At 64.4% G+C, this 57,671-nt stretch carries 46 protein-coding genes (2 of these 46 running past the window's edge); 23 read left to right on the top strand and 23 right to left on the bottom strand.

Going from position 1 to position 57,671, the window contains the following annotated elements; genetic code table 11:
- Window positions 1–419: the 5' end (the start) of a hypothetical protein gene (locus tag ACTJKX_RS21830; RefSeq protein ID WP_440726489.1), read on the bottom strand. It extends 544 nt beyond the left edge of the window; 419 of the gene's 963 nt are visible here — the first part of the coding sequence; its start codon is at window positions 417–419; its stop codon lies beyond the left edge, outside the window.
- Between the two features lie 513 nt (window positions 420–932).
- Between ACTJKX_RS21830 and ACTJKX_RS21825 the strand changes: the two genes are divergently transcribed.
- The gene (locus tag ACTJKX_RS21825) at window positions 933–1,925 is read left to right on the top strand and encodes a nitrilase-related carbon-nitrogen hydrolase (protein WP_440726488.1); all 993 of its coding nucleotides are present in this window, start codon (window positions 933–935) and stop codon (window positions 1,923–1,925) included.
- A 420-nt stretch (window positions 1,926–2,345) separates the two neighbouring features.
- Window positions 2,346–3,641: a C4-dicarboxylate transporter DctA gene (gene dctA, locus ACTJKX_RS21820; RefSeq protein ID WP_367623897.1), complete on the top strand. Its 1,296-nt coding sequence runs from the start codon at window positions 2,346–2,348 to the stop codon at window positions 3,639–3,641.
- Window positions 3,642–3,743: 102 nt separating this feature from the next.
- Here the strand turns inward: dctA and ACTJKX_RS21815 are convergent, their stop codons facing one another.
- The 3 genes from ACTJKX_RS21815 to guaD all read right to left on the bottom strand — a co-directional run bounded on the left by ACTJKX_RS21815 (window position 3,744) and on the right by guaD (window position 7,635).
- Window positions 3,744–5,201: an NCS1 family nucleobase:cation symporter-1 gene (locus ACTJKX_RS21815; protein ID WP_440726487.1), complete on the bottom strand. Its 1,458-nt coding sequence runs from the start codon at window positions 5,199–5,201 to the stop codon at window positions 3,744–3,746.
- A gap of 428 nt (window positions 5,202–5,629) precedes the next feature.
- Entirely contained in the window at window positions 5,630–6,046 is a 417-nt protein-coding gene (locus ACTJKX_RS21810) for a hypothetical protein (RefSeq protein ID WP_440726486.1), read from the bottom strand.
- A 257-nt stretch (window positions 6,047–6,303) separates the two neighbouring features.
- Entirely contained in the window at window positions 6,304–7,635 is a 1,332-nt protein-coding gene (gene guaD, locus ACTJKX_RS21805; protein WP_440726485.1) for a guanine deaminase, read from the bottom strand.
- A 683-nt stretch (window positions 7,636–8,318) separates the two neighbouring features.
- Between guaD and xdhA the strand changes: the two genes are divergently transcribed.
- From xdhA to ACTJKX_RS21780, 5 genes are all read left to right on the top strand, one after another.
- Window positions 8,319–9,818, top strand: a complete 1,500-nt coding sequence (gene xdhA / locus ACTJKX_RS21800; RefSeq protein ID WP_440726484.1) for a xanthine dehydrogenase small subunit — start codon at window positions 8,319–8,321, stop codon at window positions 9,816–9,818.
- On the top strand, window positions 9,811–12,180 hold the full coding sequence (gene xdhB / locus ACTJKX_RS21795) for a xanthine dehydrogenase molybdopterin binding subunit (RefSeq protein ID WP_440726483.1): 2,370 nt from the start codon (window positions 9,811–9,813) through the stop codon (window positions 12,178–12,180). Before xdhA ends, xdhB begins: the two co-directional genes overlap by 8 nt.
- Window positions 12,173–13,045, top strand: coding sequence for a xanthine dehydrogenase accessory protein XdhC (xdhC, locus tag ACTJKX_RS21790; RefSeq protein ID WP_440726482.1), 873 nt, complete (start codon window positions 12,173–12,175; stop codon window positions 13,043–13,045). Before xdhB ends, xdhC begins: the two co-directional genes overlap by 8 nt.
- A gap of 173 nt (window positions 13,046–13,218) precedes the next feature.
- Window positions 13,219–15,162, top strand: coding sequence for a solute carrier family 23 protein (locus ACTJKX_RS21785; protein ID WP_440726481.1), 1,944 nt, complete (start codon window positions 13,219–13,221; stop codon window positions 15,160–15,162).
- Window positions 15,163–15,426: 264 nt separating this feature from the next.
- On the top strand, window positions 15,427–15,762 hold the full coding sequence (locus ACTJKX_RS21780) for a hypothetical protein (protein ID WP_440726480.1): 336 nt from the start codon (window positions 15,427–15,429) through the stop codon (window positions 15,760–15,762).
- Window positions 15,763–15,968: 206 nt separating this feature from the next.
- Here ACTJKX_RS21780 and ACTJKX_RS21775 read toward each other — a convergent pair whose 3' ends face one another.
- Together ACTJKX_RS21775 and ACTJKX_RS21770 are read right to left on the bottom strand one after the other, a co-directional pair.
- Window positions 15,969–17,321, bottom strand: a complete 1,353-nt coding sequence (locus tag ACTJKX_RS21775; RefSeq protein WP_440726479.1) for a hypothetical protein — start codon at window positions 17,319–17,321, stop codon at window positions 15,969–15,971.
- A 78-nt stretch (window positions 17,322–17,399) separates the two neighbouring features.
- Window positions 17,400–19,067, bottom strand: coding sequence for an amidohydrolase (locus tag ACTJKX_RS21770; RefSeq protein ID WP_440726478.1), 1,668 nt, complete (start codon window positions 19,065–19,067; stop codon window positions 17,400–17,402).
- 264 nt (window positions 19,068–19,331) lie between these two features.
- Between ACTJKX_RS21770 and ACTJKX_RS21765 the strand changes: the two genes are divergently transcribed.
- Complete coding sequence (locus tag ACTJKX_RS21765; protein WP_394314057.1) at window positions 19,332–20,594, top strand: CynX/NimT family MFS transporter; 1,263 nt, start codon at window positions 19,332–19,334, stop codon at window positions 20,592–20,594.
- 167 nt (window positions 20,595–20,761) lie between these two features.
- Here the strand turns inward: ACTJKX_RS21765 and ACTJKX_RS21760 are convergent, their stop codons facing one another.
- A complete protein-coding gene (locus ACTJKX_RS21760) occupies window positions 20,762–21,385 on the bottom strand; it encodes a TetR/AcrR family transcriptional regulator (RefSeq protein WP_311934188.1) in 624 nt (207 codons plus the stop codon).
- A gap of 121 nt (window positions 21,386–21,506) precedes the next feature.
- Here ACTJKX_RS21760 and ACTJKX_RS21755 point away from each other — a divergent pair, with 121 nt between their 5' ends.
- The 5 genes from ACTJKX_RS21755 (at window position 21,507) to ACTJKX_RS21735 (ending at window position 26,373) form a co-directional block, all read left to right on the top strand.
- A complete protein-coding gene (locus ACTJKX_RS21755) occupies window positions 21,507–22,592 on the top strand; it encodes an ABC transporter substrate-binding protein (RefSeq protein ID WP_440726477.1) in 1,086 nt (361 codons plus the stop codon).
- A gap of 105 nt (window positions 22,593–22,697) precedes the next feature.
- Window positions 22,698–23,561 carry an ABC transporter permease gene (locus ACTJKX_RS21750; RefSeq protein ID WP_440726476.1) on the top strand — a complete coding sequence of 288 codons (864 nt, stop codon included), beginning with the start codon at window positions 22,698–22,700 and terminating at the stop codon, window positions 23,559–23,561.
- A gap of 2 nt (window positions 23,562–23,563) precedes the next feature.
- Window positions 23,564–24,355, top strand: a complete 792-nt coding sequence (locus ACTJKX_RS21745; protein ID WP_440726475.1) for an ABC transporter permease — start codon at window positions 23,564–23,566, stop codon at window positions 24,353–24,355.
- A gap of 13 nt (window positions 24,356–24,368) precedes the next feature.
- Window positions 24,369–25,442, top strand: a complete 1,074-nt coding sequence (locus tag ACTJKX_RS21740) for an ABC transporter ATP-binding protein (protein ID WP_440726474.1) — start codon at window positions 24,369–24,371, stop codon at window positions 25,440–25,442.
- Window positions 25,443–25,629: 187 nt separating this feature from the next.
- The gene (locus tag ACTJKX_RS21735) at window positions 25,630–26,373 is read left to right on the top strand and encodes an MBL fold metallo-hydrolase (protein ID WP_440726473.1); all 744 of its coding nucleotides are present in this window, start codon (window positions 25,630–25,632) and stop codon (window positions 26,371–26,373) included.
- 4 nt (window positions 26,374–26,377) lie between these two features.
- Here the strand turns inward: ACTJKX_RS21735 and ACTJKX_RS21730 are convergent, their stop codons facing one another.
- From ACTJKX_RS21730 to ACTJKX_RS21715, 4 genes are all read right to left on the bottom strand, one after another.
- Window positions 26,378–27,109, bottom strand: coding sequence for a glycerophosphoryl diester phosphodiesterase (locus ACTJKX_RS21730; protein WP_367623621.1), 732 nt, complete (start codon window positions 27,107–27,109; stop codon window positions 26,378–26,380).
- A 392-nt stretch (window positions 27,110–27,501) separates the two neighbouring features.
- On the bottom strand, window positions 27,502–27,732 hold the full coding sequence (locus ACTJKX_RS21725; RefSeq protein WP_156771368.1) for a helix-turn-helix domain-containing protein: 231 nt from the start codon (window positions 27,730–27,732) through the stop codon (window positions 27,502–27,504).
- 460 nt (window positions 27,733–28,192) lie between these two features.
- Complete coding sequence (locus ACTJKX_RS21720) at window positions 28,193–29,266, bottom strand: acyltransferase family protein (protein ID WP_394314043.1); 1,074 nt, start codon at window positions 29,264–29,266, stop codon at window positions 28,193–28,195.
- 712 nt (window positions 29,267–29,978) lie between these two features.
- Complete coding sequence (locus tag ACTJKX_RS21715) at window positions 29,979–30,929, bottom strand: phosphoribosylaminoimidazolesuccinocarboxamide synthase (protein WP_394314041.1); 951 nt, start codon at window positions 30,927–30,929, stop codon at window positions 29,979–29,981.
- Between the two features lie 550 nt (window positions 30,930–31,479).
- Here ACTJKX_RS21715 and ACTJKX_RS21710 point away from each other — a divergent pair.
- Window positions 31,480–31,977 carry a DinB family protein gene (locus ACTJKX_RS21710; RefSeq protein WP_440726472.1) on the top strand — a complete coding sequence of 166 codons (498 nt, stop codon included), beginning with the start codon at window positions 31,480–31,482 and terminating at the stop codon, window positions 31,975–31,977.
- Between the two features lie 105 nt (window positions 31,978–32,082).
- Here ACTJKX_RS21710 and gyrB read toward each other — a convergent pair whose 3' ends face one another.
- The 7 genes from gyrB to ACTJKX_RS21675 all read right to left on the bottom strand — a co-directional run bounded on the left by gyrB (window position 32,083) and on the right by ACTJKX_RS21675 (window position 41,553).
- Window positions 32,083–34,509: a DNA topoisomerase (ATP-hydrolyzing) subunit B gene (gene gyrB, locus ACTJKX_RS21705; protein ID WP_440726471.1), complete on the bottom strand. Its 2,427-nt coding sequence runs from the start codon at window positions 34,507–34,509 to the stop codon at window positions 32,083–32,085.
- 117 nt (window positions 34,510–34,626) lie between these two features.
- Entirely contained in the window at window positions 34,627–35,244 is a 618-nt protein-coding gene (locus ACTJKX_RS21700; RefSeq protein ID WP_311934178.1) for a LysE family translocator, read from the bottom strand.
- Window positions 35,245–35,337: 93 nt separating this feature from the next.
- The gene (locus ACTJKX_RS21695; protein WP_440726470.1) at window positions 35,338–36,060 is read right to left on the bottom strand and encodes a nucleotidyltransferase family protein; all 723 of its coding nucleotides are present in this window, start codon (window positions 36,058–36,060) and stop codon (window positions 35,338–35,340) included.
- Complete coding sequence (gene tsaE / locus ACTJKX_RS21690; protein ID WP_440726469.1) at window positions 36,057–37,589, bottom strand: tRNA (adenosine(37)-N6)-threonylcarbamoyltransferase complex ATPase subunit type 1 TsaE; 1,533 nt, start codon at window positions 37,587–37,589, stop codon at window positions 36,057–36,059. The genes ACTJKX_RS21695 and tsaE overlap by 4 nt, the downstream gene beginning before the upstream one ends.
- 155 nt (window positions 37,590–37,744) lie before the next feature.
- Window positions 37,745–40,225, bottom strand: coding sequence for a PAS-domain containing protein (locus ACTJKX_RS21685; RefSeq protein ID WP_440726468.1), 2,481 nt, complete (start codon window positions 40,223–40,225; stop codon window positions 37,745–37,747).
- A 673-nt stretch (window positions 40,226–40,898) separates the two neighbouring features.
- The gene (locus ACTJKX_RS21680; RefSeq protein ID WP_367623615.1) at window positions 40,899–41,135 is read right to left on the bottom strand and encodes a hypothetical protein; all 237 of its coding nucleotides are present in this window, start codon (window positions 41,133–41,135) and stop codon (window positions 40,899–40,901) included.
- 211 nt (window positions 41,136–41,346) lie between these two features.
- Window positions 41,347–41,553: a DUF1674 domain-containing protein gene (locus tag ACTJKX_RS21675; RefSeq protein WP_440726467.1), complete on the bottom strand. Its 207-nt coding sequence runs from the start codon at window positions 41,551–41,553 to the stop codon at window positions 41,347–41,349.
- A gap of 450 nt (window positions 41,554–42,003) precedes the next feature.
- Between ACTJKX_RS21675 and ACTJKX_RS21670 the strand changes: the two genes are divergently transcribed.
- Window positions 42,004–43,368 carry an NAD(P)/FAD-dependent oxidoreductase gene (locus ACTJKX_RS21670; protein WP_311934172.1) on the top strand — a complete coding sequence of 455 codons (1,365 nt, stop codon included), beginning with the start codon at window positions 42,004–42,006 and terminating at the stop codon, window positions 43,366–43,368.
- A 150-nt stretch (window positions 43,369–43,518) separates the two neighbouring features.
- Here the strand turns inward: ACTJKX_RS21670 and ACTJKX_RS21665 are convergent, their stop codons facing one another.
- Complete coding sequence (locus ACTJKX_RS21665) at window positions 43,519–44,427, bottom strand: LysR family transcriptional regulator (protein ID WP_311934171.1); 909 nt, start codon at window positions 44,425–44,427, stop codon at window positions 43,519–43,521.
- A gap of 116 nt (window positions 44,428–44,543) precedes the next feature.
- Here ACTJKX_RS21665 and ACTJKX_RS21660 point away from each other — a divergent pair, with 116 nt between their 5' ends.
- Window positions 44,544–45,728 (top strand): MFS transporter, encoded by a 1,185-nt coding sequence (locus tag ACTJKX_RS21660; RefSeq protein WP_394314031.1) that lies wholly within the window; start codon window positions 44,544–44,546, stop codon window positions 45,726–45,728.
- A gap of 129 nt (window positions 45,729–45,857) precedes the next feature.
- Window positions 45,858–46,892 (top strand): aldo/keto reductase, encoded by a 1,035-nt coding sequence (locus ACTJKX_RS21655; protein WP_394314029.1) that lies wholly within the window; start codon window positions 45,858–45,860, stop codon window positions 46,890–46,892.
- Window positions 46,893–46,917: 25 nt separating this feature from the next.
- Here ACTJKX_RS21655 and ACTJKX_RS21650 read toward each other — a convergent pair whose 3' ends face one another.
- The 3 genes from ACTJKX_RS21650 to ACTJKX_RS21640 form a co-directional block, all read right to left on the bottom strand.
- The gene (locus ACTJKX_RS21650; protein ID WP_440726466.1) at window positions 46,918–47,175 is read right to left on the bottom strand and encodes a hypothetical protein; all 258 of its coding nucleotides are present in this window, start codon (window positions 47,173–47,175) and stop codon (window positions 46,918–46,920) included.
- 5 nt (window positions 47,176–47,180) lie between these two features.
- A complete protein-coding gene (locus ACTJKX_RS21645; protein ID WP_394314027.1) occupies window positions 47,181–49,625 on the bottom strand; it encodes a GcvT family protein in 2,445 nt (814 codons plus the stop codon).
- A 112-nt stretch (window positions 49,626–49,737) separates the two neighbouring features.
- Window positions 49,738–50,628, bottom strand: a complete 891-nt coding sequence (locus tag ACTJKX_RS21640; RefSeq protein WP_394314076.1) for a phosphotransferase — start codon at window positions 50,626–50,628, stop codon at window positions 49,738–49,740.
- 372 nt (window positions 50,629–51,000) lie between these two features.
- On the opposite strand from ACTJKX_RS21640, the gene ACTJKX_RS21635 reads away from it, so the two are divergent.
- The 6 genes from ACTJKX_RS21635 to ACTJKX_RS21610 all read left to right on the top strand — a co-directional run bounded on the left by ACTJKX_RS21635 (window position 51,001) and on the right by ACTJKX_RS21610 (window position 56,800).
- Window positions 51,001–52,293, top strand: a complete 1,293-nt coding sequence (locus tag ACTJKX_RS21635; protein WP_440726465.1) for a paraquat-inducible protein A — start codon at window positions 51,001–51,003, stop codon at window positions 52,291–52,293.
- Window positions 52,290–54,005, top strand: coding sequence for a PqiB family protein (locus tag ACTJKX_RS21630; RefSeq protein ID WP_440726464.1), 1,716 nt, complete (start codon window positions 52,290–52,292; stop codon window positions 54,003–54,005). Before ACTJKX_RS21635 ends, ACTJKX_RS21630 begins: the two co-directional genes overlap by 4 nt.
- A complete protein-coding gene (locus ACTJKX_RS21625; RefSeq protein WP_440726463.1) occupies window positions 54,005–54,595 on the top strand; it encodes a PqiC family protein in 591 nt (196 codons plus the stop codon). Before ACTJKX_RS21630 ends, ACTJKX_RS21625 begins: the two co-directional genes overlap by 1 nt.
- A 176-nt stretch (window positions 54,596–54,771) precedes the next feature.
- On the top strand, window positions 54,772–55,260 hold the full coding sequence (locus tag ACTJKX_RS21620; protein ID WP_440726462.1) for a YkgB family protein: 489 nt from the start codon (window positions 54,772–54,774) through the stop codon (window positions 55,258–55,260).
- Between the two features lie 209 nt (window positions 55,261–55,469).
- The gene (locus ACTJKX_RS21615) at window positions 55,470–55,922 is read left to right on the top strand and encodes a carboxymuconolactone decarboxylase family protein (protein ID WP_440726461.1); all 453 of its coding nucleotides are present in this window, start codon (window positions 55,470–55,472) and stop codon (window positions 55,920–55,922) included.
- Complete coding sequence (locus ACTJKX_RS21610; RefSeq protein WP_440726460.1) at window positions 55,922–56,800, top strand: sigma-70 family RNA polymerase sigma factor; 879 nt, start codon at window positions 55,922–55,924, stop codon at window positions 56,798–56,800. Before ACTJKX_RS21615 ends, ACTJKX_RS21610 begins: the two co-directional genes overlap by 1 nt.
- A gap of 38 nt (window positions 56,801–56,838) precedes the next feature.
- Here ACTJKX_RS21610 and ACTJKX_RS21605 read toward each other — a convergent pair whose 3' ends face one another.
- On the bottom strand, window positions 56,839–57,671 hold the 3' portion of the coding sequence (locus ACTJKX_RS21605) for an aldo/keto reductase (protein WP_440726459.1). The gene runs 235 nt beyond the window's last position; 833 of the gene's 1,068 nt are visible here — the last part of the coding sequence; the start codon falls outside the window, past its right edge — the gene reads right to left on this strand; it ends in the stop codon at window positions 56,839–56,841.

Below are 57,671 nucleotides of genomic sequence, written 5' to 3'. Positions count from 1 at the left end.
TCCAGCGCGAGCAGGGAGGCGGCATAGACGACCGCCGCACCGCCCCTGCTATAGCCGGCTAAGAAAATGCGTTTGGGCCCCAACGCCTTGTGGCGATAACGCTCCCGCACGGCCCGATAGGCACCAATGCCCAGGGCCGGCGTCGAGACACCGTCGAGGCTCGGTCCACGCCGGTAATATCGTGCCTCGTTGCCCCAGCTCCGATAAAGGCGCTGCACGAAACTGTTGCGGAACTCCGCCTCATAGGCCCGGTCGGAATAGGGGCCGGTACCGTCGATGCCGGCATAGATGTCGAGGGCCGCATTGGCCGCCGCAGCCTGGGCATCGCGCTGGCGCTGCTCCTCGTACCGCGCGACCTCCCTCGTGTAGAGCACCGACATGTCGTGGCTGTCGAAGGGAAAAGCGCCGTTCCAGTTCATTGCCCGCCCCGGATGATCCGCCAAGTATATGAATCAGTCTATACGGGCAACTCGATATCTCTCAAGAAGTATTATTTGACAATTATTTAAAATAATACGCGGTATTCACGTACCTTCTGAAACAAATTCGACACAATCTGCGCTCCAGGAGAGAATTATTATAAGAACGGGCGATTGTTCTCCGGTCTTGAAGGAAAAAGACCTGCGGCATTTCGTTCGCATTCTCCTTCAGGTCCCAGGACGACGGACAGGGCGCCTGGTACCCGGCAACATCCTGGATGGTACGGACTGAGGAAGGTACCGCGGCAGGGTTGCACAAGTCCGCCCCCTTGACGAACCAATGCAGGCCCGACATTTTCACCCAGGCGTGGCCCACGCCCAACCTCCCAAGGCCTTCCCCAGCATGGCCTTAAACGGGGGCAAAGGGACTTCCGTCTCGGGTCGTCGCCCTGGTCCGATCGTTTCGGGCGTGGTTGCTGGGGAACTTGCGTCCGGGACGTGAAAGGCCTGACAATGACGCAGAATGGCAATCTCAAGCGCCGTGTCCGTGCGTGCGCAGCCAAGACGGGCGAGTCTTACACCGCGGCGCTCAGACATCTTCGTGAGGCACAGCCGCACTGCGCCGACACCCAATCGGTGCGGCTGGCGGTGGCGCAATCCTCGCTGTTCAACGATCCTCGCGACAGCTCCGCACTTCGCACCAGCGGCATGGAAATGCGGCGCCTGATGCGCGACGCCCACAGGACCGGTGCGCGCCTCATCCATTTCCCGGAGGGTGCGACCTGCTCCCCCCACAAGCGCATCATGTCAGCGAATGGTCCCCGCGACGTCGGCCCCTCCGACTGGACCCGATTCGATGGGGCGGTTCTAAGCGAGGAACTCGACGCGATCAGCAGGCTCGCGCGCGAACTCAAGCTCTGGACGGTGTTCGGGTCGGTCCACCGCCTGACCCCGCCGCACCGGCCGCACAACAGCCTCTACGTCGTCTCCGATCGCGGAGATCTCGTCACCCGCTATGACGAGCGGATGCTCTCGCACACCAAGATCTCCTTCATGTATTCGCCGGGCAGGCAGCCGGTGACCTTCGAGGTCGACGATCTGCGTTTCGGCTGTGCGCTCGGCATGGAGGCGCACTATCCTGAGATATTCACCGACTATGAAAGGCTCGATGTCGATTGCGTCCTGTTCTCGACGATAGGTGAGAGCCCGTCGGCCGCACCGCCTTTCGCGGCAGAGGCCTTGGGACATGCCGCCAGCAATGCCTATTGGGTCAGCTATGCCGCCCATGCGCCGCAGAGCGTGACGGTCCCCTCCGGAATAGCCGCACCGGACGGCCGATGGAAAGTGCAATGCCCGGCAGATGGCACGCCGGCCATCGCCGTCACCGACATCGCGACGGATCGCGACCATCCCGCGCGGCCGTGGCGGCGAACCGCCCGCTCCGACCTCTACGAAGCGCATAAAATCGACGGCGATCCCAGAAGCGATGCCCGCAATTCGTTCTGACCGGCGAGTGAGACCCCAAAGGCAATACAGTTCACTCTAGGGTCTTTCGAGTTGGCACGAGCTATTTCATTGCCGGGCTTGACCCGGCAATCCAGCCCTTTCGCGCGGATTGTAAATAGCCGGTGCAAGTCCGGCTATGACAAGTCGGAGCGTTTCCTCCTTATGTGAACTGCATTGCCCCGCCCCCCCTGGTCGCTGTCGCCGCATCGTCGTTGCGCAAAACGGGCGTCCGGCTTCCAACACGATACCTACGGCAAATGCCGGCTGGCATGCTCCTTGCTTTGATTTCCCCAGCGGGCCCGACGCGCGCCGTCGGCGACGCGGGGATGGGTTCGTCGTCACCCCAGGTGCCAGACGTGCCGGCCGGTTGCGGGACAACTGCCGACCGCTGCGCCTCCGGACAGGAATATTCCGATGACCATGGATGCCATCACGGCCCCGGCCCGCCGGAAACCGCTCATCAATTCCCTCTTCCTCCAGGTTCTCGTCGCCCTTGCGCTCGGCGTCGTGCTCGGCATGGCCGCGCCGGCCTTTTCCGTTCAGCTGAAGGTGCTGAGCGACGGTTTTCTCAAGCTCATCTCGATGATCGTGGCGCCGATCGTCTTCTGCGTGGTGGTAAACGGCATCGCCGGCGTCGGCGACCTGCGCAAGGTCGGGCGGGTCGGCGTCAAGGCGCTGATCTATTTCGAGGTGGTGACCACGGCAGCCCTCGCCCTCGGCCTGCTGCTGGCCCTCGTCGCCGGTCCGGGCCACGGCATGAATATCGACGCGTCCAAGCTCGATGCCGGCGCCATGGGCAGCTATGCCGACAATGCCCACAAGCTGCAGGGTGCGGGCATCGGCAGCTTCATTCTCAACATCGTCCCGACCACCTCGATCGACGCCCTGGCGCGCAACGACGTGTTGCAGGTCCTGTTCTTCGCCATCCTTTTCGGTACGAGCCTCGCGCTCGTGGGCGGCGAAAAGGCGGAAAAGGTCTCCTCCTTCGTGGATGCCGTGGCGACGATCCTGTTCAAGACCATGTCGCTCATCGTGCGCCTCGCACCTCTGGGCGTCCTCGGCGCCGTTGCCTATACGGTCGGCAAATACGGTGTCGGTTCGCTGCAGCAGCTCGTCTCGCTGGTCGTCCTGTATTATGCCGCCGTCGCCGTCTTCGTCATCGTGGTGCTGGGCGGCATCATGCGGATGGCCGGCATCAACATCTTCCGCTTCCTGGCCTATCTGCGCGCGGAACTCGCCATCGTCCTGGCGACCGCCTCTTCGGACGCCGTCCTGCCGCAGGTGATGCGCAAGCTGGAGCATCTGGGCGTGCGTAAATCGGTGGTCGGCCTCGTCATTCCCACCGGCTATTCCTTCAACCTCGATGCCTTCTCGATCTATCTCACTTTGGCCGTCGTCTTCATCGCCCAGGCCACCAACACGCCCCTGTCGCTCGGAGACCTGCTTGTGGTGCTGGGGGTCTCGCTGCTGACCTCGAAGGGAGCCCATGGCGTGCCGGGCTCGGCCATCGTGATCCTGGCAGCCACGCTCAACACGATCCCCGCCATTCCCGCCATCGGCCTCGTACTCGTCCTCTCCGTCGACTGGTTCATCGGCATGGCTCGCGCCGTCGGCAATCTCGTCGGAAACTGCGTCGCAACCGTGGTCATCGCCGCCTGGGAAGGCGACCTCGACCGGGTGCGAGCCGCCGAGGTGCTCGGCGAGATGACGGAGTGACGGGGAAAGTCTCCCGCCATCTCGACCTGGCATGGAGACGTCGCCCGGGCCTTCTACGGAATGAGGGAGCGGAATCGTTGCTCCCTCAGCCAGGTTCCTTCCTCAGGCCTTCGCGCCCGACACCTTCACGCCCGGCGCAGCCAAGCGCAGCGCGTAATAGATGACGCCCGCGATGGCGACGCCGAAGAACCAGCCATAGATGCCCCACCAGGCCGGCAGCCAATTGGTCAGGTTGGGCAGGATGGAGGAAAACAGCGCGCCGATGCCGGCGGCGATCAGGGCGTTGACATGCCAGCCGCCCTGGAAGCGGAACTCGCCGTCCTCGCGATAGAGCGCCTCGACGTCGATCTCGCCCTTGCGGATGAGATAATAGTCGACCAGCATCACCCCGAGGATCGGCCCCATGGTGGCGCCGATGATGCCGACGAAGCTGGCGGCGCTGCCTTCCCAGGGTGCGAAGGGATAGAGCACCAGGGCGATGAAGGCTGCGATGTAGCCGCCCTTCTTGAAGTCGATGGCGCGGGGGAAGACATTGGCGAAATCGAAGGCCGGCGAGACGAAGTTCGCCACGACATTGATGCCGAGCGTCGCCACCGCGAAGGTCAACGCGGCGAGGAGCGCCAGGAACCAGCTGTCGAACTTGGCCGAGATCTGGTCGGGATGCAGCAGCACCTCGCCATAGACGTCATAGGCGGCGATGGTGGTGACGCCGGCCACCATCGAGAACAGCACCAGATTGACCGGCAGGCCCCAGAGATTGCCGGTGCGCACCGCTGATTTGTCGGGCGCATAGCGGCTGAAGTCACAGAAATTCAGGTAGAGCGCCGAGAAATAGGTCACCCAGATCGCGGCGACCGCGAACAGCGAGGTCCAGGAGCCGGGCGTGCCGGGCACCCCGGCATCCTTGGTCTTGTCGAGAAGGGTCTCGAGGGGAATGTCGCTCGAAAAGGCGAATTTGCCGGATTTGACGCACAGATAGATCGCCAGGACCAGCATCATGACCCACACCGCCGGGCCGGCCCAATCCTGGAAGCGACGCACCGTCTCCATGCCCTTCTGGATGATCAGGAGCTGCAGGGCCCAGATCACCACGAAGCAGATCACCTCAAGCCCGGAATGGCCGAGGAAATGCACGTCACGATGGAATTGGGCGAAGCTCTCCGAGCGGATCAGCAGCGCGACGATGGCTCCGGAGGCCGCCGACGTCTGGGCGCCATACCAGAAGCAGGCAACCACGGCCCGCACCAGAGCCGGCAGGTTGGCGCCCCAGATGCCGAAGGAGGCACGGGCCAGCACCGGATAGGGCACGCCGGTCTTCACGCCGGCATAGCCCACCAGGTTCATCAGCGCGTAGATGACCAGCGAGCCGATGCCGATGGCCACGATGAAATTGACGAAGCCGCCGCAGAACAGGAACAGGCTGGCGGCGAGATAATAGCCCCACAGGCTGTGCACGTCCGAGGTCCAGACGTTGAAGATGCTGAACGGTCCCCAATTGCGGATTTTTGCCGGCGCCAGATCCTCATTGTAGAGGTCGGGCGAAGCCCCCTTGATCTCCATAGCCATATCTCCTGCGTCTGCCTGCCGGAGATCATGACATGATGCCTGGCACTATCCGGCAGTGTTTCTTGTCGTTGCTGCGAAACCCAATTCTGACCCAGCAGCTCATTTTCAGAGCATTGACGGCAGGGAAGTCAACGACGATCGATAAAAGGGATGAACATGTTTAATTTCTACTGATCGAGGGGCGTTCATCGGCAAGACGAATACTGATAGAACGCCGGCGGCGGCGGTTCATCCCGGGTGTGCGGACCTCATAGTAACATGCTCGCATGCCGCGACGTCCGTCTCTTCCTTTCCTGCGAACGCGGCGGTTTCGAGAGCGAGCGTCATCACCGCCTCCATACGTCGAGCACCACGGCATCACACTCACAGCCAAGCTCGAAGTAGGCCTTGCATAGTCTAAGATGACGAAGACACCGAAGCATTCAGGCATTCATACGCCGAACACTACGCCATGTTTGCAGTACTGGATCAATCATTTCCGATTTATCAAAGTAACTTGCGATCAAGAATTCTGTCTTCCCGGCGATCACAAATCCATAAAAGGCTGGCTGCCTTGCGTCGCCACTCTCTTCTACCAATCGGTAGCTAAGTCGCACGAGTTCACCGTCGCGCTCGATACGTTCGTCCTCTGCTGCCCCTGATCTTACAGCTCGCCAATTATCGATCGGATCGTCAATGCCATGGCGTTCGCCTGCGCTGATCCAGAAGGTCAGTCCTTTCGGCGTATGCCAGAACACCAATGAACCACCTTCAATTCGGCGCGCCATCGGGAATGGAAGACAGATTGTCCATCCGCCCGGCAAGAACTGATGTGGATCAACCAGGATTGGCGCTTCCATGACGACTTTCCGTCTTCATTCTTCCTGCAACAAGATGACAGCTTTTCTGAGCTGCGACGAGAAAACCGGCGGCTTTCTGAGCAACTCATTCTTCGTACCTGCTTTCTCGGCTCCCGTCGCCCAATAAGAAGCCCGCCAGCACGTATCGGTGTGGCGGGCGATTTGCTCGTTTGAGCGCTTGAAATTCTGGTCACCTGGGTGCACGAGCATCACAATGACATGGTTGCATGCTGCGATGCCCTCGCACCCAGGGAAGCTCAGCGACGCTTGCGCGGCTTCTTCGGCTCGCCCATCACATAGGTCTCCTCGACAGCGCGATCGTCGCCCAGCGTGACCAGCACGAAGAGCTCTTCGGCCAGGGTGGTCACCGTCTCCATGCGATGCGCCATGGCGGGGGTCGCCCTGGCGTCGAGTACCACGGCGTCGCATTCATGGCCGGGCTCGAAACTGCCGATCAGATGATCGAGGCCGATGGCGATGGCGTTGCCGCGGGTCATGGCGTGGAACAGCGCCAGCGAATCCAGGCGCTGGCCCTGCAATTGCAGCACCTTGTAGGCCTCGTTCATGGTCTGCAGCATGGAATAGGAGGTGCCGCCGCCGATATCGGTGGCAACGCCGATGCGCACCGGCCGCCTGGGGTCGCGCATCGCTTTCCAGTCGAACAGCCCCGAACCGAGAAAGAGGTTGGAGGTTGGGCAGAACACGGCGACCGCGTCGACATCCGCATAACGCTGGCGCTCGCTCTCGGACAAATGGATCGAATGCCCCATCAGCGATTTGCTGCCGAGCAGCCCGTATTTCTCGTAGATCGCGGTATAGTCGGCACATTCGGGATAGAGCCGCTTGGCCGTGGCGACTTCTTCCAGATTTTCCGAAATATGGGTCTCGACCAGGCAGTCCGGATTTTCGCGCGACAGGGTCGCGGCGGCTTCAAGCTGCCCGGGCGTGGAGGTGATGGCAAAGCGCGGCGCGATCGCATAGAGCTGCCGGCCACGGCCGTGCCAGCGCCCGATCAGGGCCTTGCTGTCGTCATAGCCGGATTGGGCGGTGTCGGTGAGCGCGTCGGGTGCATAGCGATCCATCATCACCTTGCCGGCAGCCATGCGGGTGTTGCGCCGCTCGGATTCGGCGAAGAAGGCCTCGGCCGAAGCCGAATGTACCGAGCAGAAGGCGACCGCCGTGGTGGTGCCGTTGGACAGCAATTCGTCGAAGAAGAAGGCGGCGCCGCGGGCCGCGTGGGCCGGATCGCCATATTTCTGTTCCTCGACGAAGGTATAGGTGTTGAGCCAGTCGAGCAGCTGGGCCGCCCAGGACGCCACCACCTGGGTCTGCGGCAGATGGATATGCGGATCGATGAAACCGGGCGTGATCAGCCGGCCCGAATGATCATGGATCACGGCGGCAGCGGGAAGCTGGGAACGCAGAACGGAGGTCTCGCCGACCGCCAGGATCTTGCCGCCGGCCAGGACCAGCAGGCCGTCCTCGATATAGCGCACGGCGCTCTCGCCATGCTCCTCGGGGCTATCAACGAACCAGAGCAGGCGGCCGCGCAAGGCCGTATCCGCCCGCGAGATATCCTTCGTCGTCACAACGTCACTTCCTTCTGGCTGGCGCACAGCGCGCGCGACTGGAGCGCTTTTGTCTGGTGAAGACGCCGTACCTTCAAGGCGGGCACGAGCGTGGGACCCGCGAATACGTCGGGATCCCATGGCATGGTTCACCGATCATGCCAGACATCATAACCATATCCCGACCGGGCGATTGTCACATTTTTTTGGGAAGTCCTTCATATGGGGCATGTCTACCGCCGTGAGGTTCATCGGTAAATTATAAGTGCTACAAAGAGGCTCGAGCGCCTTGCGATCTGCCGGAATTCGGCACGAGGCGCAAAGACGCTCCTGCCAATCCGCTGGATTGGCTTGGAAACAACGAATTGAGGCAAGCATGCGTTCAGACTGAACGCGCCTTGCTTCGGAAGCGAGCCCGACGAGAAGATTTTGGGAGGGAACCGCCGGCGCAGGGAGACCGGATCGAGACCTCCAATCACATTCCGATCTTGTTCGAGATCGGCCGGGCCTCCAGCCCCGGTTCCAGTTCCTTGGCATGTTCGCCGCCGTGCACCCGTCCTCGGGTCGCCAGTCGCCGGGCATGCGTTGGTATGTTCGGGGCCGGGCATGCTTCTTGCCTGGCTCGCTTCAGTGCCTTCATCGACTATGCTGCGAGGTCGGCAAGCCGGGACAAGCCGGCCGACGGACCTCGCCAAACCACACGGATGATCATGCGCCGGACCGTAAGATTCCTACTCAACGATCGCCAGTTCTCGCTGGAGGGCTTCGACCCCACGCTGACGCTGCTGGACTGGCTGCGCAACGAGCGTCGGCTCATCGGTACCAAGGAAGGCTGCGCCGAGGGTGACTGCGGCGCCTGCACCGTGCTGGTCGGGCGGCTGCGCCAAGACGGCACGGGAAAGACCGAGCTGCGCTATGAAGCCATCAATGCCTGCATTCGTTTCGTGGCAACCCTCGATGCCTGCCATATCGTCACCGTCGAGCATCTGAAGAAGGCGAGCGGCGGCCTGCATCCCGTCCAGCAGGCCATGGTGGAGCTGCATGGCTCGCAATGCGGCTTCTGCACGCCCGGCATCGTGATGTCGTTGACCGCCCTGTGGCTGGGCGCCGCCGAAGCCCCCTCGCGCGAGCGCATCGAGGAAGCCCTCGCCGGCAATCTGTGCCGCTGCACCGGCTATGGTCCGATCATCTCGGCGCTCGACCGGGCCTATGAGATCGAGGCGTCCAGCGCCGATTCCCTGAATGTCGGCCGCGCCGAGATCGCCCGCAAGCTGGCCGGCCTCGTCGACCAGGACATCATCGAGATTTCCGAGGGCGGCCGCAAGCTGTTCGCCCCCGCCACCGCTGACCAGCTCGCCGAACTCACGGCCGCTCATCCCGACGCCACCCTGGTGGCCGGTGCCACCGATGTCGGCCTGTGGATCACCAAGATGCTGATGCGCCCGGCCACCGTGATCACTCTCGGCCGCGTCGGCGAACTCGACCGCATCGAGGACAAGGGCGACCACCTCGTCATCGGTGCCCTGGTCTCGCTCAGCGACGCGCGCGCCGCGCTCGGCGCTCTCGACCCGCAGATCGACGAACTCATCCGCCGCTTCGGTTCCGAGCAGGTACGCAATGCCGGCACCGTCGGCGGCAACGTCGCCAATGGCTCGCCCATCGGCGATTCCCCTCCGGTGCTGATCGCCCTCGGCGCCAGCGTGACGCTGCGGCGCGGCGGGGAGCGGCGCACCGTGCCGCTGGAACAGTTCTTCATCGCCTACAAGAAGCAGGACCGCCAGCCGGGCGATTTCGTCGAGGCCCTGATCGTGCCCAAGCCCAAGCCGGGCACGCTGTTCCACGTCTCCAAGATCTCCAAGCGCTTCGACGAGGACATCTCGGCCGTGTGCGCCGCCTTCCGCCTCGAGCGGGATGGGGCGGGCCTGACCACGAATGCCGTGCTGGCCTTCGGCGGCATGGCTGCCACGCCCAAGCGCGCCGCTGCCGCGGAGGCGGCCCTTGCCGGCCGGAGTTTCAACGCCGAGGCCGCAGAGGCCGCGGCCCTCGCCCTGGCCAGCGATTTCAAGCCGCTCGACGACTGGCGTGCCAGCGCGCGCTACCGCTCGACGGTAGCCGCCAATCTGATCCGCCGTTTCCAGGCCGAGACGGCCACCGGCTCCGTTCACCGGGTTGCCGGCATCCTCCGGAGTGACGCCCATGCATAAGCCCGTCTTCGCAGCCAATCGCGACCAGGTCTCCGGCGGCGTCTATCAATCCACCCGCCACGATTCCGGCCACAAGCACGTGGCCGGCGAGGCCCTCTATATCGACGACATGCCCGAACCGGCCGGTCTCCTGCACGCCGCCCTCGGCCTGTCGCACTGCGCCCATGGCCTGATCAAGGAGATCGACCTCTCGGCGGTGAAGGACAGCCCCGGCGTCGAGCTGGTGCTCACGGCGGCCGACATTCCCGGCGTCAACGATATCAGCCCCTCCAACCATCACGACGACCCGGTCTTCGCCGAGGGCAAGGTGATGTTCTACGGCCAGCCGATCTTCGCCGTGATTGCCCGCACCCGCAACGAGGCGCGCCTGGCTGCGGCCAAGGCCAAGATCACCTATGAGGAGCTGCCGGCGATTCTCGACATCGCCGCCGCCCGCAAGGACGGTAAGGATCTCGTCGCCGAACCGATGAGCCTCAACCGCGGCGATCTCGATGCGGCGATGACCGCCGCGCCCCGGCGCATCAAGGGCTCGATGTCACTCGGCGGCCAGGAGCATTTCTATCTGGAAAGCCACATCGCCCTGGCCGTGCCTGGCGAGGACGGTGACGTCACCCTCTATTCCTCCACCCAGCACCCCAGCGAGATCCAGCACGCGGTGGCGCATGTGCTTGATGTACCGAGCAACGCCATCACCTGCGAGATCCGCCGCATGGGCGGCGGCTTCGGCGGCAAGGAGACCCAGGGCAACATCTTCGCCGCCATCGCGGCCCTGGCGGCACGGCGCACCGGCCAGGCGGTCAAGCTCAGGCCCGACCGCGACGACGACATGGTCGCCACCGGCAAGCGCCACGATTTCGTGATCGACTACGAAGTCGGCTTCGACGACGAAGGCCATATCCTCGCCGTCGACATCCTGTTCGCCGCCCGCTGCGGCTTCTCGGCCGACCTCTCCGGCCCGGTGACCGACCGCGCGCTGTTCCATGCCGACAACGCCTATTTCTATCCGGCCGTGCGCCTCAACGCCCAGCCCTGGCGCACCCATACCGTCTCCAACACCGCCTTCCGCGGTTTCGGCGGCCCGCAGGGCGTGATCGGCGCCGAGCGCCTGATCGAGGAAGTGGCCTATGCCACCGGCAAGGACCCGCTCGAGATCCGCAAGCTCAACTTCTATGGCGGGCCGGGCCGCGACCTCACCCCCTATCACCAGACGGTGGAGGCGGACCTCTCGGCCGAGATCATCGCCAAGCTCGAGGAATCCAGCGACTACCAGGCCCGGCGCGCCGAAATCCGCGCCGAGAATATCAGGGAGAATGCCCGCGGCGGCACCTTCCGGCGCGGCATCGCGCTGACGCCGGTCAAGTTCGGCATCTCCTTCACCAATAGCTGGCAGAACCAGGCCGGCGCCTTGGTGAACGTCTATACCGACGGTTCGGTGAGCGTGAACCATGGCGGCACCGAAATGGGCCAGGGCCTCTACATCAAGGTCGCCCAGGTGGTGGCGCAGGCCTTCCAGATCGATCTCGACATGGTCAAGATCACGCCGACCACCACCGCCAAGGTGCCCAACACCTCGCCGACGGCGGCCTCCTCGGGCACCGATCTCAACGGCATGGCAGCGCTCAATGCCTGCAACAACATCAAGGAGCGCATGGTCGCCTACGCCGTGGAGAAGCACGGCGTCCCCGCCGACCAGGTCGAATTCCTGCCCGGCCGCGTGCGTGTCGGCAATCGCGAAATCGAGTGGCCGGATTTCGTCAAGGAGGTCTATAGCAACCGCATCCAGCTCTCCTCCTCCGGCTTCTATCGCACCCCGGACATCTATTGGGACCGCAAGGCCGGCCGCGGGCGCGCCTTCTACTATTATTCCTATGGCGCCGCCGCCTCGGAAGTCACCATCGACACGCTCACCGGCGAATACCGGGTCGAGCGGGTCGACATCCTGCACGACGTCGGCTCCTCGCTGAATCCGGCCATCGACATCGGCCAGATCGAGGGCGGTTTCGTGCAAGGCATGGGCTGGCTGACCACCGAGGAATTGTGGTGGGACAACAAGGGGCGCCTGCGCACCCATGCGCCCTCCACCTACAAGATCCCGGTGGCCTCGGACCGGCCGCGCGTCTTCAACATCAACCTGTTGAACAAGCCCAACCACATGCCCTCGATCCATCGCTCCAAGGCGGTGGGCGAGCCGCCTCTGGTGCTGCCGATCTCCGTCCTGCACGCCTTGTCGGACGCGGTGGCCTCGATCGGCGACTACAAGATCTTCCCTGATCTCGATGCGCCCGCCACGCCCGAGCGCGTCCTCTTCGCGGTCGAGGCGATGCGCGCGAAGGTGCGGGAGAGGAGCGGGGGCCATGGTTGATCTGGAGATCGGCAGGCTCCTCGCCACGATCGAAGCCGATGGCCGCCAGGCCATCCTGGTCGAGATCGCGGCGGCACTGGGCTCGACGCCGCGCGGCGTCGATGCACTGATGCTGGTGACATCGGAAGCGGTTGCCGGCACCATCGGCGGCGGCCATCTCGAATTCCATGCCATCGACGTGGCGCGGTCCATGCTTGCCGAAGGCAGGGAAGGACGCGGCCCCCAGGCACAGAGCATGGACCTGCCGCTCGGTCCGATGATGGGCCAGTGCTGCGGCGGCCATGTCACCCTGCGCTTCGAACCGGTGACCACGAAGGTCGCTGCCTGGCTCGGCGACCATGAGGCGAAGCTCCTGAATAACAGGCCGCCGGTGCTGGTGTTCGGGCTCGGCCATACCGGCCGGGCGCTGGCGAGCATGCTCTCGCTGCTGCCCTTCGCGGTGACGCTGGTGGACGATCGGGCCGAGATGTTCACCGGCCTGCCCGAGAATTGCCGCACGCTTCATCTCGAGGATCCGGCCGACGCCATCGCGGATGCCCCCGCCGGCGCCGCCTATATCATCCTCACCCACAGCCATGCGCTCGACTACCGCCTGACCGAGGCGGCCCTGGAACGCCGCGATGCCGCCTATGTCGGCATGATCGGCTCCAAGACCAAGCGCAAACGCTTCGAAAGCCAGTTCCTGCGCAATAGCGGCACCAACGCCATGCTCGGCGAGCTGACTTGCCCGATCGGCGGTGCCGATGTCGACGACAAGCGCCCCGAAATCATCGCCAGCCTGACGGCGGCCGAGCTGGTGCGGTGCTTCGCCCAGCGTGCCGCCCGGCTGCAACGGCCCGGCTGGGCCCCAGCCAAGGCCGGCTGACACCCGGCCGGCCCCCGTCAGAACCACCCCGGAAGACCGGCATCCTCCTCCCGCTCGCGGCGAGGATCGCCGTCGCATGCCCAAGCCCATGCCCATGCCACGGAACTGAACCTGCCCTCGTCACCCGGCCGAAGACCGGAGCGAGACCCAACGATCAGGAGGGGAAACGTCCCATGACGACGCTTGAACAGACCAACCCGGCGGCGAGCACCGCCTCGGCGCAAACCACGCGGGTGCATCCCGTCGACGAGGTGCTGCCCTTCGCCAAGCTGGCGACCTATGGCTTCCAGCACGTGCTCGCCTTCTACGCAGGTGCGGTGCTGGTGCCGATCATCGTGGCGAGCGCGCTCAAGCTCAGCCCCGAGCAACTGATCCACCTGATCAATGCCGATCTCTTCACCTGCGGCATCGCCTCGATCATCCAGGCGGTCGGCATCGGCAATATCGGCGTGCGGCTGCCGCTTCTGCAGGGCGTGACCTTCACCGCCGTGAGCCCGATGATCGCCATCGGCCTCGCCGTCGGCGGTGGCACCGAGGGCCTGCTTTCCATCTATGGCTCGGTGCTGGTGGCAGGCCTGTTCACCTTCGCCGTGGCCTCCTATTTCGCCAGGCTCACCCGCTTCTTCCCGCCGGTGGTGACGGGATCGGTGATCCTGATCATCGGCGTGGCGCTGCTGCCGGTTGCCGCCAACGACATCGTGGTTGGCAAGGGCCCGAACGCGATGCAGGACCCGGTCCTGCTCAAGAACCTGGCCTATGCCTTCGGCACGTTGGCGCTGATCGTCGGCATCCAGCGCGTGTTCACCGGCTTCATGCAGACGGTGGCGGTGCTGATCGGCCTGGTCGCCGGCACGCTGGCGGCCTGGGCCCTGGGCGATGCGCATTTCAGCGAGGTCGCCAATGCCGGCTGGGTCGGCTACACCTCGCCCTTCAATTTCGGCTGGCCGACCTTCTCGATCACCGCCATCCTGTCGATGATGGTGGTGATGATCATCACCATGGTCGAGACCACCGGGGACGTCTTCGCCACCGGCGAGATCGTCAAGAAGCACATCGCGCCCGAGGATATCGGCCGCGCCATCCGGGCCGACGGCCTCGCCACCTTCATCGGCGGCGTGCTCAACTCCTTCCCCTATACCTGCTTTGCCGAGAATGTCGGCCTGGTCCGCCTCACCCAGGTCAAGAGCCGCTGGGTGATCGTCGCCGCCGGCGTGATCATGATCATCCTGGGCTCGCTGCCCAAGGCCGCCGCCATCGTCGCCGGTATCCCGCATCCGGTGCTTGGCGGCGCCGCGCTCGCCATGTTCGCGGCGGTGGCCGTGGTCGGCATCCAGACGCTCAGCAAGGTCGATTTCAACAACCACAACAACATCGTGATCGTCTCGACCAGCGTGGGCCTGGGCATGCTGGTGACGGCGCAGCCCTTCGTGGCCAACGCCTTCCCGGCCTGGGCCCAGATCATCTTCGGCTCGGGCATCACGCTCGGCGCCATTTCGGCCATCGCGCTCAACATCATCTTCAACCATGTCGGCAAGGTGCATAGCCCCGCCGTGGCCGGACGCCCCGGCCATACGCTGGTCACCCTCTCCGACGTCAACAGGATGGGCAGCGCCGAATTCGCCAGGACCTTCGGCGGCCTGGTCGAGAATACGCCCTGGGTGCTGGAACGCGCCTACGCCTTGCGCCCCTTTGCCGACACCATCGCGCTGCGCTCGGCCTTCCACGATGCCCTGCTCACCGGTTCGGCCGAGGAACAGCTGCAATTGCTGAACTCCTTCGCCGATCTCGGCAGCGAAAGCGATACCGGCAATGCCTATCTGCTCGACCACGCCGATGCCGGCATCGACAATGAGGACCTGGCCGAGGTGAACAGGCTGGCCGTGGCCTACCGCAAGCATTTCGGCTTCCCGCTGATCATCTGCGCGCATGAAGTCGAGCGCTATGAGCGGGTGCTGGCAACCGGCTGGTCGCGCATGGCCAACTCCCCGACCGTCGAGCGCTCCGCGGGCCTGATCGAGATCGCCAAGATCGCCAATCACCGCTTCGACAAGCTCGTCGCCAACGCCAATCCGATCGCCTCCTCCCATCTGGTGCAGTTGCAGGAGCGCTTCGCCTAGAGCGTTTTGTGATTTCTCGGAATCACCGAGAATCGCAAAGACGCATCGAAACAAAGAGTTAGAGCAAACCAGCGTTCACGTGTGACCGCGCTTTGCTCTGGAGCGTCTTGCGCCAGACCAATCGCGAGGGAAGCCCCCGGCACACTCTGCCGGGGGCTTTCGGCATTTGTAATCTTTGCCTGGCACCTGCCCGATCCGAGCAGGGTTGTTTGTGACACCCCGATGACGCATGGTCTGCCCGATTCACAATCGAAGGACCGACACGTGGGTGACACCAAGAAGAAAATTTATGAATATTTGATCGAAGGAGCGACGTCCGGCCTCACCGACGAAGCTCTCTATACGTATATAGTCGGACGCGTCTCGAAGGCCAACAGCAAGCGCATCGCAAGGGCAGGCTTTCTCGCTCTCAGCGATCCGACGTTGACTGATCGGAATGTACTGAACACTATTTATGCTTTGGCTATCAAGCATAGGCTTGCCGGCAGTAGCGCAGAGGAAGCCGAAGAAGCCGTGGAAGAAGGTTCCGACAAGGCCAAGGCCTCCGACTCCAAGGCGGCGAGCCTGCCGCTGCCGGAGAAGAAGCCGAGGAAATCCTGAGGCCGGGTAGCGAGAGCCACGGCGTTCGGAGGTGCCGGGAACGATAGGCTTGGCTGCCGGGCCGGCTCGAACTGGACCAGCGCCAAAGCGTTTTGCGATTTGGTGGAACCACCAAGAATCGCAAAGACGCCTTAGCCAATGCTTTGGATTGGCTTGGGAACAAGGAGTTGGAGCAAATGGGCGTTCGGGCTTGGGCGCGCTTTGCTCTATCGTTCGTCGAGTTTCAAAGCCTGCCGCAGCGTCGCCAGGCTCCGGGCGGCTCCCTCATCCTCGTCCCAATAGCGGGTATGGGTGAAGATCCGCCCGAGCAGGGGCACCCGCCCGCTTATTCTGACGGCGACGTCTCTGATGCCGGCGCCGAAATTGCCGCGGACCGGGCCGGAGATGACATCGCCGAACAGCGCCCCCCGGGCCGGATCGTAGATATTGGTCCAGCGCACCAGCGAGAACGGGGCGGCGTGGTGGAGCCGCATCGCCGCCGAAGTCGGATCGGGCACCGGGTAGGCATAGTCGCCCGATGCCTCGGTGGCGGGCGGCGCACTCGGCAGCCGGCGCGCCTCGACATCCTGCTGCAGGGCTTCGATATTGCGGGCGATCAGGAACTCGGCATGGGTGAGCGGGCAGCCGAGGGTGACGAGGTCCGAGACAAGCCAGCGCTTCCTCGTGTCCGAATGCGCTTCGCGCAGGCTTGTGAACAGCCCTTTCTGTTCGGTCTGATAGGCATCGAGTAGGCTCGGATCATCCGGGTTGGCGTTCAAGCTTTCACCGGCCTTGCGTAGCTTCGCCAGGGCATCCGCCACTTTGCCCGCCGGTGCGAATGTCCGCGCCGCATATTCTTCCGCCCATAGGAGCCTCACCAAGTCATAGGCGATGACGCTGCCCAGGCTGTGGCCGACCAGGATGATGCGATCATATTCGCCGCTCTTCGAGAGGGTCTGCAACAATTCGAGGCCACGTTTGCGGATCTCGCGGCGGGCCTGGATATTGGCCGGCTTGGCCCGGATGTAATGCGCCACGTCGCCGAAATAGGCGACGGCGAAAGCGATGAAGACGGCGCTGAGGGCCGTAAAGCCCCAAAGTGCCACCTTCACCCAGCTGTCCAGCTTCCAATCGAGGATCTGCGCCAGGCCCTGCAGGGAAACGAGGCCGATCGTCGCGATCGTCGCCGCCCAGAGCAGGAGCCAGATGCCGATGACGTCGCCGGGAACCTGGCTTGGCCGACGCAGGAGCAGCGACATGAACCAATCGCGCAACTGGGCCGTGGTGGTGCTCGTGGTGAGGTCGGCCCAGTAGAATTCGAAGAAATCGATGCGCGGCGCCTCGGCCCCCTGGCGATGACCGCCCGACCGCGTGGTGATGCGATAGAGCTCGTGGGAGCCATTGCGGGTGTCCGGCTTCCACCAGACCGGGTTGCCAAGCTCGGGCGGATCGTCCGGCCGACGCCCGTCGATGTCGGGATTGTGGACCCAGACGGCTTCGACGAAGCCGCGCAGGGTTGCCATCGGCATCTGCTCGCCCATGCCATGGGTGAGGATCACCGCACTCTTGCGACCCGGCATCGCCCCCTCCCCGCAAACGAGGTCTGCGAGGGACAGCAAACACGCAAGGTCGTGACGCCTTCGTGAACGAGCCGGGCCTCAGGCCTGGTGGGTGATCCTGCCGTCGCAGATCGTCGCGACGGGGCGCAGCGTCGCCAGTTCGGCTGCGGGCGTGGCCTCGATATCGCCGGAAAGGACAACGATGTCGGCGAGATAGCCGGGCTTGAGCCGGCCCTTGCGATCCTCCATGAACTCGACATAGGCTCCCTCGCTGGTATAGGCAGCGAGCGTTTCGGCCAGGCTCAGGCGCTGGTCCGGCATGCCCTCCTTCCAGGGCTGGCGGGTCATCGCATCCTGGATGCAGCTCAGCGGCGACAGCGGCGAGACCGGCCAGTCCGTGGCGAAGACGATGCGGGCGCCGGCATCCTTCAGGCTCCGCCAGGCGAAGGCGAGTGGCCAGCGCGCCTCGCCGATGCGGGTGAGATAGGGCTCCAGGGGCAGGCCCGCCGAACCCGGCGGATGGGTCGGCTGCATCGAGGCCACCGCGCCGAGCTCGGCAAAGCGCCCGACATCGTCGGGGTGGACGACCTCGACATGCTCGATGCGATGCCGGCTGTCACGCGGCCCGTTGGCCTTGCGGGCAGCCTCGTAGCCATCGAGCACGATGCGCACGGCACCGTCGCCGATGGCATGCACGGCGACCTGCAGGCCGAGCCGGTCGGTCTCGACGGCGACCTTGGCGAAATGCTCGCGCGTGAACAGGGGATCGCCCTTCCAGCCCGGCTCGTCGGCATAGTCGTCCACCATCACGGCCGTGCCGGATTCGGTGACGCCGTCGACGAAGACCTTGACGAAGTCGCAGCGCAGCCTGTCGCTGTCGAAGCGCCGACGCCAGCCTGCCGCCTTGGCCTCGATCATATCAAGATCCATGAAGTTCTTCATGTGGAAGGGCATGCGCACGCGCACGGGCAGGCCATGCTCGCGCTCGATCTCGTCCAGGATCTCGAGCTGGTAGAGATTGCCGTCCATGGCCTGCACACTGGTGAGGCCGAGCTCGGCGCAATAAGCGAGGCCCCGGCGGATCAGCGCGAGATCGGAGGCCCGCTCCTCAGGCGTGACATGGTCGGGATCCCCACCCGTGCCGATGCCGAGATGGTCACGCCCGGCGGTGACGCCCATTTCCGCCACCGGATCGATGGCATTGGTTTCCTTGAGTTCACCGGTGGCCAGGCCGTCCTCGCCCATGACGATCTCGTTGCCCACCCCGACGTCGCGCCCTTCGAGGATGCCGGCGGCCTTCAGTGCGGCCGTATTGGCCCAGGCAGTGTGGCGGTCGGGCGCCAGCATCATGAAGGGCCGGTCCGGCAGGATGGCATCGAGATGGTGGCGGGTGACCTTCTCGGTCTCGGACAGGATGGTGTAGTCAGCCGACAGGCCGACGAGCAGGCGCAGATCGGGATTGGCGGCCGCATAGGCGGTGACCGCCTGCTTGAGGGCCTCGAAGCCCTTCACCCCGAACAGGGAAAGCTGGGTCAGCGACACCGAGCCGCCGAAGATGTGCATATGGGCTTCGTTGAGGCCGGGCAGCACGGTGCCGCCGCCGGCATCGATGCGCCTCGTGCCTTCTCCCGCCAGGGCCAGGATCTCGCTATCGCTGCCGATGGCGAGCAGAAGGTTGCCGGCGACCGCCAGGGCCTGTGCCCGTGGCCGCTCCTCGTCCATGGTGAGAATGCGGGCATTGTGGATGATGAGATCGGCCTGCGGCATGTGCGCCCCCGGAATGCTGCCTTTACAGTTTGGCGCGCAACAGAGCCTATTCCGGCAGGCCGGGCAAGCCGGAGAGAGGCCGCCCGCCTGCCGCGTTTTGGCGCATGCCTCCCCTGCACGCATCGGGACGCAGGATGGTTGAGCGCCCTGGCCGATCCCTTTATTGGTAAGAACATTCGCGCCGCTTTTCCGCATCGGCCGCCCGTTGTTTTTCCTCCATTGCGAAACGAACATCGTTTGACCGACAGATCTTTTGAGAAGCCGTTGCGGCCTTCCGCCGATGCCGAGGTCCTGCATCCGCCGCCGGGAGAGCCGCTGATCGACGTCGAGGAGGGCCCCGAGCTCGGTGGGGCAAGCCTGGCGGCCCGTATCCTGCTCGGTGTCAGCCTGGTGCTGATCGCCGCCAATCTCAGGGCGGTCTTCTCGAGCCTGTCGACGGTGCTGCCGGAGATCGTGCGCGACGCCAGCCTCAACGCATTCTGGTCCAGCGTGCTGACCACGCTGCCGGTGGTCTGCCTCGGGGTCTTCTCCTTCCCGGCTCCCAACCTGGCGCGGCGCTTCTCGGCCGAGCGCGTCATCCTGGCCTGCATGCTGGTGATCGCGCTGGGCACCGGCCTGCGTGGATTTGGAAACGCTCCTTTCCTATTTCTCGGCTCCTTCCTGGCCGGCGCCGGCATCGCCATGATCAACGTGCTGCTGCCCGGGCTGGTCAAGCGCGACTTCCCCAACCAGATCGCCCTGATGACGGGTCTCTACACCATGGCCCTGTGCGGCAGCGCCGCCGCCGCGGCCGCCTTCACCGTGCCGCTCGAAAAGGCGCTGCCGGGCGGCTGGCCTGCCGCCCTGGCGCTGTGGGGCGTGCCGGCGCTGGTGGCCGCCCTGATCTGGGCGCCGCAGGCCCTCAAGGCCGGCCATGACCATGCTGCCGCCAAGCCGGCCGTCAAGGGACTGTTGCGCGACAGGCTCGCCTGGAAGGTCACGCTGTTCATGGGCCTGCAATCGGCCATGGCCTATATCGTCTTCGGCTGGATGGCACCGATGCTGCGCGACCGCGGCATGGAAGGCACCAGCGCGGGCCTCCTGGTGTCGGGCTCCGTGGTGGTGCAGATGCTGGCCTGCCTGGCGACACCGCCCTTGGCCATGCGCGGGCGCGACCAGCGCCTGGTCTGCCTTGTCCTGCTCGCCTGCGGCGCCGTCGGTTTCGCCGGCTGCTACTGGCTGCCTCTGTCGCTCACCTGGATCGGCGCCATTTTCTGCGGCATCGGCCAGGGCGGCCTAATCGCGGTGGCGATGACGCTGATCATCCTGCGCTCGCCCGATGCGCATGTCGCCGCCCGCCTGTCCGGCATGGCGCAGGGCTTCGGCTATATCATCGCCGGCTTCGGCCCGCTGCTGGCCGGGCTGCTGCGCGGCATCACCGGCAGCTTCGCCGCGCCGACATTGCTGTTCATCGCCTGCGCGGCCGTGGCGGCCTGGAGTGCGCTGGAAGCCGGGCAGGACAAGGTGGTGCAGGTGAAGGCCGAGTGAGGACCTGTTCCCTTCTCCCCTTGCGGGTGTCGTCAACTCTCTCGAGTTGACTAGAGGTCCCGGCAGGGGGATGAGGGGTGTTGGCGCATCCCTGGCAAAGGTCACGTTTATCCCCTCATCCGCCCCTTCGGGGCACCTTCTCCCGCAAGGGGAGAAGGTTGTCGCGCTCAAGCCTGCCCGCCCGCGATCAAGCCCGACAGCGGCCGGTTCTGGCGTTCGACCTGGGCCTTCAGCGCTTCCAGCGGCATCGCTTCGTCCTTGGCGAATTCGATGAACATCAGATTGAGATTGTTGAAGAACATCTCGCCGGCCGCCGCCGCATCGACATCGGCACGCACGGCGCCGTTTGCCTGCAGCCTCAGCACCAGGCTGGAGACCTGGCCTGAAAGCCGCCGGTCGAGCTCGGTGTAGCGCCGGCTGAACGGGCTGTCCGGCTGCTGGATCGACAGCGCCATGGCGACCCGCCACATCTCCTTGGACAGATAGACCAGGGAATGGTCGTAATATTGCTCGATCAGCGCCTGCAGGGCCGCCGCAACGGTCGGCGGCGGATTGGCCACGATCCGGCGGCCTGCCTCCAGCACCTCCTCCACCTCCATGGTGACCGCGGCAAGCAGGATGTCGCCCTTGTTCTGGTAGTAGTTGTAGAGCGTGCCGACCGAGACCTCGGCGCGTTCGGCGATGTCTTCGATCCGCGCACTGTCATAGCCCGCGTCCCGGAACAGGCTGGTGGCCGCCTCGAGGATGCGCCGGTTCCTGTCCGCCTTCTGCTTTGCGCGTAACCCCGCCATGTCACCTCTCTCGGCCGCATTCCCTGAACGTGTTCTAAAATTGATATTGACTTAAAAAATGAACTCACTCAATTTCTTTATCAGAGCACCATCAAGACGTGCCGCCAGCCAGAGGTAAACCATGACATCGCCCGCAAGCCGCGCGCCCGCGCGCCGTCTCCTCCTCGCCACCATCCTTGCCGGCATGGCCGGCCTTTCCGCCACCGCATCCGCCCATGCCGCCGACGAGCTCAATGCCCTGGTCTGGTGCGACCACACCGACCCGGCCCTGATCGAGCCCTTCGAGAAGGCCAACAATGCCAAGGTCAACCTGAAGACCTATGAAGGTACGGGGGCGGGCCTTTCCATCATCGCCCAGTCCCGGCCGGGCGACTGGGACGTGCTGGTGATCGATGCCATCGACGTCAAGCGCGCCGTCGACCAGAACCTCCTCGCCGAGATGCCGGCCGATGCCCTGCCGCTCGCCGATACTTTCCCGGAAGTGCGCATGGAGGCGCAGAACAGCAAGGACGGCAAGATCTACGCCGCCACCGAGAAGTTCGGCTACAACACCATCTCCTACGACAGGACCAAGGTCGACCCGAAGGACATGCAGGACCTCAGCGTGATGTGGTCCGACAAGTACAAGGGCCGCATCGCCATCTATGACTATTACCTGCCGGTCATGGGCCTGGTTCAGGTCGGCCTCGGCAAGAAGACGGCCGAGCTCTCGGACGCCGACCTGCCGGCCATCCAGGACAGGCTCGCCGCCATGAAGAAGGTCTCCAAGCAGGTCAGCGAGGTCACCGCCTCGCAGACGGCCCTGGCCACCGGCGAGGTCGACATCCTGGTCGGCGGTGGCGAATGGATCACCGCCGCGCTCGCAGCCGAAAAGCCCAATCTCGACTGGACCGTGCCAGACCAGGGCGCCGTGCGCTGGGCACAGTCCATCGGGGTGATGAAGGATGCCGCCCACAAGGATCTCGCCCTGAAATTCGTGCAGTACATCCTCAGCCCGGAAGGGCAGGCGCGCCTCGCCACCTCTTCCTGCTACTGGGCGATGCCCGCCAACAAGAAGGCTGGTGACCACCTGACCGATGCCCAGAAGGCGGCGCTGCGCTGGAACGACCAAGCCGGCTATCTCGCCAAGGCCCAGCTCTATCCCGCGCCCAATCCCGAGCTCGACAAGAAGATGCAGGACGCCTGGACCGACATGATGCAGCAGTGAATTCTTTCCGGGTGCGCGGGCATCCTGCCCGCTCTTCCCATCCTGCAGATGCAGCGTTTCCAAGAGCGGACGGGACGTCCGCGCACCCGGGACAAGGAATCGACCATGACCGCATCCAGCCTCGAAGCGGCCGAGCGCCGCAAGGCCTGGGGCTTCGTCCTGCCGGCGCTCGGCTGGACGCTGGCCTTCTTCGTCGTGCCCTTCGGCTTCATGGCGGCGATGAGCCTGTGGTCGCTGCAAGGCGGGCAGATCGTCCAGAGCTGGGACCTGAACAACTACCTCGCCTTCCTCCAGAAGGAGTCCCTGCTCAAGGGCCTGGTCAATTCGCTGGAGATCACGGCGATGGTGACCGTGCTCTCCGTGCTGCTCGCCTATCCCCTCGCCTGGATCATCGCCGAGCGCGTGCCCAAGCGCTATCAACGCCTCGCCCTCATCCTGGCCGTGCTGCCGTTCTGGACCTCCTATGTGGTGCGCTCCTACGCCTGGCTGCTGGTGCTCTCCAAGGCCGGCGTCATCAACCAGGCTCTGTTGGCGCTCGGCGTGATCGCCGAACCGCTCGACCTCGCCTCGACGCGCACCGCCACCGTAATCGGCTTCGTGCATTTCTTCGTGATGCTGCTGACGCTGACCATCTATGCCAATCTGATCCAGCTCTCCCCGAACTACCGGCGGGCCGCGGCCGATCTCGGCGCCAATGGGTTGCAGACCTTCTGGCACGTGGTGCTGCCCCTCACACTGCCCGGCATCATGACGGGCGCCTTCCTCACCTTCGTGCTCTGCATCGGCGACTATGTCACCCCGCAGATCCTCGGCGGCAACAATGAATTGGTGCTGCCGCAGATCATCATGCTCCAGCTCGGGCGACGGGCCGACCTGCCCATGGCCGCCGCCCTGTCGATCGTGCTGATGGCGGTGGTGACTTTGGCCTATCTCGCCTGTGCGCGCTGGCTGAAGATCGAGAGGGCCTGAGCATGACGCGCAAGACTCTCGCCGACATTCTCAGCAGCCTCTATGCCGTCGCGATCTTCGGCTTCATCTTCCTGCCGGTGGCGGTGCTGGTGCTGTTCTCCTTCCAGGACGGCCGCCTGCCGGTACCGCCCTTCAATGGTGCCTCGCTGCAATGGTACCGGGCGGTGTTCGCCGACGGCAAGCTGATGGGCGCCATGCTCAACTCGCTCCTGGTGGGTATCGGATCCTCGATCGTCGCCTGCCTGCTCGGCTTCCTCGCCGCCTATGCGCTGGCGCGCTACAGGCTGCCGGGCTCGGCGTTGCAGCGCGGCCTTTTGATCGCGCCGATGACGGTGAGCTACCTCATCATCGCGCTTGGCCTGCTGACGGTGCTGAACGCCCTGCATCTGCCGCTCTCGCTGTGGACGGTGAGCATCGGCCATGTGGTGATCAATTTGCCGCTGTGCTTTGCCATCATCTATTCCTCGATGGGCGACCACCACATCAATATCGAGCGGGCGGCCCGCGACCTCGGCGCCAGTGATCTCAAGGTGATGGCATTGGTCACCGCGCCGATGCTCATGCCCTCGATCCTGGCCGCCTTCTTCCTGTCCGTCACCTTCAGCTGGGACGAGTTCATCATCGCCTTCCTGCTCTCGCGCTTCGACGTCACTTTGCCCGTCGAGATCTGGAACCTGCTGCGCTCGGGCCTCAATCCCAAGACCAACGCCATCGGCTCGCTGGTCTTCCTCATCTCCATCCTGGTGCTGGTCGTCGTCGAACTCGCCGTCTTCGGAAGGGCCAAGAAATCATGAAAGACCCGAAATCATGACCGCCTCGGTTTCCGTCCGCAACGCCAGCAAGACCTTCGGCGCCTTCACCGCCCTCGACGATGTCAGCCTCGAGATCGCGGCCGGCGAGTTCATCGTGCTGCTCGGCCCCTCCGGCTGCGGCAAGACCACGCTGCTCTCGATCCTGGGCGGCTTCTTGACGCCAAGTTCGGGGCAGGTGCTGATCGGCGGCAAGGACATGACGGATGTGCCACCGGCGCGGCGGCCGACCACCACCATGTTCCAGGACTATGCGCTCTTCCCGCATATGCGCTTGATCGCCAATGTCGGCTTCGGGCTGCGCATGCGCGGCATGGGCCGGGCGGAGCGCGACGAGAAGGCGCTCGGCTATCTCGGCCTGGTCGGCCTCGACAAGGCCGCCGCCAAGAAGCCGCATGAATTGTCGGGCGGCCAGCGCCAGCGCGTCGCCCTCGCCCGCGCCTTGGCCGTCGACCCCGACGTGCTGCTGCTCGACGAGCCGCTCGGGGCGCTCGACCTCAAGCTGCGGCGCCAGATGCAGGACGAATTGAAGGCGATCCAGAAGCGGGTGGGCACCACCTTCGTGCATGTCACCCACGACCAGGAGGAGGCGATGGCGATCGCCGACCGCATCGTGGTGATGAATGCCGGCCATATCGAGGATGTCGGCCCGCCGTCCCAGGTCTATATGCGGCCGCGCTCGCTGTTCTCGGCCGGCTTCATGGGCGAGGCCAATTTCATTCCCGGCGAGGTCACCGATCTCTCAGGCGATCATATCAGCATCGACACCGCCCTCGGCAGTATCGTGCTGCCCTGCGCCGGCTTCACCGCGGGCGAGCCCCGCAAGAAGGAAGCGGTGACACTGTGCATCCGGCCCGAGCATTTCCGCCCGGTGGCGGGCGAACAGGGCCCGACGGTCTCGCTGGGCGAGGCCAGGGTCACGGGCGGGGCCTTCTTCGGCACGCATTACCGCTGCCACCTCCAGCCTGCCGCCGGCCCGGCCCTGGTGGCGCATCTGCCGCAATCGGCAAGCCTCGCCGAAGGGCAGTCTCTGGCGCTTGCGGTCAAACCAGATGATGTGGTGATCTTGTAGCACCTTGTCATCCCGCGCGCGGTGCAGCATGCAATGCTGCGCCGCAGACGCGGGACCGCGAGAAGGTTATGCTCTATCGTCTTGCGGTCCCGGATCTGCGCGGCGGCACTTCGCGCCGCAGCGCGTCCCCGCTACTATTCGCCTAGGCGAATAGTAGCTGAGGATGACCCAGAAGAGAAAACGCCCGATGCAGCGGATCAGCGCCGACAAATGGTATGAAGTGCGTCGCCTCGCCGACGACGTCACGGCCATCGGCGAGCCCTATATCCAGGAATTCTATCGCTGCAACATCTGGCATGTCCGTGGGCGCGATCGCGACATGCTGGTCGATAGCGGCATGGGCGTGGTCTCCCTGCGCGAGTGGGTGCCTGTGGTCACCGAGCGCGACCTGATCGCGGTGGCCAGCCACACCCATTTCGACCATATCGGCTGCCATCACGAGTTCGAATGCCGCGCGGTGCATGCCGCCGAGGCCGATCTCCTCGCCAACCCGACCCGGCAGAACACCCTGGCCGATCCCTATGTCACCGACGAGATCTTCGACGCCCTGCCGCCGGAGCCCTATTGCTCGGCCTGCTATGCCGTGAAGCGGGCGCCGGCCACCCGAATTCTGCAAGACGGCGACGTCATCGATCTCGGCGACCGCGTCTTCGAGGTCATCCACACGCCGGGCCATTCACCGGGCGGCATCGCGCTATGGGAGGCGCGCACGGCCACGCTGTTCTCCGGCGACATCCTCTATGACGGCCCGCTGATCGAGGACACCTACCACGCCAATGCGCAGGACTATGTCGCCTCGATGGAGCGGCTGCTGCGCCTGCCCGTCCGCATCGTGCATGGCGGGCATTTTCCAAGTTTCGACGGCGCGCGCTACCGCCAGCTCATCCGCGCCTGGCTCGAAGGCAAGGGCAGGATTGTGCCGCCGGCCTGACGCTTCAGGCCACCCGCAGGATTCGGCCCGGGAAATCGGTGAACACACCGGCAACGCCCAAAGCGAACAGCTCCCGCGCCCGCTCGGCGGTGTTGACCGTATAGGACAGCAGCGGGCGCCCCGTCGCCTTGTAGGCGGCGATGCTCTCGGACGTCTCTTGCTCATGGTCGAAATTGATGGAGGCGGCGGCCACCCTGTCGGCGATATCGGCCCAATCGGCCGGCCGCTCCCAGATCAGATAGCCGCGCGGCAGATGCGGGGCGAGATCCCGGGCCGCTTCCAGGCTTTCGACCGAGAAGGACGAGAGAACCAGCGGCGCCCCGATCGGTCCAAAGGCATCGATCGTCTTCAAGGCGACCTCCGCAGTCCGGACATCGGTGCCGGGCGAGGGCTTGATCTCGACATTGAGGCCAAGCTGCAGCTCCTTGCACAGCGCAAGCACCGAAGTCAGGTCGGGAATGCGCTCACCGGTGAAAGGGCGGCCGAAGGGGGCACCGGCGTCGAGGGCCTGGAGTTCCCGCCAGGTAAGATCGATGACCGGGCCACGACCGGTGGTGGTGCGTTCCAGCGTATCGTCATGAATGACGACGGGCACCTCGTCCCTGCTGAGCTGCACGTCGATCTCGACCATGGCAACGCCGAAGGCTGCGGCGCAGCGGATCGATTCGAGCGTGTTCTCAGGCGCATGCGCGGCAGCGCCGCGATGCCCGATGACACGGGGTAGGGTGAGGGGCATCGCCGGTCTCCAGAAGCGGATCGAAAGGATCACAAGCTCCATGGCCCGAAGTGCTGCCAATGGCAAGATCACGAACCCGGCTGCCCCCACTTCTTCACGCGAGGGCAGGCCGGTTCATGCGCGCTGTCCCCGCATCCGGATGGAAGCGGGGACGCAATTTTGTTTTTTGCAGATTTTCCGTGAGACGGTGCTTCAGACCGATCTCGGATCGGCTGGGTTTACCCCCCGGAAAACGCCAGCCTGAAATCTTTGGTCATGAGACGATTGAATGAACTGTAGCGACACCAGTTTTCGGTTCTCGGCCCGGCTCGCTATGTTGAACCGCCACGAAAAGCCTATGCTTCCTTGGGACGTCAGGCTCGTGAGGCGGTTCGGAAGGGAGGCTCAGCCGGTTATTCGCTGGGCAGGCCGAGTGCGGCCGCAACGCGACGCAGATGGGCGGGGCTGGCATTGTTGCCCAGTTCGAGGTCTTCTATCTCATCGACCGTGAGACCGCAGGTGACCGCGAGGTCCTCCCTGCTGTATCCCTTGGCCTCGCGGGCCTGCCTGAAGAGGTCCGTACCGACGGGCACCGAGGACGTGCAGGTCTGGGCAAGGGTATGATCGCTTCCGGTATGGGACATGTAAATCCTCCTTGTTGAGAACCGGGGAAATGGATTTGCTATTTGTCTCCCGTCCTGGATGGTGAAGGCGGCACAACATGCCTTCCAATTAACGATTTGCCAAGTATCGGCCTGCGCGACATGTGCATTGCGAGCACACAACTGCGCGAGGGACTACTTAAGTTACTGTTTCAGCTTTGCAATATCGATCAAACGCCGGAAAAGGCCTCGGGAGAACAGCCCTTTCCTTAGGTATTGCCTTTGATCAGTCTTGGTTGGATCAGGAGCGAATCAGGCTTTTTGACCGGCAGCAGGATTATGCCCCGCCTGCCATGGTTGCCCGGCGCGGATACTGACAGCTCATGCCCGAGAGATCAAGCCATCGTTTGCCCGCGCTGCCGTCGCCTCGATGTGTTGCGGTTCGATGCCGTCACGTGAAATTACAAAAACCTTTCGAAACAAAGCGTTAGCGAGCGAAGCATCAGGCATGCGCGCGCCTTGCCCGGGTACTGAGATAGCGACGAATGGGAACATCGTAGCAGTAATGCGCCAGCAAGCTGGCGATGATCGCGACGACCGCAACGATGGGAGCCTCGACATAGAAATTCTGCGCCCCGAAGAAGGAACGATACAGGCCGTTGACCCAGCAGAAGATTGGGAAATGCAGACAATAGAGCGGGTAGGATACAGTGCCTGCCGCCGAACAGAATGAGGCAAGCCCACCCGAGCATTGGACCCTGGCGCCCACGGCGACCAGGGCGGGCGAAAGCAGCGCCACCCAGGTGAGCTGCACGACCCGCGGCAGTTCCGTCGGCCAGAAGAACAGGACGGCCATCGCGCCGGCCAGCAGCCAGAATGTCACGGTCCATCCCCGCCACGCCGGCAACCTGTCTCGCATCTGGTAGAGCACGACGCCGATGAAGAACGAGGCGCCGACACGCGGAAAACCGGAGAGGAACGTATTGGGGGTATCCCCGCCCAGACCGGTGACCATCAGGATGCACAGGCAGGCCAAGGCGAGGGCGGCCGCCACCTTCTCCAGATTGGTGTGTCGCAGGCGCCACCACACCAGATTCGCGGTGAGCTCCAGCAGGATGGTGTATTGCGGCGCGTTCAGCGGGAAGAAGCTGGGACCCCCGATCTCGGCGGGAGCGCTGAAATTCGGCAGGCTGAAGGTGGAGAGCATCAGCGCATTCAGCAATTCGGCATAGGGCACCGGTGCGTGCTCGAAAGCGCCGCGAGCGACCAGATAGCTGGCGCTGATGGCAAGGGCGAGCACCGTCAGCGGCAACAGGCGCAGCAGGCGGACGCGCAGAAATTCGAAACTGTCCATCGTACGGGCCTGGCCCATATAGGCGTAGGACAGCACATAACCGCTGAGGCAGAAGAACAGGTCGACCGCCAGATAGCTGTTTCTCGCGACCCACGGCACGGCCAGCCAGCTGCCGAGATGGATCAGCATCACGCAGAATGCAGCAAAGCCGCGCAAACCATCGAGCAGCAGGAAATGCGGTTTGGCAGCCTGATTGCCGGGGAACATGGAATGACGCTGCATCCTGACCTCGTCCTGTCCAGAACAATACGCGCTTGCGCCTGGACGCCTATTTGTTCCAACTCTTTGTTTCCACGCGTCTTTACGATGCGAGGTGCCTTCCGAGGCTCAAGAAGCATCCGCCCTGCCGGCAACGGCCGCAGAACTATGTAATGGCCCCGGCGCGACACCTGATCGCCGCCGGCTGCACCCGCCTCATCAGCCGGCCTCACTGCAGCCCGGCATTTCGTCCGCACCGCAATTTCATCATGACGCAGAGGAACATTTGCACATGAGCCCGGCAATTGCAACATGTCCCGCTATCTGTAAAATAACAAGCTTATATCGAATTGTCATTTTTCCTGTTCATATAAACAGTAAATTCAAATCATCGGAAACAATATTCAATACACGTCGAAGGTTTCTTGTTTTCTTGAGGAAGGGCGCACGAAAATTTCCTCAAGCTCACGGGCGTGCAACGTAGGCGTACCTGCAGGACGTTTGCTCCAGGGAAGGAGATCTTCGTTCCATCCCGTATCCTGCCAACAAGTAGTGCTGCCCCGGCTCCGCAACATAGGCGATAGTAATGCCTTCACCTCGCACGGAAGCACCGGCCCTGACGGGTTGGGAAGATGCCAGCAGGCCCCGCTTCCCGCTTCACCGGATCCGATGAAGCAGGCCTTTGAGATCACGTCACATTCGCCAAGAACCGGCGCCGGTCTTCCGGTACGATGATCTAGAAGTAACGGGCGAGATTGCGGCGGATGCGCTCCAGCGGATTCTCTGCCCCGGGTGGGATTTCGAAGGCTTGCCCGGTTATCGTCTCATAGGCCTGAATATAGACCTTCGAGGTTTCGGCGATCAGGTCGGCGGGGATGGCGGGAATCGCTTCCTTATAGGGATCGCAGCGCGCGGCAACCCAGTTGCGCACGAAATCCTTGTCGAAGCTTTCGGGCTTCTCGCCGGCGGCGAAGCGGGCGGGATAGCTGGCGCCAAACCAGTATCGGCTGGAATCGGGCGTATGAATTTCATCCGCCAGGATGATGCGCCCCTCGCCGTCGGTGCCGAACTCATACTTCGTGTCGGCCAGGATCAGACCCTTCTCCTGCGCCAGGGCCTGCCCGCGGGCAAACAGCGCCAGGGCATAACCGGAGACTTCCTCCCATTGCCGCGGGCTGAGCAGGCCCTTGGCGATGATTTCATTGGCGGAAAGCGGCTCGTCATGCCCCCCGTCGAAAGCCTTGCTCGTGGGTGTGATGATCGCCTGCGGCAAGGCCTGGTTGTCGCGCAGTCCGTCGGGAAAACGCGCGCCATACATTTCGCGCTGGCCCTGCTTGTAGAGCGTGAGGATGGAAGTCCCCGTCGTGCCGGCAAGATAGCCGCGCACCACGATCTCAACCGGCAGGATGGTCAATCTCTGCCCGACCACGACATTGGGATCGGGATAGTCGAGCACATGGTTCGGGCAGATATCGCCGGTATGCTCGAACCAGTAGCGGGCGGTCTGCGTCAGCACCTGCCCCTTGCCGGGGATGCTGGCGATCGCCCGGTCGAAGGCGCTCAGGCGGTCCGTGGCGATGATGATGCGGCGCCCATCGGCAAGATCATAGTTCTCCCTGACCTTGCCACGATAGTAATTCGGCAGTTCCGGGATGAAGGCATCTTGCAGGGCGGCAATATCTGGCATGGCGAAACCGTGTCGAGGCATAGGAAAATCGCTTATGGCACGGCCGGCCCGTCATGTCACACCCGCCGGCCGCCTCGCCCGGGAAGGTACCAGGCGATTCCAGCCCGCGATTCCGGGCGGTGATTCCAGGGTTCAACTCGCCCCTGAGTTCTGCTATTATAGGTGGCAACGGATCATGGGGAACCGGATCCGTTTCGATGACTGAGCCCATAGACTCAGCCAAGGACAGGTCAAACCAGTCCATGAGGCCTCAGGCCTATCGAACGCCGGATGACTAGGCGCGACTTTGGCGGCTTCAGAGCAAACCGCCCCTTCCCTCCCTCTCCCCCGGCCATCCCCGCATTCGCCTGGCTTGCCCGGATCAACGGTCCGTTCCCATGCCGGCGGTTCCTGCTCGTGCCGTCTGGAGCAAAGCGCGTTTACATGTAACCGCTGCTTTTCTCTAACTCATTGTTTTGACGCGTCTTTGCGATTCTTGGTGATTCCAGGAAATCACAAAACGCTATATCGACCCGCAACCGGTCGCCCTCAATCCTTGGAGCCCGAGACGATGATCTCCGCCGCCTATTGCCGCCTCATGGCCCGCTACAACACCTGGCAGAACGCTTCCCTGGTCGCTGCTGCCGATGAACTCACGCCTGCGGATCGCTGGAAGGATCGGGGGGCCTTCTTCCAGTCGATTGCGGCGACGCTGAACCATCTCTATTGGGCCGATGCCCTGATCCTGCAGCGCTTGAAAGGGAATGAGCGCCCGGAGGACCACATCAGGCACTCTCTCACGAGCCCGTCGGATTGGGATGACTTCAAGAGGCTTCGTTCGCGGCGAAACGAAGAGATCGAAGAATGGGCAGCCAGGCTGCTCGACGCGGATCTCGATGGCATGGTCGGCTGGCGTCCCGGCGCAGATTCAAACCGGATCGAGAAGCCCAAGGCCCTGTGCGTCGTTCAGCTCTTCAATCACCAGACCCATCACCGCGGCCAGATCCACGCGATGCTGACGGCGGCGGGAACGCAGCCAGGGCCGACCGACCTCGAAATGTTGCCATAGCCAGCCGCCCCCGTGGCGACCGCCAGGGCTTGCAGGCCCGAGGCGCGGTCCCGCGTCCTCGTGCAGCGGGACCGATTTCTCCGATGAATTATGCCGGCTGGGAGCTCAGGCGTCGACCTGGGCCGTCAGCGCGTTGTCCTGAATGAATTCGCGGCGCGGCTCGACGATGTCACCCATCAGCTTGGTGAAGATGTCCTCGGCCTCGACCACTTCCTTGACCTGCACCTTGAGCAAGGAGCGGACATTGCGGTCGAGCGTCGTTTCCCAGAGCTGGTCGGGGTTCATCTCGCCCAGGCCCTTGTAGCGCTGCAGCGACAGGCCCTTGCGGGCAGCGTTGGTCAGCGTCTCGAACAGGGCCACGGGGCCATGGATCTCGATCTCCTCGCCGCGGCGGGTAAGGATGGCCGGCTTGCCATAGACCTCGCGTAGCGCCCGGGAACGATCATCGAGCAGGCGGGCATCGACGGTGGCGAGCAACTGGGCATCGAGCGTATGGGCTTCCTTGACGCCGCGCACCATGCGTTCGAAGACATAGCCACCCTTGTCGACATGGCCGGTCCAGCCACGCTCGAACTCCTCGGCGATAGCGTCGAGACGGCGGGCGGTTTCCTCGGCTGCCTGCTGGGCCAGCGCTGGGTCGGCGACCACGCCGATGTTCAGTGCGCCGGCGATGGCCGCCTGCTCCACCACAGTGCGGTCATAGCGACTGTGGAGCTGACCGAGCAGGGTACGGATGGTACGCGCATCGGTGATGACGCTGCGCAGGTCCTGGCCGGCCCGCTCCTCGCCGCTGCCGAGCCGCAGCACCGAGCCTTCGACGCCGGTGTCGATCAGATAGTCCTCGAGTGCACGCTCGTCCTTGAGATATTGCTCGGACTTGCCACGGGAGACCTTATAGAGCGGCGGCTGTGCGATATAGACATGGCCGCGATCGATGATCTCGCGCATCTGGCGGAAGAAGAATGTCAACAACAGCGTGCGGATATGGCTGCCGTCGACGTCGGCGTCCGTCATGATGATGATCTTGTGGTAGCGCAGCTTGTCGGGATTGAACTCCTCCGAGCCGATACCGGTGCCGAGGGCGGTGATCAGCGTGCCGATCTGCTCCGACGACAGCATCTTGTCGAAGCGGGCCCGCTCGACATTGAGGATCTTGCCGCGCAACGGCAGTACGGCCTGATATTCGCGGGCGCGGCCCTGCTTGGCGGAGCCGCCGGCCGAGTCACCCTCGACGATGAAGAGTTCGGCCTTGGCCGGATCGCGCTCCTGGCAATCGGCGAGCTTGCCGGGCAGGGAGGCAACGTCGAGCACGCCCTTGCGGCGGGTGAGCTCGCGGGCGCGGCGCGCGGCCTCACGGGCGGCGGCAGCCTCGGCCACCTTGCCGACGATGGTCTTGGCCTCGGCGGGATGCTCCTCGAACCAGGTCGACAGCGCCTCGTTCATGGCGCTTTCGACCACCGGACGCACCTCGGAGGAGACCAGCTTGTCCTTGGTCTGCGACGAGAATTTCGGGTCCGGCACCTTGACCGACAGCACGCAGGTCAGGCCCTCGCGGCAATCGTCGCCCGTCATTTCCACCTTCTCCTTCTTGGAGATGCCGGAGGACTGAGCGTAGGAAGTAACCTGGCGGGTGAGCGCGGCGCGCAGGCCGGCCAGATGGGTGCCGCCGTCGCGCTGGGGGATGTTGTTGGTGAAACACAGCACCGTCTCGTGATAGCTGTCGTTCCACCACATCGCCGCTTCCACGCCGATGCCGTCGCGCTCCACCTTCACATAGATCGGCGCAGGCACCAGGGCGGTCTTGGAGCGGTCGAGATAGCGCACGAAGGCGTCGAGGCCGCCTTCATACATCAGCTCCTCGCTCTTCTCGCCGCCGTGGCGGCGATCGGTCAGCACGATGCGCACGCCGGAATTGAGGAAGGCGAGCTCGCGCAGGCGCCGCTCCAGCGTGGCATAGTCGAACTCGACCTTGGTGAAGGTCTGCGTCGAAGGCAGGAAGGTCACCTCGGTACCGCGCTTGTCGCCGGCCGGGCCCACCATCTTGAGCGGTGCATCGGCATCGCCATGGCTGAAGCTCATGACGTGCTCGCCGCCGTCGCGCCAGATGCGCAGCGTGAGCTTGGAGGAGAGCGCGTTGACCACGGAGACGCCGACGCCATGCAGGCCGCCCGAGACCTTGTAGGAGTTCTGGTCGAACTTTCCGCCGGCGTGGAGCTGCGTCATGATCACTTCGGCCGCCGACACGCCTTCCTCGGCATGAATGGCGGTGGGGATGCCGCGGCCATTGTCGGTGACGGTGACCGAGCCATCCGGGTTCAGCGTCACCGTGACGATGTCGGCATGACCGGCCAGCGCCTCGTCGATGGCGTTGTCGACGACTTCATAGACCATGTGGTGCAGGCCGGAGCCGTCATCCGTGTCGCCGATATACATGCCGGGGCGCTTGCGCACGGCATCCAGGCCCTTGAGCACCTTGATGCTGTCGGCGCCATATTCGTTTTCGGGCGTTTCGGACAAAGCGGGTTCAGCCATTGAGCAACTCATTCCTTGATTCGGAAAGGAATATAGGGATTCCCGTGCCGAATTTCATGCCAAAACGGCACATTTTTGTGATTTATCAGATATTTATCGGTGGATGACGGCGATCTTTCATCGCGTTGCGATCGTCACGGCCGTGCCGGCGATCACGGTGCCGCAACTCCTGGCCAGAAGCCGCATGGCGCGGGGGCTTGATAGCAGCGAGCGGGCCCGGCCGGCCAGCACGATGTAGAAGGCGAACACGGCGGCGAGCACCGCTTCGGTGACGATGGCAAGCTCGACGAAGCTGGCCGGCGAAAGGTGGCCGAGATCAATCAGGTTGGGCAGGAGCGCGGTGTAGAACACCATCACCTTGGGGTTACCGAGGGTGATCGAGAGGCCGCCGAGAAAGCTGCGCCAGCCGTTCTCACGGCTTGTGTCGCGGTCGACGGCCTGGACGAGGTTCGCCGTCGTCCATAATTTCCAGGCCAGATAGAGCAGATAGGCGACGCCTGCATATTTGATCGCCAGGAAGACGCCCGAAAAGCTCTGCGCCAGCACGGCCAGGCCCGCCGCGGCGAAGCCGAGCCAGACCAGGTCGCCCAGGGCGATGCCGACGGCAAAGCCCAGGCTCTCGCGCGCACCCTTGCCGAGCACGCGCGCCACCAGCGCCGCGACGCCCGGCCCCGGCAGGGCCGCGGCCACGAACAGCGCGCCGGCATAGACGGCGAGGGCGGTGGGATCGAGCATGAAGAGGCTCCAGCGGGAGGCCTTTATAGCGGGTCGCGGCCGGAGTGGGAAGCTTTCCGGGACCGCCAGCCTCCCATCGGCGGTGCGATGAAATTAGTCCACCGCCGATTGCGCGATCTTGGCTTCGGCCTCTCCCACCGCTTCGGGCGTGCCGACATGAAGCCAGATGCCGTCGAGGCGCCGGCCGAACAGCCGCCCCTTGGTCTCGGCCGCATCGAACAAGCGGTTCAGCGAGAAGATCTCGCGCGTGCCCTCGAACAGGTCCGGCTTGATCAGCAGCACCCCCGCATAGGCGAAGGGCGCGGTTTCGTTCTCGCGCCGGCGGGAGAGCAGCCCAGCGCTGTCGAGATGATAGTCGCCCCGCCCGTCGAAGCCGATACTGGTCGCCGTCGCCGCCACCAGCATCAGGATGTCCATGCGTTCGGGATCCCAGGCCGCCTCGAGGGCCTCGAGATTGTTCTGCGGCCCCTCGATCCAGAAGCTGTCGCAATTGCAGACGATGAAGGGCGCCTTGCCGAGCAAGGGCAGGGCCTTGCGCACGCCGCCGCCGGAATCGAGCAGGCCCGCGCGTTCGTCGGAGATCAGGATCTTCGGACGCCGCCGGCCGGAAAGATGAGCTTCCATCTGCTCGGCGAGATAGTGCACGTTCACCACCGCCTTTTCCACGCCCGATGCCGCGAGACGGTCGAGCACGTGATCGATCAACGGCTTGCCGGCGATCTCGATCAACGGCTTGGGCCTGACGTCGGTCAGCGGACGCATGCGCTTGCCGAGTCCGGCGGCCAGCAGCATGGCGGTCGAAAAGGGGCGGGTCATGATACTCTGGCTTCTATCGCGAAGACGAAGGTCTCGAACCATTCCCTGAGATCGGCCAAGGTGGGATGGGCCAAAGCGCGGTCGAGATAGGCGCGGATGCGTGGAATGTGCCTGAGATAGGCGGGCTTGCCGTCGCGCTTGTCGAGGCGGGCGAACAGGCCGAGAAGCTTGGTGTTGCGCTGGGCCGCCATCACCGCATAGGCGCGCGCGAAGCCGGCCGGATCGAAGGCGGCGTCGGCCCCGCGGCGCGCCTTGACATAACGCGTCAGGAGCTGGAGCTCGAGCTCCTGGTCCACGTCCACCCGCGCATCGAGGCAGAGCGAGGCCACGTCATAGGCGGGCGGGCCGATCATCGCATCCTGGAAGTCGAGCAGGCCGATACGCTTGATGCCCTCGCGCTGGGGCAGCCACATCAGGTTCGGCGAATGAACGTCACGCAGCAGCCAGCTCTGCTCGCCCTTGACGACGGGGGCGAGCGCCGAGCGCCAGAGCGCCGTGAAATGGTCGCGATTGCGCTGCGACAACTGCGGTGCGCCGATCATCGGCATGTACCATTCGATCAGCAGCTCGACCTCGATATCGAGGGCGCCGTGATCGAAGGGCGGGATCTTGTGGTTGATGGCGGAAGCGACAGGCAGCGTATCCGGCAGCTCCATGCCATGCAGGTGGGCGAGCAGGTCGATGGCGACGCCATAGCGCTCGGCCACCGGCTTGCCGTCCTCGGCGATGAAGTCCGTGCCGAAATCCTCCAGCAGGAGCAGGCCGTGCAGCAGATCCTCCTTGAGGATCTGCGGGGCCGAGAAGCCGCGTTCCGCCAAGCCCCTGGCCATGGCCACGAAGGGCTTCACATCCTGGGAGATATGGGCGATCTGGCTGTAGGTCTTGCCATAACGTACCGGCGTGCGGTCGGTCCGGGCCGGCGAGTTCATCAGGATCACCGTGCTCTGTCCGCGCCTCAGCCGGGCATAGGAACGGGTCGAGGCGTCGCCCTGGACATGTTCGCGTGCCGCATCCTGCCAGCCGGCATGGCGCAGGAAATCGCCGGTCTGGGAAAAGCGGCGCAGCCGGGCGGACCAGTCTCCCGTGCCCGTCAGCGTCGCGCGCCGGGCGGTCTCGCTGCGGCCGGCATGCACGAAACGGAGGTCGAGCCGGTCGGCGGGAAGCGTCTCGCCGGCCTTCTCGGGCCATTCCACCAGCACCAGCGCGCCGTCGGGCGCCTCGTCCCAGCCCAGTTCGTCCAGCTCGCTGGCATGGCCGATGCGATAGAGATCGGCATGCACGATCGGAAAGGAGGGCGTGTCGTAGAGCTGGATCAGCGTGAAGGTGGGGCTGGAGACTTCCAGCTCCGGATCCTCGGCGATCTCGCGGATCAGGGCGCGGGCAAAGGCAGTCTTGCCGGCACCGAGATCGCCCGAGAGGGTAATGAGATCGCCGGCCCGAAGCGTCGCCGCCAGGTCACGGGCCAGCAGCTCGGTCGCCGCTTCGCTCGGCAGGTCGACTGTCCATTGGTGGGTCAGGAGATCGGTCAATGGGCTGGGCCTTTAATGTCATCCCGCGCGCATTGCGGCACGAAGTGACGCCATGCAGACACGGGACCGCTCTGTAAGTGAGGCTCGTTTGTCTTGCGATCCCGTGCGCATTGCCGCGTTACGCGCGGCAATGCGCACGGGATGATCTGATATCCTCATTCGGCTGCCTCCCTGTGGACGGAGGCGTCGACCGGGAAGCGGCAAGTGACGATGGTACCGCGGCCTTCCTCGGAGACCAGCTCGACCGTGCCGCCATGCAGCTCCACGAAGGAGCGCACGATGGACAGGCCGAGGCCGACGCCGCGATGGCCGCTCGAGCCGCCATGCGATTCGAAACGGTCGAAGACGCGGTCGATTACCGCCTGGGAAATGCCACGGCCGCGGTCCTCGACCCGGAAGACGATCTCCTGGCCCTTGCGCAGAGCCGAGAGCGTCACGGTGCCGCCGGCCTGCGAGAAGCCGATGGCATTGGAGAGCAGGTTGAACAGCACCTGGCGTACGCGCTGGCCGTCGGCCTCGAAATTGCCGATCGCCTGGCTCGCCTTCATCTCCAGCCGGACGCCGGTCTCGGCCAGGCGCGGCTGCACCGCCTCGGCCACGCCCTGCATGGCTTCGCGGATATCGACCTTGCCGAGGTCGAGCGTCATGGCGCCGGCATCGATGGTCGCGAGGTCCAGGATGTTGTTGATGATGGCGTAGAGCGCATCGGACGAGGTCTTGATGTAGCCGGCATATTGGCGCTGCTTCTCGTTCAGCGGCCCGGCGGCGCCATCGGCCATCAGTTGCACGAAGCCGATGATATTGGTCAGCGGCGAGCGCAGTTCGTAGGAAACGTGGTGGACGAAGTCGTTCTTGAGGCGGGCGGCTTCCTCCAGCGCCTCGTTCTTCTCGACCAGGGCGTTCTCGAAATTCACCGAATCGGTGACGTCGGTGAAGGTGGCCAGCGTGCCGCCATCCGGCAGCGGCACGGTGGCGACGTCGATGACCGTGCCATCGACCCGCATCATGCGCTGGTCGGTGGAATGGCGGGCATCGCCGAAGGAGGTGATCACGCCCTTGAGCGCCTGCCACACCGCCTCGTCGCGGAACAGCACCGAGCAGCGCGATACCACGTCGTCGATATGGGGACGCTGCTCCAGCATCTCCTGGGGCAATCGCCAGATCGCGGCGAACGCCGGATTGGACAGGCGCAGGCGGCCGTCGGAGCCGAAGGCGGCGACGCCTTCCTTCAGATTCTCCAGCGTTTCGCCCTGGACGCGCGAGAGGGCTTTGTAGCGGGCCTCCAGGTCGATGCGCTCGGTGACGTCCTCGAACAGATAGGTGACGCCGCCGGCCGGGTTGGGCGTGGTGACCACGCGCGAGGTGCGACCGTCGGGCAGGTGCCACCAGTGTTCGGCAGGCTCGAAGGCGCGATAGGCCTCGTGCAGCTTCGATTTCCAGGCCCTGAAATCGGCCTGTTCGGGCAGGCGGCGCTGGGCACGCAGGCGGTCGAGGATCTCGCTGTCGGTCGGCCTGCCGTCGAGGAAGGCGGCATCGAGCTGCCAGAGAGCGGCAAAGGACGCGTTGTAGAAGGTGAGATGCTGGTCGGCGTCGAAGATCGCCACGGCGGTGGCGAGCTGGTCGAGCGTGCGCACATGCGCTTCGATCTGGCGGCCGATATCGGCCCGCATCGTCTCGACCTCCGACACGTCGATCGCCATGCCGGCCGAACCGCGCGAAGAAGGGATATCGATGACGTCGAGCGTGCGCCTGGCGCCGCCGACCACCGCCGGCACGCGCTTGAGGAAGGGCTTGCCGTCGTGACGCGCAGCGTTGGCCTCCTCGCGGGCCGGCCGGTCGAGCAGTTCGATGTCGCCGCTCAGCACGTCGTTCTCGTCCTGGGCGTCGACCGCCCTGGCATAGGCCTTGTTGACCCAGACCAGCTTGTCATTGGCATTGCGCAGCCAGAGCGGCACCGGCGCCTCGTCGAGCAGGGAGCGGATCGCCTCGATCTCCTCGCTGGCGCGGCGGTGCCGGTCGGCGAGGCGGGCGAGTTCTAGGCGGTCGCCGGTGACGTCGCGCAATCGGAGCACGGCGCGCCCGCCGATGGCGCGGCCATCCGCCTCGATATAGCCGCCATGGCGCGAGCGCGCCACCATGTGGAAGCTCTCGCCGCGCCCGCGCAGCGCCGCGATCTGCTCTTCCAGCGTGCGGGTATCGTGATAATCGAGCCACCCCGTGCCGATCAGGCCGCGACGGGAGGATGAGATGGTGACCCCCGGCAGTTCGCCCGAAAGCAGCGGCAGATCCTCGGTGCCCGACCAGACCGCGATCAACTGCGGCTCGGACATCAGCAGGGCCTCGGCGCGTTCGGCACGAGCGGCCAGCGCCTGCGCTTCGGCCTTGGCGGCGCGGTCGCGCTTGAGCCAGGCATTGCGGGCACGCAGATAGAACACGGCCAGGCCCGTCGCCAGGATCAGCAGGCCGGCGAACAGGGCCAGCATGGCAAGGATGCGACGATCGGCGCTGGAAAGATTGCCGAACAGGCCCGATGCCGCCGGCACGGTATCGGCAGCCAGGGCCGCGGACACCGGCAGCATGATCGTCAGGAAAATGCCGGCGCGTAGGAAGGCCGAGAACCGGGACCACCCCGACAATCCCGTTCCTTCGTGCCTGCCTTGCCGTCTGTCCTGTCGCATCTTGCTTCGACGAATCCCTTCGGTACCGGACAGGCGCCGGCGAATGACGTTCCGCTCACCCTGAAACGCAACGCGACGTTGGCAGGACCGCGGCGGCCTCGCCCGTCCTTCGGGCGGAAACCACCAGGCTGCTGCGACCCCGTCTGCCAAGGGCGCAGGCACCGACGTGCCCTGCCCTCGCACATTTGCGGGCACCGCGGACCGAATGGAGACCGGCCTTGCCCGCAAAGGGAACCGGCTGTCATTGCGAATGACGTCCGGCCTTGCGCGGAAGCACGGCCTCCCGGTCTGCATGACCGTGAACCCGTCCCCCGAATCAGTTCACTTTACCCTCCCCTTGACTCCCGCCGGAAGAGGCCATTCGGCGGCTATGCAAGGAAATTTGAAGGTGCAGGCCCCCGATGAGGGAACCAGACATGACGAAGCGACCCATCATCTTGGCACCGATCATGGTTACCACGGGCTTAACAAACCCCGAGACGCCGGCGAAATCGCCGAGGGAACAGGGACCGGCACCCCAACAAAAAACCGCCCCGGCAAGCGGGGCGGCGCACAATATCGCTTCACTATGATTGAGTGGAAAAGAACGTCTTTCTACGCCTAGGTGATGAAACGTCCGGCGCGAGCGGGCTCAGTAGGCCTCGCTGTTGCGCAAGAGACGGGTGCCGTGCCGGACGGCGTGGACCTTGCGGGGCTGGGCGGTGCTATCGTTCACGCTGGTTTGGCGATCATTCTCGCCTGTCTGCTGAACCATCGCGGGTGCACCATAGAGTTCTGGCCCGGTAACGAGACGGCCATGGGCATTGGCAGCCGTAGCGGCAATGACAATACCAAACGCTGCAATCGTAGAAATCGTAAAGATCTTCATGATCTTCTCCTTGAAAAACCCACAGGAGGACGAACAAGTAATGATCTGAATCTACGACACGCTGTCCTTCCTCGCAATTCACGAGCGAGATATGATGCGTGAACTATTCGTGATGGCGAATTTACCGGGAGAAATAGACCGGAAACAATCCAGCAATACTTATGGCAATTCCGCGATCAGCAAAAATACGATCGTTCCGGCAGCGGCGGCTTCAAAAATCGGAAGCGATGCCCTTCACTTCCCAGTCGCCATAGCGCACGGGTTCGGGACCGTCGCGGCCATTGATCTCGCGCGGGCGCTCGGCCGGCTTCTCCGCTTTGCGGCGCTCGGCCGCCTCCGCGAGCGCGCGCTTGGCCACTTCGCTCAAGGTCTTGCCTGGCGCGGCATGGGGAGGCGTGTCGGAGTCGGGAGCGGACATGGGTTCTCCATCGCAAATATGGTATGTTCGATCAAGCACTTCTATGAAAACTGGCCTGGTTATATGGGCGACGCCGACGCGTGCGCCGCCCGTGGGTAACGCGCCACGAGACTTGACCTTTGGGAACCAAAGTTCACGATGGCGGGCTGGCAGGTCCGCATTGCAGGCTTCCCATAGATGGGAGCCCGGATCAAAAAAACGAAGAGCCGACTTGTCATGGCGGCAGGTGAGATTATAGTCAGGAAATAAATATTATCCGCAGTGAAGTCTGCGGGACTTGGATTGCATGTCGACGGGCATCTCCCATCCGGCGTCATGCGAGCAGGTTCCCTCAGGCCAACGGCGGCCAAGTCGTGCTACGGCGGCTTCGGAGGAGGCTGGCGGAGCGCCAATAAGTACAGAAATCCAGACGCTCAAACCAACCGCCATATCGGCAGAGGGGAAGAATATATGACAAGAGTAGCCGTCATCGGCGCCGGTCCCTCGGGCTTGGCGCAGCTCCGCGCCTTCCAATCGGCCGCCCGCAAGGGTGCTGCCATTCCCGAAATCGTCTGCTTCGAAAAGCAGTCGGACTGGGGTGGGCTGTGGAACTACACCTGGCGCACGGGCCTCGACGAACATGGCGAGCCGGTGCATGGCAGCATGTACCGCTATCTTTGGTCGAACGGCCCCAAGGAATGCCTGGAATTCGCCGACTACTCTTTCGAGGAACATTTCGGCAAGCCGATCCCGTCCTACCCGCCGCGCGCGGTGCTGTGGGACTACATCAAGGGCCGCGTCGAGAAGGCGGACGTGCGCAAATGGGTGCGCTTCAACACGCCGGTACGCATGGTGCGTTTCGACGAGGCCACCAAGAAGTTTACGGTGACCGCCCATGAGCGCACCGAAGACCGCATGTATGACGAGGAGTTCGACTATGTCGTGGTGGCTTCCGGCCACTTCTCCACGCCGAACGTGCCCTATTTCGAGGGCGTGAAGAGCTTCAACGGCCGCGTGCTGCATGCGCACGACTTCCGTGACGCCCTGGAATTCAAGGGCAAGGACATCCTGATCGTCGGGCGCAGCTATTCGGCCGAAGACATCGGCTCGCAGTGCTGGAAATACGGCGCCAAGTCGGTGACCACCAGCTATCGTTCCAAGCCGATGGGCTTCAAATGGCCGGCCAATTTCGAAGAGCGCCCGCTGCTGCAGCGCCTGGAGAACCGCACGGCCTATTTCGCCGACGGCTCCAGCAAGGAGGTCGACGCGCTGATCCTGTGCACCGGCTACCAGCACCACTTCCCGTTCCTGCCGGACGATCTGCGCCTGAAGACCGCGAACCGGCTCTGGGCGGACCATCTCTACAAGGGTGTGATCTTCGACGGCAATCCGCAGCTCTTCTATATCGGCATGCAGGACCAGTTCTACACCTTCAACATGTTCGACGTGCAGGCCTGGTGGGCCCGCGACGTGATGATGGGCCGTATCAAGCTGCCGCCCGAAGCCGAACTCAAGGCCAATTTCGACAAATGGCGCGCCCGCGAGGAAACCCTCGAGGATGCCGAGCAGATGATCTGGTACCAGGGCGACTATGTGAAGGAGCTGCTGGCCGAGACCGACTATCCGCAGTTCGACATCGAGGCCACCAACAAGACCTTCATGGAGTGGGAACACCACAAGATGGAGGACATCATGGGCTTCCGCGACCATGGCTATCGCTCGCTGATGACCGGCACCATGGCGCCCAAGCACCACACCAAATGGGTCGAGGCGCTCGACGACAGCCTGGAGACCTATCTGCGCACCGAACCGGCGGCGGCCACCAAGGTCGCCTAGGGTATCCGTGACCGGAAGTCAGGACGCCGGCCCCGACGAGCGCGGGGCCGGCGTTTGCGTTTCCTGGGACCGTCGGCTTCCAGCCGGCTCTTCGTTACCAGCAAATGGCGCGGTTCCAAGAGCCGGCTGGAAGCCGGCGGTCCCAGGGATTCAGTGCCCCGGCCCTCCGATTCTTTCAGCCAGGAAATCCACGAAGGCGCGGATACGAGCCGCCAGATGGTCGTGGCCGACGAAGACGGCGTGGATCAGCTCGACGTCAAGGGCGTTGTAGTCCTCCAGCACCGGCACCAGCAGCCCGGCATCGATATCCGGCTGGACATGAAAGCGGCCGAGGCGCACCAGGCCGAGGCCATCCATGCAGAGCTTGCGCATGGTCGGCCCATTATTGGCCTTGAGATTGCCGGCAACCTGCACGCGCCGCACGGATATCGAACCGGGATCACGGAAGGGCCAGGTGTCGAGGCCACGCCGGAAGTTGAACAGCAGGCAGTTATGTCCTTCGAGTTCCTCGGGCGTGGCGGGCACGCCATGCCGCGCGACATAGGCCGGCGAAGCGGTGATCACGCGCTTGCTCTCCAGGATCTTGCGCGCCTTCAGCGCCGAATCGCGCAGGGGTCCCGAGCGGATGGCGATGTCGGCCTTCTCCTCGACGAGGTCGATGACGTCGTCGGTGAGCGAGAGATCGAGCTCCACCTTGGGATAGCGGGCCAGGAAATCGGGCAGCACCGGCACGACGCAGCGCGCCCCGAATCCCACCGAGGCGCTGACGCGTAGCCGCCCGGATGGCACGACCTCGCCACCGCTCGAGATCATTCGCTCCGTCTCGGCGATGTCGGCGAGAATGGCCTGGGCGCGGCCAAGATAGGTTTCCCCTTCCGGCGTGAGCTGCAGGGTTCGCGTCGTGCGCACCAGCAGGCGGGCTCCGAGCCGGTCCTCGATGCGAGTGACGAGCTTGCTCACCGCCGAGGGCGAGAGATGCAACTTGCGTCCGGCTGCCGAGAAACTGCGCAACTCAGCCGCGGTGACGAACACCTCCATCTCCCCGGCCCGGTTATCCATGACTATCCCTTATGAATTCAATTCAAAGCTATTCACTCATTATGCCCGATTATCATGGCAATGCGTAGCGATCATATTCGCCCCAACACGCATTCACCCTTGTTGGGACCACTCTCATGCCCCTCGCCCTCCTTGCCCTCACGATCGCGGCCTATGCGATCGGCACCACGGAGTTCGTGATCGTCGGCCTGCTGCCGACGGTCGCTTCCGATCTCGGCATCACCCTGCCGCTCGCCGGACTGATCGTCAGCGTCTACGCTCTTGGCGTGACTTTCGGCGCCCCCATCCTCACCGCCCTCACCGGACGCCTCGGCCGCAAGGGCCTGCTGCTCGGCCTGATGGCACTCTTCGTCGTCGGCAACAGCGCGGCCGCACTCAGCCCAAGTTATGAATTGCTACTGGTCGCCCGCGTGATCTCCGCCTTCGCCCATGGCGTGTTCTTTTCGGTCGGCGCTACCATCGCGGCCGATCTTGTCGCGCCCGATCGTCGCGCCTCGGCCATCGCCATGATGTTCATGGGCCTGACGGTGGCGATCGTCACCGGCGTGCCGCTCGGCACCTTCATCGGCCAGAGCTTCGGCTGGCGCGCCACCTTCTGGGGCGTCGCAGGCCTCGGCCTGATCGCTTTCATTGCCATCGCCGTGCTGCTGCCGGCCACGCTGCGCAGGGCGCCGCCGGCCAGGTTGATCGACCAGATCCGGGTTCTCGGCAGTGGCCGCCTGCTGCTGGTCTTCGCCATGACGGCGCTCGGCTATGGCGGCACCTTCGTCGCCTTCACCTATCTTGCCTCGATCCTGGAGAAGATCACCGGATTTGCCGCCAGCAGCGTCAGCCTGATCCTGGTGCTCTATGGCGCGGCGATCGCCGTGGGCAATCTCGTGGGCGGCCGCATCGCCGACCGCAATCCCGCCAAGGCGCTGATCGGCCTGTTCGCCCTGCAGGCTGCCGTGCTGGCTGCCTTTGCCTTCACCGCCACCTCGCCGGTGCTGACCCTGGTGACGCTGGCCGCCCTCGGTTTCCTGTCCTTCGCCAACGTGCCCGGCCTGCAGCTCTATGTGGTGCAGCTTGCCAAGGTCCATCGCCCGGCCGCCGTCGATGTCGCCTCGGCCCTCAACATCGCCGCCTTCAACCTCGGCATCGCCCTGGGCGCCTGGGTCGGCGGGCTGGTGGTGGCCTCACCGCTCGGCCTCGGCCTGACGCCTCTGGTCGGCGCCGCCCTGGTCGCCATCGCCCTGGTGCTGACGCTGTGGAGCGCCGCGCTCGACCGCCAGCCCGAACCCCAAAAGCGTTTTGCGATTTGAAGGGTTCCCCTCGAACCGCAAAGACGCGTCGAAACAAAGGATTTGAGCAAACAAGCGTTCAGCCAAGAACGCGCCTTGCTCCGGGCCAGTCAGCCTGAATCCGCTCTGCCTTTTGGAAAGGACATCACCATGGACTATCGTCGTCTCGGCGCATCCGGCCTGAAAGTGCCGGTCCTCAGCTTCGGTGCCGGCACGTTCGGCGGCTCGGGACCCCTGTTCGGCGCCTGGGGCACCACGGACGAGAAGGAGGCGCGCCGCCTTCTCGACATCTGCCTGGAAGCCGGCGTGAACCTGTTCGACACCGCGGACGTCTATTCGAACGGCGCATCCGAAGAGGTTCTCGGCGCCGCCATCAAGGGCCGCCGCAGCGAGGTGCTGATCTCGACCAAGACCGCCCTGCCGATGGGCGACGGGCCCAATGACTACGGCACGTCGCGCGAGCGCCTGATCCGCGCCGTCGAGGCGGCGCTCCGCCGTCTCGGCACCGACCATATCGACCTCCTGCAGCTGCATGCCTTCGATGCGGGGACGCCGATCGAGGAGGTGCTCTCGACGCTGGACGGCCTCGTGCGGGCCGGCAAGGTGCGTTATCTCGGCGTCTCCAACTTCTCGGGCTGGCAGATCATGAAGTCGCTCGCCATCGCCGACCGGCATGGCTGGACGCGTTATGTCGCCAACCAGGCCTATTATTCCCTGATCGGACGCGACTATGAGTGGGAGCTGATGCCTCTCGGCCTCGACCAGGGCGTCGGCGCGCTGGTCTGGAGCCCGCTCGGCTGGGGCCGGCTTACCGGCAAGCTGCAGCGCGGCCAGGCACTGCCGGCCGGCAGCCGGCTGCACCAGACCGCCGATTTCGGCCCGCCGGTGGATGACGAACGCCTCTTCCGCGTCATCGACGCCCTGAACGACGTGGCCGAGGAAACCGGCAGGAGCGTGCCGCAGATCGCCATCAACTGGCTGACCAGCCGCCCCACCGTCTCCTCGGTGATCATCGGCGCCCGCAACGAGGACCAGCTCAGGCAAAATCTCGGCGCCATCGGCTGGAGCCTGACGCCGGAACAGCGCCAGAAGCTCGACGCGGCCAGCGCGGTGGAAGCGGCCTATCCCTATTTCCCCTATCGCCGCCAGGAAGGCTTTGCGCGCCTGAACCCGCCGGCGGTGTGAGGGGCAGAGGGACGTCGGTGTTCGGCTAGGACCATAGATATTTGCCGAGCACCACCCCAATCTCAGCCTCGGTGGCAAAGTCCCCACGGTTGGCGTCGGCAAGGCCGGCTTCGATCTCCACACGCCACGGCTCACGCGAAGGGCTGGCTGTCTCGGCTGGCATGCGGGATGGGACGGCAGTGGCAGCAGTCGCGCCGCTGACGTCTCCCTCGCCCTGCGAAGCGGAGAGAGGGGGCGGGTGAGAGGCTGCGCTGTGTCTCGCCTTACCCTTAATATTCGACATCTCGGTTACCCCTTCACCCGCTCCATTTTCGGGTCGTAGAGCGGCTCCAGGAACACCTCAGCCTTCACCCGTTCCGTCGCGACTTCCAGCTCATAGCTGCCGGAAAGCACATAGTCGGCGTTGACGCCGGCGGGATCGCGGACATAGCCGTAGCCGATACTCTTGCCCACAGTGTAGCCATAGCCGGCCGAGGCCAGCCAGCCGCAGCGCTTGCCGTCGCGATAGATGGTCTCGCGGCCGAGCAGGATCACCTCGGGGTCGTCGACCGTAAAACCCGCCAGCAGGCGCGGCAGCGGCTTGGCGGCCTGGTCGACCAGGGCCTCGCGGCCGAGGAAAGGGATGTCCTTCTTCAGCTTCGCCGCCCAGCCGAGGCCGGCCATCAGGGGCGAATGATCCGGCCCGATCTCGCCGCCCCAGGCCCGGTAGCCCTTTTCCAGCCGCAGCGATTCGATGGCGCGATAGCCGGCATTGACGAGGCCGAGCGGCGTGCCGGCCGCCATCAGCGCATCATAGACCGTCAGCGCGAATTCCATCGGCACATGCAGCTCCCAGCCGAGTTCGCCGACATAGGTGACACGCAGGGCCAGGATGCGCGCGCCGGCAATGTGCAGCGGCCGGGCGCTGCCGAAGGGCGCGGCGGCATTGGAAAGGTCCTCAGCCGTGAGTGCTCCCAGGATCTCGCGCGCCTTGGGGCCCATCAGCACCAGCACGGCGAATTGCGAGGTGACGTCCTCGACCTCGACATCGAGCCCGGCCGGGATGTTGCGCCGGATCCAGTCGAGGTCGTGGGTGGCGAAGCCGGTGCCGGTGACGAGGTAATAGCTGCCGTCGCCGAGCCTGGCCACGGTGAGGTCGGTCTCGATACCGCCCTTGCGGTTGAGCATCTGGGTATAAGTGAGGCTGCCCGGCTTCTTGACCACGTCGTTGGCGCAGAGCCAGGACAGAGCCTTGTCCGCATCACGCCCCTTCACCGTGAACTTGGCGAAGGAGGTCTGGTCGAACACCACGGCGGCCTCGCGGCAGGCCCTGTGCTCGCGGCCGACAGCCTCGAACCAGTTCTGGCGGCCATAGCTATAGACGTCTCTGGCCTCCTCGCCCGTTGCGGCGAACCAGTTGGGCCGCTCCCAGCCGAGCTTCTCGCCGAACACGGCGCCCTGCGCCTTCAGCCGGTCATAGAGCGGGGAACGACGCAGCGGACGGCCGGACTGATACTCCTCGAAGGGCCAGGCCATGGTGTAGTGCTTGGCATAGGCCTCCATGGTGCGCTGGTTGACCCAGCCGGTGTCGAGCGTGTTCTTGCCGAAGCGGCGGATGTCGACGGCCCACAAATCATAGGGCGGCTCGCCCCTGGCCACCCATTCGGCCAGGGCCATGCCGGCCCCGCCGCCCGAGGCGATGCCGAAGGCGTTGAAGCCGCAGCCGACATAGACGCCCCGGGTTTCCGGTGCCGCGCCGAGGATGAAATTGCCGTCCGGCGTGAAGCTCTCGGGCCCATTGATGAACTGCTTGATGCCGGCATTTTCCATGGCCGGCACACGGCCGATGGCGAGCTCCATCAGCGGCTCGAAATGATCGAGATCGTTGTCCAGCAGCTGGAACTCGAACTTTTCAGTGGCGCCTGTATTGGCCCAGGGTTTCGGGTTGGGCTCGTAGCCGCCCATCACCAGGCCGCCGACCTCCTCCTTCCAATAGGTCAGGCGATCGGGGTCGCGCAGAGTCGGCAAATTGGAGGTGACGCCCTCGATCCGCTCGGTGATCAGATATTGATGCTGCATCGACACCAGCGGGATGTTGACCCCGGCCATGCGGCCGATTTCCCGCGACCATTGGCCGGCGCAAATCACGATCTTTTCGGCCTGGATGCGGCCATGCTCGGTCAGCACGGCCTTGGCGACGCCGCCCTCCACCTCGATGCCGGTAACGGTGACGCCCTCGCGGAAGGTGACACCGCCCATGCGCGCGCCCTTGGCGAGCGACTGGGTGATATCGGAGGGCGAGGCCTGCCCGTCCGTCGGCAGGAAGGCAGCGCCGACCACGTCGTCGACCTGCATCAGCGGCCACAGGTCCTGGGCTTCCTTCGGGCTGAGCAGCTGCATTTCCAGGCCGAAGGAGGTCGCGGTGGTGGCCTGGCGCTTCACCTCGGTCCAGCGTTCCTGGTTGCAGGCGAGCCTGAGGCCGCCATTGCGCTTCCAGCCGGTGGCCAGGCCCGTTTCCTGCTCCAGCCGGTCATAGAGGGCGACGGAATAGCCGAGCAGCTGGGTGATATTGGCATTGGTCCTGAGCTGGCCGACCAGGCCGGCCGCATGCCAGGTCGAGCCCGAAGTGAGCTTGCCGCGCTCGAGCACCAGCACGTCCGTCAGCCCCATCTTGGCGAGATGATAGGCGGTGGAACAGCCGATGATGCCGCCACCGATGATGACGATCTTGGCGGAAGTGGGCAGGTCGGACATGGAGATCTCCTGGGAGCGCGGACTTCCAGTCCGCTCTTGGAAACGCTGCGCTTAAGGGGAAGAGCGGATATCGCGACATGCAAACATGCCGCTGAGAAGTCCGCGCTCCAGGCTACCCATCCCGCCAGGCGGCATACGCCACCTCGTAGCGCCTGAGATTTTCGGCGGTATAGGCGACATAGTCGAAATCGAGGGCGGAATGGATTTCCGACACCATGCTCCACATGGCCTCACGGAGCAGCGAGGCCGCGGTCATGGCGGCCAGGCGCCGGCGCAACCCATCATCGAGAGGCCGCTCGAAATAGGCCTCCGTCAGGCCGTCACGCGCAGCGACGTCGAGCTCGGAATTGGAGGCAAGGCCGCCGAGGTCGAACAGAGGCGAGTTGAAGCCGGCATAGTCCCAGTCGACCAGCCAGAGGCGCTTGCCGTCGTCGAGGAAATTGGCGGCGAGCAGATCGTTGTGACCGAAGACGATGTCGACCGGGCCGACGCCTTCCTCCAGCCGCTCGCTCTCGGCGAGCAGGCGCGGCAGCAGCGGCAGATGCCGGCTGGAGCCTTCCCTCAGCGTATGGCCATAGTCACGCAGGACCTGAAACACCCAGAAAATCGCGGCCGGGCCCCGGAAGAAACGGGGCATCTCGCGATGGCAGCGTCGCACCAGTTCGATCATGGCCTGGTGGTTGCGGGGATCGCGCACATCCTCGGGCGTAAAGGTGCGCCCCTCGATGAAGCGCAGCACCAGGGCGCCCGGTTCGTGATGCACCACTTCCGGCGAAATCCCGGCGGCGAAGGCCGCCTTGCTGGCGGCCAGTTCGTTGGCGCGGCTGATCTGGTGCAGGGGAATGTCGTCACCGATCCGCACGACATATTTGCCGTCGCCGTCCACCACGGTGAAGTTGGTGTTGGTGATGCCGCCGCCGAGCGGCTGCGGCTCGACCCTGCCGCGCCAGCAGGCCAGGGTCGCCGCCCTCTCCCGGGGGCTGTGAAGCGGCACCTTGGGCATGGCGGCTCCGGATGGTTTGTTCAAGGTTGGGGCAGCCTAACCCGATCGGTATCAAATCGTCCAGACGGCACGCTCGACAATGGTCGAGGGCACGAAGCCCCTCGAGCGTCGCCGAAGTCAGCACCTCGTCAATTCTAATACCGTCTAAGCCTTGGCTTTTCGTGCAGCATGCGACAAAAGGGGATCGGAAGCGGCGTATTGCAGCAAATGCAGTCGTCCGCGCACGAACGTTTGGAAAGAGCCGTTCGGGCTCAAGACATCGGAGTTACGGTCGGCCCGAAGGGAGACTTCAGGGAAGATTCGTCGTCTCCATTGGCGGAATGCCGCTACGGTAAGGCCGGAGTTCTTTTGTGATTCGAGTGCAACGGTAACATGGCGACCGGGCGGACAGATCGGGTGATCACCCCGACGACGCGAAGTGCCACCCAGATCATGGAGTGCCACGACTGCGGGCTGCTGCACGACGTGCCGCCGCTTCAGGACGGCATGCGCGCGCGCTGCTCGCGTTGCGGCGCCACCATGGAGCATTACCGCGCCATCTCGCTGAGCCATGCCTATGCCTATAGCCTGGCCGGCGCCGCCTGCTTTGCCATGGCCAATTTCCTGCCTTTCATCAAGCTGGAGATCTCAGGGCGGATACAGGTCGCCGGGCTCGTCACCGGCATCAAGTCACTCTACGACCAGGGCCTGTGGGAACTGGCGATCGTGGTCGGCATCACCATGCTGGTGGCGCCAGGCCTGCAGATTCTCGCCCGCCTCGCGGTCCTGACCGGGCTGAGGATGCGGCGCCCGCCGCGCTGGCTGCCTCTGGTTCATCGCGGCTCCAGCTTCGTCGGCCGCTGGGCGATGATCGAAGTCTACATATTCGGCCTGATCGTCGCCTATGTGAAGCTGATCGAGCTCGCCAGCATCGAACTGGGCCCTGCCGTGTTCGCGGTAGCAGCACTGATGCTGGTGACGGTAGCGACCAGCGCCCTGCTCGACGACGAGACCATCTGGCGCAGCTTCGAGCGCAAGGGCCTAGTGCCGCCGCCGCCGGTGGTGAACCCCAGGCGACCCGTGGCGCTGTGCGAAGCCTGCGGGCTTGCCTCCAACCTGTCCGATTCGGGCCACGGCAACTGCCCGCGCTGCAAGGCGGCGCTGCATCTGCGCAAGCCCGACAGCATCAACCGCACCTGGGCCCTGCTGATCACCGCCACCATCCTCTACATCCCCGCCAACATCTACCCGATCATGGCGGTCTACATGCTGGGGCGCGGAGATCCCTCCACCATCATCGGCGGCATCATCCAGCTGGCGGATGCCGGCATGTGGCCGGTGGCGGCGGTGGTCTTCATCGCCTCGATCCTGGTGCCCACGCTCAAGCTGGTGGGCTTGGCGACCTTGCTGATCACCACCCAGCGTGGCTCGACCTGGCGCCTGCGGGACCGCACCGTCGCCTATCGCCTCATCGAATTCATCGGGCGCTGGTCGATGGTCGACATCTTCATGATCTCTATCCTGGTGGCGCTGGTGCAATTGGGCGGGGTGGCCAGCATCCAGCCTGGCGTCGGCGCCATCGCCTTCGCCGCCGTGGTGATCATCACCATGATCGCGTCCGAATGTTTCGATCCCCGCCTGATGTGGGACAATCTCGACCGCCAGAAGGGAAAGCAAAGCCATTGACCGATTCCGATGCCCCCCAAAATGGCGCTTTCGAGCATGGCGACGGCCCGGCCACACCCGAGATCGGCAAGCCGCGCCGGCGACTGCCCCTGATCTGGCTGGTGCCGTTGGCTGCGATCGGGATCGGGCTCTATCTGGCCTGGGTGACGCTGTCGGAGAAGGGTCCCGAGATCACTATCTCCTTCCGCACCGCCGAAGGGCTGGAGCCGGGCAAGACCCAGCTGCGCTATAAGGCCATCGTATTCGGCACGGTGAAGAGCGTGACGCTGGCGCCCGACGGCAGCCACGTCATCGCCACGGCCGAGATGTCCAAGCAGGCTGCTCCCCTGATGCGCCGGGATTCGCTGTTCTGGGTCGTGCGCCCGCGCCTGTCGGCGAGTTCGGGCGTGTCGGGCCTGTCGACCCTGCTGTCCGGCGTCTATATCGAGTTCGATCCGGCCAAGTCCGGCGAGACGACCGACAGCTTCACTGGTCTGGAGGTACCGCCCGTCATCCCCACCGACGCTCCGGGTACCGAATTCGCCCTCAAAGCCACCAAGATCGGCTCGGTCGGCGTCGGCTCGCCGATCTTCTATCGCGGCCTCGAAGTCGGCCAGGTCCTGGGCTACGATTCCTCCAATGCCTCGGCCGGTATCACCATCCGCGCCTTCGTCCGCGACCCCTATGACAGGGAAGTGCTGACCTCCAGTAATTTCTGGAGCGCTTCGGGCGTTTCGCTCACCACGGGTCCGCAAGGCTTCCGGCTGCAGCTCGATTCCCTCCAGGCCCTGCTCGCAGGTGGCATCGCCTTCGATACGCCGACGGGCGTGCCGGCGGGCGAGCGGGCTCCCCCCAAGACGGCTTTCACCCTCTACAGCGACCAGGCCAGCGCCGACGAGGCCAGATACACCATCCGCCTGCGCTATCTGGTCTATTTCGACTCGTCGGTCGGCGGCCTCGTCCCCGGCTCCAATGTCGAGTGGCACGGCCTCAAGATCGGCCAGGTCGTCGACGTCAACCTGCAATATGACGTCACCAAGAATGCGCCGCGCGCACCGGTGCTGATCGAGATCGAACCGCAGCGCGTCCAGGTGGTCGGCGCCACCGGCCCGATCGATCCCGAAACCGTGCTGAAGTCGCTGGTCGCCAAGGGTCTGCGCGCTGAGATCAAGACCAGCAACTATCTCACCGGCCAGAGCGTGGTGTCGTTGGATATCGATCCCAAGGCGGCACCGGCCCAATTGGGAACCGGCGACGCCTATCCGGTGATCCCGACCAATCCGAACCAGTTCGATTCGGCCTTGCGCTCGGTCAACGACATTCTCGACCGCATTTCGAAGCTGCCGCTGGACAAGCTGGTGCTCCAGGCCAACGACACCATGAAGTCGTTCCAGGACCTGGCCGCCGGGCCGGAAATCAAGGAATCGCTGCGCTCGCTCGCCGGCGCCCTCACTTCCGCACGGGAGCTGATCGACAAGGCCAAGACGGACCTTGCGCCGGCCATGCAGAGGCTGCAGCCGGTGCTCGACACCGCCCAGCAGTCGATGAAGCGCATCAATTCCACCCTGGGCTCCTTCGACCAGGGTTATGGCGGTTCATCCAGCTTCAAGCGCGACCTCACGCGCCTGATGTCGCAGGTCGACGATGCCGTGCGCTCCATCCGCGTGCTCACCGACTATATGCAGCAGCACCCCGAATCCCTGATCCGGGGCAAGACCAGAGGAAGCAACTGATGCCGTTCTCCTCCGCCCGCCGTTCTGGACGCATTGCAGCCCTTGCAGGCCTGGGCCTGGCTCTCGCTTTGCTCGCGGCCTGCGCCTCGCCGGACGCCAAGATCTACACCTTGGCTGCCCAGGGCGGGCAAAGGGTTGCGGGCCGGCCGGTCTCGCTGTCGATCGAAACGGTGGACGTGGCGAAATATCTCGACCGCCCGCAGCTGGTGCGCCGCTCCGGTGACGTCCAGCTCGGGGTCTCCGAGTTCGAGCGCTGGGGCGAGCCGCTGGGCTCCATGGTGCAGCGCGTGCTGGCCGAGGATTTGCGCCGGCGCCTGCCCGCCGGCTCGCTGGTGACCACCAGCCAGACGGTATCCGGCAAGGAATCGGCGACGCTGGAGCTCTCGGTGAGCCGCTTCGACACCAATGCAGAAGGCGTCGTGCTGCTGCAGGCACAATGGCGTCTGCATTATCGCAATGGCGGCCGCAGCGCGGCGGCCCAGGCCAATATCGCCGTGCCCCCGGCCGATGCGGGAGCGCCCGCCCAAGTCGAGGCGATGAGCTCGGCCCTCGACCAGCTCGCCGGGCATATCGCCGCCAAGCTGCGCTGACGAGAGCACGCCACTTCTTGAGTCCGCCAGAAGCACGGACCGCCCGTACACGTCATTGTGAGCCGCCAAACACCGGATCAACGTAACGCCGGTTCTTTCCCAACGTAGTGGTTGCGAGGAACGCGCATCAGCGCGCCTTCGAAATCACTACGCCAAAAAGGAAAGAAGTGACCCACATGAATACAGTCTTCCACATCTCGGAAAACGGAAGCGGTTCTTATCGTTTTCTGGCGATTCTACGCTGGGTCATGGTGATAATCTTCGTGTCGTTCGGCATGCAGAAATTCACATTGCAGTCGGCCCAAGGCATTGCCCAATTCATTACCAACAGCCCCTTCATCTCATGGTTGTCGCTGCTCGGCCTGCGGGGTGAAGCGTATTTCCTCGGTGTTGCCGAGTTCGCCATTGCGGCGCTGCTTGCGGCAGGGGCGTTCAGCCCGATCCTGTCGGCTGCCGGTTCACTGATGGGCATCGTCACCTTCGCGATCACTTGGTCGTTCTTCTTCACCACACCCGGGGTGGTGCAATGGAGCCTGTCGACCGATCCGATGGCCTGGAATCTGACCGGGGAGTTCCTGTTCAAGGACATCGTCCTGCTTTGTGTCTGCGTTGTCCTGTTCCTGGCCTCCTTGCCACGGTCTCTTGCAGGCTCGCGAGCAGCCTGAAACTCTTTCCGGGAAGGCCTGTCGGCCACCAGGCTAAATAAACTTTTTAAAACAAATAGTTATGGCAGGGTGGAATCCACCCGGATCGCAGTTTGCGCTCGCATCGAGGCGCCTATTCCAGAATCTGGCTCAAAAAATTTTGCCTCCATGTCACAAACGGCGGAGGCCGGCTCGTCATGTCTGCGCAAACCGATCAAGAGGACATGATCATGAAAGCCAGACTGAACCCCTTCGCTGCCTCGCCCGCCATCATGAAGCAATGGCTCGATTTCTCGACCGGCATCGACGGGCTGGAAACCAGACTGATGGAGCTGGTCAAGATGCGCGCCTCCCAGATCAATGGCTGCGGCTTCTGCCTGCACATGCACGCCCTCGATGCCCGCAAGCTCGGCGAGAGCGAGGAACGGCTCTACCTGCTCGACGCCTGGCGCGAATCGCCGCTCTATAGCGAGCGCGAACGCGCGGCGCTGGCCTGGACCGAAGCCCTCACCTTGGTCGCCGACAAGCGCGCTCCCGATGACGTTTACGAAGCGGTGAAGGCGCAGTTCACCGAGGAGGAACAGGTGAAGCTCACCTTGCTGATCGTCGCCATCAATGGCTGGAACCGAGTCAATGTCGGCTTCAATGCCGTGCATCCGGTGCGCGCGAAAGCGGCGGCCTGATGGCGGGCGCTCTCCAGAGCGATGCGGCCGCAAGCTTCGACCCCTTGCGGCCGCGCCTGATCCGTATCGCCTATCGCATGCTGGGATCAGTCGCCGATGCCGAGGACGTGGTGCAGGATGCCTTCCTGCGCTGGCTCGACGCGGATCGCAGCGAGGTGCGCGCGCCCTTGGCCTTCCTCACCCGTACCGTCACCCGGCTCTGCCTCGACGTGCTTAAATCGGCCCGGCGCCAGCGCGAGACCTATATCGGTCCCTGGCTGCCCGAGCCGGTGATCGAGGAGGGTGGCGACGAGGTCGAGGACGTCACCCTGCCCCTGCTGCTGGCGCTCGAGCGGCTCTCCCCGCTGGAACGCGCCGCCTTCCTGCTTCACGACGTCTTTGGCGTTTCTTTCGACGACATCGCCGAGACGATCGGACGCGATGCCGCCGCCTGCCGCCAGCTCGCCAGCCGGGCACGCACCCATGTCCGTGCCTCCAGGCCGCGTTTCGACATGCCGAAGGAGCGGGGCCTGGAGATCGCCCACGCCTTCTTCGCGGCCTCGCGCAGCGGCGACATGACGGCGCTCCAGGCTTTACTGGCCGCCGATGTCGCCGTGCATTCCGACGGTGGTGGCAAGAAGCCGGCCGCGATGAAGCCGATCTTCGGCATCGAGGACGTGATGAAGCTGCAGGCGGGCCTGGCGCATTACTTCGCCGAGACCATGTCGCGGCTGGTGCGCTTCACCTATATCAACGGCCTGCCGGGCTTCATCACCATCGAACGCGACGACACGCTGCAGACCACCGCCCTCGACATCCGCGATGGCCGGATCGTCGGCATCTACGTCACCCGCAATCCCGACAAACTCAAACATATCGAGGAGGCGACCCTGCATTGAGGGGCAGCGCTACCTTTTCTATTGGAAAATAGTCCTTTTCACCCCCGCGTCGGGATCTTCAGCCCGCCGAACATCACATTGCGTGTCAGCGGACGATTGAGGAAGTCGTGCGGGAAGCCGAGTTCGATGGCGCTGGCCGCCTCCAGCCGGCTGCGCTGCTCGTCCGAGAACGTCACCTCGAGCGCACCAAGATTGTCCTCGAGCTGGGCCACGGTACGCGCGCCGACGAGGGGCGAGGCGACCGCCGGATTGGTCAGGGTCCAGGCCAGGGCCACCTGCGAGGGCGTATGCCCGGTCTCGCCGGCGACCGCCTTGACCACATCGGCGATATCGAGGCCGCGTTCGGTGAGCGCGCCATTGCCGAGGGCGACATTGCGGCGTGTGCCGGAGGCTTCGGCCGAGCCGCCGCTGTCGTCGAGATCGGCCCTGCTGTATTTGCCGGCGAGCACGCCGCTGGCCAGCGGCGACCAGGGAATGACCCCGAGGCCGATCTCCCTTGCCATCGGCACCAGCTCGCGCTCGATGGTGCGCTCGATCAGATTGTATTCGACCTGCAGGGCGATCAGCGGCGCCCAGCCCCGGAGATCGGCGATGGTCTGCATGCGGGCAATCTGCCAGGCCGGAGCATCCGAAATGCCGGCATAGACGATCTTGCCCGAGCGCACGAGGTCGTCGAGGCCGCGCAGCACTTCCTCCACCGGCGTGGTGAAGTCCCAGGCGTGCAGATAGAGCAGGTCGATATAGTCGGTGCCGAGCCGCTTCAGACTGTCCTCGACCGAACGCACCATGCTCCGGCGGTGGTTGCCGCCGGAATTGGGATCGCCCGGGCGGGAGGGCAGCGTGTATTTGGTGGCGATCACCAACCGGTCGC

The organism is Labrys sp. 22185 (genome assembly GCF_052045555.1).
GTDB classification, from domain to species: Bacteria; Pseudomonadota; Alphaproteobacteria; order Rhizobiales; family Labraceae; genus Labrys; species Labrys neptuniae.
Note: the sequence above shows the minus strand (reverse complement) of the source record. Positions and strands in the feature narration are given on the sequence as shown.

What these genes read in the sequence shown, in the direction of transcription:
- ACTJKX_RS21825 (WP_440726488.1), top strand. Translation starts at nt 933, where the DNA reads ATGACGCAGAATGGCAATCTCAAGCGCCGTGTCCGTGCGTGCGCAGCC.
- dctA (WP_367623897.1), top strand. Translation starts at nt 2,346, where the DNA reads ATGGATGCCATCACGGCCCCGGCCCGCCGGAAACCGCTCATCAATTCC.
- ACTJKX_RS21815 (WP_440726487.1), bottom strand. Translation starts at nt 5,201, where the DNA reads ATGGAGATCAAGGGGGCTTCGCCCGACCTCTACAATGAGGATCTGGCG.
- ACTJKX_RS21810 (WP_440726486.1), bottom strand. Translation starts at nt 6,046, where the DNA reads ATGGAAGCGCCAATCCTGGTTGATCCACATCAGTTCTTGCCGGGCGGA.
- xdhA (WP_440726484.1), top strand. Translation starts at nt 8,319, where the DNA reads ATGATCATGCGCCGGACCGTAAGATTCCTACTCAACGATCGCCAGTTC.
- xdhB (WP_440726483.1), top strand. Translation starts at nt 9,811, where the DNA reads ATGCATAAGCCCGTCTTCGCAGCCAATCGCGACCAGGTCTCCGGCGGC.
- xdhC (WP_440726482.1), top strand. Translation starts at nt 12,173, where the DNA reads ATGGTTGATCTGGAGATCGGCAGGCTCCTCGCCACGATCGAAGCCGAT.
- ACTJKX_RS21785 (WP_440726481.1), top strand. Translation starts at nt 13,219, where the DNA reads ATGACGACGCTTGAACAGACCAACCCGGCGGCGAGCACCGCCTCGGCG.
- ACTJKX_RS21775 (WP_440726479.1), bottom strand. Translation starts at nt 17,321, where the DNA reads ATGCCGGGTCGCAAGAGTGCGGTGATCCTCACCCATGGCATGGGCGAG.
- ACTJKX_RS21770 (WP_440726478.1), bottom strand. Translation starts at nt 19,067, where the DNA reads ATGCCGCAGGCCGATCTCATCATCCACAATGCCCGCATTCTCACCATG.
- ACTJKX_RS21760 (WP_311934188.1), bottom strand. Translation starts at nt 21,385, where the DNA reads ATGGCGGGGTTACGCGCAAAGCAGAAGGCGGACAGGAACCGGCGCATC.
- ACTJKX_RS21755 (WP_440726477.1), top strand. Translation starts at nt 21,507, where the DNA reads ATGACATCGCCCGCAAGCCGCGCGCCCGCGCGCCGTCTCCTCCTCGCC.
- ACTJKX_RS21750 (WP_440726476.1), top strand. Translation starts at nt 22,698, where the DNA reads ATGACCGCATCCAGCCTCGAAGCGGCCGAGCGCCGCAAGGCCTGGGGC.
- ACTJKX_RS21745 (WP_440726475.1), top strand. Translation starts at nt 23,564, where the DNA reads ATGACGCGCAAGACTCTCGCCGACATTCTCAGCAGCCTCTATGCCGTC.
- ACTJKX_RS21740 (WP_440726474.1), top strand. Translation starts at nt 24,369, where the DNA reads ATGACCGCCTCGGTTTCCGTCCGCAACGCCAGCAAGACCTTCGGCGCC.
- ACTJKX_RS21735 (WP_440726473.1), top strand. Translation starts at nt 25,630, where the DNA reads ATGCAGCGGATCAGCGCCGACAAATGGTATGAAGTGCGTCGCCTCGCC.
- ACTJKX_RS21730 (WP_367623621.1), bottom strand. Translation starts at nt 27,109, where the DNA reads ATGCCCCTCACCCTACCCCGTGTCATCGGGCATCGCGGCGCTGCCGCG.
- ACTJKX_RS21725 (WP_156771368.1), bottom strand. Translation starts at nt 27,732, where the DNA reads ATGTCCCATACCGGAAGCGATCATACCCTTGCCCAGACCTGCACGTCC.
- ACTJKX_RS21720 (WP_394314043.1), bottom strand. Translation starts at nt 29,266, where the DNA reads ATGCAGCGTCATTCCATGTTCCCCGGCAATCAGGCTGCCAAACCGCAT.
- ACTJKX_RS21715 (WP_394314041.1), bottom strand. Translation starts at nt 30,929, where the DNA reads ATGCCAGATATTGCCGCCCTGCAAGATGCCTTCATCCCGGAACTGCCG.
- ACTJKX_RS21710 (WP_440726472.1), top strand. Translation starts at nt 31,480, where the DNA reads ATGATCTCCGCCGCCTATTGCCGCCTCATGGCCCGCTACAACACCTGG.
- gyrB (WP_440726471.1), bottom strand. Translation starts at nt 34,509, where the DNA reads ATGGCTGAACCCGCTTTGTCCGAAACGCCCGAAAACGAATATGGCGCC.
- ACTJKX_RS21700 (WP_311934178.1), bottom strand. Translation starts at nt 35,244, where the DNA reads ATGCTCGATCCCACCGCCCTCGCCGTCTATGCCGGCGCGCTGTTCGTG.
- ACTJKX_RS21695 (WP_440726470.1), bottom strand. Translation starts at nt 36,060, where the DNA reads ATGACCCGCCCCTTTTCGACCGCCATGCTGCTGGCCGCCGGACTCGGC.
- ACTJKX_RS21680 (WP_367623615.1), bottom strand. Translation starts at nt 41,135, where the DNA reads ATGAAGATCTTTACGATTTCTACGATTGCAGCGTTTGGTATTGTCATT.
- ACTJKX_RS21675 (WP_440726467.1), bottom strand. Translation starts at nt 41,553, where the DNA reads ATGTCCGCTCCCGACTCCGACACGCCTCCCCATGCCGCGCCAGGCAAG.
- ACTJKX_RS21670 (WP_311934172.1), top strand. Translation starts at nt 42,004, where the DNA reads ATGACAAGAGTAGCCGTCATCGGCGCCGGTCCCTCGGGCTTGGCGCAG.
- ACTJKX_RS21665 (WP_311934171.1), bottom strand. Translation starts at nt 44,427, where the DNA reads ATGGATAACCGGGCCGGGGAGATGGAGGTGTTCGTCACCGCGGCTGAG.
- ACTJKX_RS21660 (WP_394314031.1), top strand. Translation starts at nt 44,544, where the DNA reads ATGCCCCTCGCCCTCCTTGCCCTCACGATCGCGGCCTATGCGATCGGC.
- ACTJKX_RS21655 (WP_394314029.1), top strand. Translation starts at nt 45,858, where the DNA reads ATGGACTATCGTCGTCTCGGCGCATCCGGCCTGAAAGTGCCGGTCCTC.
- ACTJKX_RS21650 (WP_440726466.1), bottom strand. Translation starts at nt 47,175, where the DNA reads ATGTCGAATATTAAGGGTAAGGCGAGACACAGCGCAGCCTCTCACCCG.
- ACTJKX_RS21645 (WP_394314027.1), bottom strand. Translation starts at nt 49,625, where the DNA reads ATGTCCGACCTGCCCACTTCCGCCAAGATCGTCATCATCGGTGGCGGC.
- ACTJKX_RS21640 (WP_394314076.1), bottom strand. Translation starts at nt 50,628, where the DNA reads ATGCCCAAGGTGCCGCTTCACAGCCCCCGGGAGAGGGCGGCGACCCTG.
- ACTJKX_RS21635 (WP_440726465.1), top strand. Translation starts at nt 51,001, where the DNA reads ATGGCGACCGGGCGGACAGATCGGGTGATCACCCCGACGACGCGAAGT.
- ACTJKX_RS21625 (WP_440726463.1), top strand. Translation starts at nt 54,005, where the DNA reads ATGCCGTTCTCCTCCGCCCGCCGTTCTGGACGCATTGCAGCCCTTGCA.
- ACTJKX_RS21620 (WP_440726462.1), top strand. Translation starts at nt 54,772, where the DNA reads ATGAATACAGTCTTCCACATCTCGGAAAACGGAAGCGGTTCTTATCGT.
- ACTJKX_RS21615 (WP_440726461.1), top strand. Translation starts at nt 55,470, where the DNA reads ATGAAAGCCAGACTGAACCCCTTCGCTGCCTCGCCCGCCATCATGAAG.
- ACTJKX_RS21610 (WP_440726460.1), top strand. Translation starts at nt 55,922, where the DNA reads ATGGCGGGCGCTCTCCAGAGCGATGCGGCCGCAAGCTTCGACCCCTTG.